The following is a 56274-nucleotide window of genomic DNA, read 5'->3' on the forward strand; positions in this document are numbered from 1 at the left end:
CCCCCCCCCCCCCCCCCCCCCCCCCCCCCCCCCCCCCCCCCCCCCCCCCCCCCCCCCCCCCCCCCCCCCGGGCCCGTATCCGTGGCCGCCGGCCTTGGGGGGCCGGCCGGCAGGACCGCCGCGTGCCACAGGCGGTCAGACAGCGGACCCCTGGCCGGGCGCCTGGCCGTCCACCTCGTTCGGCAGGGCGCCGCCGAAGCGGCGGTCGCGCTGCGCGTACTCCAGGCAGGCCCGCCACAGATCGCGGCGGTCGAAGTCCGGCCACAGCACGTCCTGGAAGACCATCTCCGCGTACGCGCTCTGCCAGATCAGGTAGTTGGACGTGCGCTGCTCGCCGCTCGGGCGGACGAAGAGATCCACGTCCGGCATGTCCGGGTAGTACAGGTACTTGGCGAAGGTCTTCTCGTTGACCTTCGACGGGTCGAGCCGGCCCGCCGCGATGTCGCGCCCTATCGCCGCCGCCGCGTCGGCGATCTCCGCGCGGCCGCCGTAGTTGACGCAGAAGTACAGCGTCATCGCGTCATTGTTCTTCGTCTGCTCCTGGGCGACCTGGAGCTCCTGGACGACCGACTTCCACAGCTTCGGCATCCGGCCGGTCCACCTGATGCGGATGCCCAGCTCGTCCATCTGGTCGCGGCGGCGCCGGATGACGTCGCGGTTGAAGTTCATCAGGAACTTGACCTCGTCGGGCGAGCGCTTCCAGTTCTCGGTGGAGAACGCGTACAGCGAGAGGTTCTTGACGCCCATCTCCAGGCAGCCGTTGAGCACGTCGAGCACGACGGACTCACCGACCTTGTGGCCCTCGGTGCGCGGCAGCCCGCGCTCCTTGGCCCAGCGCCCGTTGCCGTCCATGACGACCGCGACATGCTTCGGCACCAGCTCGCCGGGGATCTTCGGCGGGCGCGCACCGGAGGGGTGCGGGTCGGGTGTCTTGTACTCGCGGCGGGGACGTCCCAGAATCCCGCGTCGTGCCATGCGGCTCACCACTCCTATTTCTCTACGTACCTCAGCGAGCGCAGGCCGCGCTCCAAGTGCCAGTGCAGATAGGCGGACACCAGCCCGCTGCCCTCCCGGACGTGCCGCGGCTCGCACGCGTCCGCCGTCGCCCAGTCCCCCGTCAGCAGCGCGCTGAGCAGGCCGATGGCCTCCGTGGAGGGTACGACGCTTCCGGGCACCCGGCAGTCGGCGCAGATGACACCTCCCGCCGCGACCGAGAAGAACCGGTTCGGCCCGTGCATGCCGCACCGGGCGCAGTCGTCGAAGCTCGGCGCGTAGCCGTTGACCGCGAGCGAGCGCAGCAGGAAGGCGTCCAGGACGAGGTTCGGCGCGTGCTCGCCCCGGGCGAGGGTGCGCAGCGCGCCGACGAGCAGCAGGTACTGCTGAACGGCCGGCTCGCCCTCGTGGTCGGTGAACCGCTCGGCGGTCTCCAGCATCGCGGTACCGGCGGTGTAGCGGGCGTAGTCGGTGACGATGCCGCCACCGTAGGGAGCGATGGTCTCGCTCTGCGTGAACAGCGGCAGCCCGCGCCCGACGAGTTCGCTGCCGTGCGCGAAGAACTGCACGTCGACGTGCGAGAACGGCTCCAGCCGCGCCCCGAACTTCGACTTCGTCCGCCGCACCCCCCGAGCGACGGCCCGCACGCGCCCGTGCCCGCGGGTGAGGATCGTGATGATGCGGTCCGCTTCCCCCAGCTTCTGGGTGCGCAGCACGATGCCGTCGTCGCGGAAGAGACTCATACGGCCATTGTCGCGTACGGGATCGCGGGCCCGTGCCGGATACATAAGGAGCGAGGTATACTGATATACGACTGCGTGTACATCACGAAGGGGCGCATCCATGAGCCGCACGGTCATCGATCTTGACGACGAAGCACTCGAAGCCGCCGCCAAGGAGCTCGGCACCACCACCAAGCGCGACACCATCAACACGGCACTGCGTGAGGTAACCGCCCGCTACCGGCGACTGCGCTCTCTCGAAGACGCCCGAGCCCTGGTGGCGGAGGGCGGCGTGGACATCGACATCCTCCTCGACAAGCGGATATACCGCGGCGCTGGGGAGGAGTCCGCCGAGTCCCGCCGGAGCGCGTGAATGAATGTCGCCGACTACCTCATCGACACCTCGGCGGTCGCTCGGGTTCTGCTGGGCCGAACCACGCCCGAGTGGGAAGACAGGATCGGTGCCGGTCTTGTCGCGATCTGTGATTTCACGGAGCTGGAAGTCCTCTACTCCGCGCGGTCGACAGCCGACCGGGAACGGCTGAAGTCCGCCCTGAACACGCACTATGCCTGGTGCCCGGTCCCGGACGGGGTCTACCGGCGGGCCCGAGTGGTGCAGGAGCAGCTCACGGCGAAGGGCGAACATCGCAGCGCGGGACCCGTCGACCTCCTCGTAGCGGCCGTGGCCGAGGAGTCCGGGCTCACACTCCTGCACTACGACCGGGACTTCACGACGATCGCCCGTACCACCGGCCAGCCTGCCCGCATGATCGACCTACGGACCTGACAGGTCTCGGTATGAGCCTTGAGCGAGTCACCATCACCATCCCGAGTGAGACTCTCGACGCGGCAAGATCGGCGGCGGAGCGGGAGGGGCTGAGCGTGTCCGCTTGGCTGTCGCGGGCGGCCGAGCGTGCGGCAAGGATCGAAGCCGGCCTGGCGGCCGCCGAGGAGGCCATGGCCGAGGTCGCTGCGCCTTCTCCGGAAGAGCAGGCATGGGTCGACGCCTTCATGGAGAAGGTCGCCCAGCCGCCGGCGCCCGGCTGCCAGCCACGCGGGGCCGGGTGAGCGCGCTGCGCCCGGTGGTGTCGAGCGGGCGCCCTGATCGCCGCCGAGCGCAACCATCCGGCGTTCTGGCGGGCCCCGCGCCATGGTTGAAGCGGTTCGCCAGTAGGCCCCGTCGCTACGGCACCTCGCCGCGGCTGCGCGCGTTGACGTACGCCGTCACCGCGCTCAGCCGTTCCGCCGCCGTGGCCTCCCGTACCGCGTCCGGTGCGCAGTCCCACTCCCGGCCCCCGCCGATCGGCCTGAGCTGGACGTACGGGCCCACGTGCCCCATGACCGTGCCCAGCCTGCCGGTACGGGTGTCGACGGCGTACGACCCGACGGGGGCCCTCACGCCTCCCCCGGCAGCGCGGCGGCCAGCAGCCGTGCCGTCTCGGCGGTGCAGCGGCCCAGTTCGACGAGCGCGGGCCGGTCGGTCGGGTCGACGTACGAGAGCGGGTCGACCCCGAGCGAGGGCAGAACGACCCCGGCCCGCGCGAGCGCGTCGCGCAATTCGACCACCGCGGATTCGGCGAGTTCCAGCTTTCGCGCATTTCTGTTCTTCATGCGTCCAGCCTGGGGAACTCCGCCTACCATCGACAGGGGGACGCGCCCTACAACTGCGCGGCAGCACAAAGGAGTTAACCCATGGGGAATGGTTCGCGGCAAGCCGCCTGGGAATTCTTCGGGGCAGAACTGAAGCGCCGGCGGGAGGTGGCCGGGCTGACGCAGGCGGAGCTGGGCCTGCGGGTCTTCGTATCGGGCGGATACATCGGCCAGTTCGAGCAGGCGATCAGGAAACCGCAGCGTGATGTGGCCGAACGGATCGACGACGCGCTGCAAACCGACGGTATTTTCGAACGGATGTGGCGGAAGCTCATCAACGACCGTCGGTACGCGGAGTATTTCGCTGCGGTCGCGGAGCTGGAAGCGCTGGCGAGGAAGATCTGCATCTTCGCACCCACGGTCGTGCCCGGGCTCTTGCAAACGGCCGAGTACGCGCGAGCGATCACTATCGCGGCCAACCCGTTCGCCACCAACGCGTACGTGGAGGAAAAGGTGTCTGCTCGGCTGGAGCGAGCGCACATCCTGGAGGGCCCTACAAGGCCAGAGTATTGGGCAATCCTGCATGAGAACGTGCTACGCGTCCCGGTGGGCGGTCCTGCTGCCATGGCCAGACAGCTGGAGCACATCGCCGCCCTTGGGCGCGAGCGGACCGTTCTGGTGACCGTGCTCCCCGCCGCAGCTGGCGCCCACGCGTCTATGGCAGGGATGCTGCAGCTCATGGAGTTCGAGGACGCACCTCCAACCACCTATACAGAGACATCGTTTTCGGGGACTCTCGTGGACGATCCGGCGGTGGTGAAGCGGGCACAACGCGCCTACGATCTGCTCAGGGTCGCCGCGTTGTCGCCGGAGGCGTCCCTGGCCCTGCTGGAATCGGCGGCTGAGGATTTCAGACGATGCACGAGTACGACCTGAGTACCGCCCGCTGGCACAAGAGCTCCTACAGCAACGGCGAGGGCGGCGAATGCATCGAGGTCGCGTATGACTTCCCCGGCGCCGCCCGCTGGCGCAAGAGCACGTACAGCAACGGCAGCGGCGGCGACTGCGTCGAGGTCGCTGACGACTTCCCCGGCGTCGTCCCCGTTCGGGACAGCAAGAACCCCACCGGCCCCGCGCTGATCATCAGCGCAAGCGCCTGGGCCGCCTTCGTCGCGAGCGTCAGGGGCTGAGTTCGCCCGGGGTCACCAGCCCCGACTCGTACGCCGTGATCACGAGCTGGGCGCGGTCGCGGGCGCCCAGTTTGCCCATGATCCGGCTCACGTGCGTCTTCGCCGTCAGGGGGCTCAGGCCCAGCGTCTCCGCTATCTCCGTGTTGTTCAGGCCGCGCGCGACCAGGCCCAGCACCTGGCGTTCGCGGTCCGAGAGGCCGTCCGGGCCGCCCGTCGCCGGGGCGTCCGGAGTGCGCAGGACGCGGGCGATCAGGCGGGCCGTCGGGCCCGGGGACAGCAGGGACTCGCCCGCGGCCACCGTCCTGATGGCGGCCAGCAGTTCGGCTGGCTTGGTGTCCTTGACCAGGAAGCCCGACGCGCCCGCGCGCAGCGCCTCGACCACGTGCTCGTCGGTGTCGTACGTCGTCAGGACCAGGACCTTGACCCCCGCGAGGTCATCGTCCGCCGCGATCAGCCGGGTCGCCTCGATGCCGTCCAGCTCGGGCATGCGGATGTCCATGACGACGAGGTCGGCCCGCTCGGAGCGGGCCAGTTCGACCGCCTCCAGCCCGGTGCCCGCCTGCGCCACGACCTCCATGTCCCGGGCCGATTCGACGAGCATCGCGAACGCGGCCCGTACGAGCGTCTGGTCGTCCGCCAGCAGTACCCGGATCATCTCTCCGCCTCCCGGTCGTGGTCGTGGAACGGCAGCACCGCCGAGACCTCGAAGCCGCCGCCGGGGCGGGGCCCCGCGACCAGTGTGCCGCCGGTGCTGCGCGCGCGCTCGCGCATCCCGATGATGCCGAGCCCTGGTGGTCCGCCCGTCTGTTGCGGGCCGGGGCCGTTGTCGGTGACGGTGACCCGCAGTTCGGAGTCGTGGGGCTCCACGGCGACCCGGATGCGGACGGCCGGCCCCGCGTGCCGGACCGCGTTGGTCAGCGACTCCTGCACGATGCGGTACGCGGCGGCGCCGGTCGCCGGGGCGAGCCGGCCCGTCGGCGTACGGACGCGGAGGTCGACGTGCGCGCCGGCCGCCTCCGCCGCGCGTACCAGGCCGGGCAGCGCGTTCAGGTCCGGCAGCGGGCCCTCCCCGGCGGCGGCGCCGCCGCCGGCGGCCCGGAGCACCTGGAGGGTGCCTCGCAGCTCCGCCCGCGCCTCCCGGCAGGTGCCGGAGATGTCGTCGAGCGTCTTGGCCACGGCTTCCCGGTCGAGCCGGTCCGGGTCGGCGGTCAGGACGTGCGCGGCGACGGAGGTCTGGACCCCGATGAGGGTGATGGAGTGCGCGAGCAGGTCGTGCAGGTCGCGGGCGATCCGCAGCCGCTCCTCCGCGACCCGGCGGGCGGCCTCCTCCTCCCGGGTCCGTTCGGCACGTTCGGCGCGCTCCACCATGGAGGCGACGTACTGCCGGTACACCCGGACGTCCACCCCGAAGAAAAGGACGGCGACGATCCAGCCCGAGATGCGGAGCATCTCCAGCCCGTCGTGGGCGCTGATGCCGAACACCACGGTCACGACGATGCCGAGGAGCCCGACCCCGACCAGCATCGTGCGCAGCGGGCGGCCGGTCACGGCGACCGTGTAGAGCGCGATCCAGGTCTGGGGCATCGGGCCCGTGTGCGCGTTGTCGAGCGCGTGGTACGGCAGCAGGACGGCCATCATCGCCACCAGGGCGAGCAGCGGGTTGCGGCGCCGCCACACCAGCGGCGGGATGCTGGCGCCGAGCAGCGCCCAGCCGAGCGCGTCGGGCACCCGCCCGTCGTCGGTAAAGAGGGCGAGTACGACGGACAGCGCACCGGCGCCCCCGGCGATGAGGGCGTCGGTGCGCAGCTTGTGCGGCGCGTCCATCGGGTCGCGGTTGACGACGGCGAGGACGCGCTCGCTCAGGCGCGTGGGCGTGGCTCGGGACACGCGTCCATCCTCCGGTAGACGGCTCCCCTCCGGGGAGGGGGCCGGTGCCCGCCGCCGCTCACGCCCGGCCCGCCGGTTCCTGCGCAGGCGCCGGCGCGTCCCCGTGTACCGTGCCGCCCGCCGCAGGCGACCGGCTGAGGCGGCCCGGCCACCACACCTTGTGGCCCAGGGCCACGCTCGCCGACGTCACCAGGTACGTCCGTACCAGGAAGGTGTCCAGCAGTACGCCGACCGCGATGACGAAGCCCAGCTCGACCAGCGCCACCAGCGGCATGCTCGTCAGCACCGCGAACGTCGCCGCCAGCACCAGGCCCGCCGAGGCGATCACCCCGCCCGTCGTGCGCAGCGCGGTAAGCGCCGCGGCCGTCGGGCCGGCGCCGGACAGCGACTCCTCGCGCATCCGGTGCATCAGGAAGATGCCGTAGTCGACGCCCAGCGCCACCAGGAACACGAAGGACAGCAGCGGCAGCCCGGGGTCGGTCCCCTCCAGGCCGAGGACCGGTCCGAAGACCAGGCCGGCGATCCCGAGCGAGGCGCCCCACACCGCGACCACCGCGGCGACGAGCAGCAGCGGCGCGACCAGGCTGCGCAGCAGTGCGATCAGGATCAGCAGGACGGACAGCAGCACGAGCGGGACGACGATCGTCAGATCACGCGCATTGGTCTCCTCCAGGTCCAGCTGCTGGGCGCTGGGCCCGCCCACGTACGCTCCGTACGTGTCCGTCAGGCCGGCCCGCAGCGCCTTGATGGTCGCCTGTTCCGCCGCCGACTCGGGCTTCGCCTCGGCCATGACGGACAGTTCGGTCCAGCCGCCGCCGGTGCGCCCGCGCTCGACCGCCGCGACCCCCTCCGTCGCGCGGGCCTTCGCCTGCGCCTCGTCCGCCCGGCCGGCCGGCGCGATCACCGCGATCGGCTGGGTGCCCCGGCCGGGGTAGGCCCGGCCCAGGGTCTCCATCGCCGCGACCGACTCCGGCCTGGTGGTGAAGGAGTCCTCCTGCTTGAGGTCGCCGGGCAGGTTGAACGCACCGAGTGCGAGCGCCCCCAGCAGCACACCGCCGGAGACCAGCACGGCGACCGGCCTGCGTCCGGCCGAGCCGCCCATCGCGGCGAACACCGAGCGGCGCTGCTTGGGCTCACTGCCGTACGCCGGTACGAGCGGCCAGAACACGCGGCGGCCCAGCAGGACGAGCAGCGCGGGCAGCAGGGTCGTCATGGCGAGCAGCGCGCACAGCACACCGACGGCGGCGATGGGGCCCATGCCGCGGCTGCTGTTGAGGTCGGCGGCGAGCAGGCACAGGAGTCCGGCGGCCACCGTGCCGGAGGAGGCGAGGATCGCGGGGCCGCAGCCGCGCAGGGCGGCGGTCATCGCGTCGTACGGCCGCTCCCGGCGGTACAGCTCCTCGCGGTAGCGGGAGACGAGCAGCAGCGCGTAGTCGGTGCCGGCGCCGAAGACGAGGATGGTCATCACGCCGGAGCTCTGGCCGCTGACGGTGATGTCGAAGCCCTGGTGGAGGCCGTACACCACGGCCAGCGAGAGGGCGTTGGCGACACCGGCGACCACGAGCGGCACCAGCCACAGCAGCGGGCTGCGGTAGATGACGATCAGCAGGATCGCGACCACCGCGACGGTCGTGTAGAGCAGCGGCCCGTCGAGGGACCCGAAGACCTCCTGGGCGTCCGCGATCAGCGCCCCCGGGCCGCCCACCTCGACGCTCAGGCCGTCGCCCCCCTCGGCGGTTTCGCGTATGTCGGTGACGAAGGCGGCCCGGGCCTCCTCGTCCTGGCCGGGCTCGGTGGAGGAGACCGGGTACATCAGGGTCGTGCCGTCCTCGGACGGGACGCCCCGGGGCGGCGAGGTGAGCCGGTGGTCCCGCGCGATCTCGGCGGTCTGCCGGCCCGCCTCGGCCCGGTCGGCGGCCGTCAGCCCGCCGTCGCGGTGGTAGACGAGGACGAGGTCGGTGGACTCCCCGCCGGGCAGCGTGTCCTGGATCTTCGCGACCTGGGTGGAGTCGGCGTTGGCGGGCAGGTAGTCGACGGCTCGGTCGCGCTGTACGTCGCCGAGCTTCCCGGCGAAGGGCCCGGCGAGCGCGATCACGGCGACCCAGAGGGCGACGATCGCCCAGGGCAGCGCCCGGAGCCTGCCGCGGTACGGCAGCGGCCGCGGTCGTGCGCCGCTCTCTTCCCTTACGGCCCTCGTCACGGGGGCCTCCCCTCCTGTACGGGTGTCTGGTCCTGTCCAGACTCCCGGCCTCGGAGGGCCGATACGTCGCGCGCGCGGCGGACTCGGCGGCTACTGCCACGGGCGGTGCGCCGCCGCGGTTACTCCCCGGGGAGTACGGGCCGGGCGGCGGCCAGCAGCAGCCGGGCCGTGTCGTCGGCGCGCAGTTGCAGCGCGGCGCCGACGGTGGCGAGCACCTCGCGCTCGGCGGCGCTGTACGGGCCGTCGGCGAGGGCGATCCGGGCGCCCTGGAGCAGGATCGACTCGCGGCCGGCGGGGGCGAGGTGCGGGGCGAGCGGTTCGAGCGCCTCGTGCAGCTCGATGGCGAGGGCGGCCCCGCACGGCTCGGGCGTCGCGTCGTACATCTCGGGCAGCCGCCCGGTGTCCGCGGCGAGCGCCTCGATCAGCATGGTGAGCTGGTCCTCGGTGCAGTCCTCGAACCCGGCGGAGCGCACGGTGAGGACGGCGGCCTCCCGGACCGTGCGCGAGGACGTGCCGCCGGCGGCGAGGACGGCCAGCGCGACGGTGTGCACGGCGTCGCGGAGCATCGCGGAGAAGCGGTTGGTGGTGGGGTGGTCGAGGCTGTCGGTGCCGAAGTGGGCGTGGCAGGCGGCGCATTCGACGACGGGGCCGGCCTGGCCGCGCGGCAGCAGCGGGGCGCCGAGGACGGTGAAGCGTCTGCGGCCGGTGCGGCGGCGGTAGTTGCGGTCTCCGCCGCAGTCGGGGCAGAAGAACTCGCCGTCACCGACCGTGGTCCAGGTGGTACGAATGCCCCAGATGCACAGTTTTCGGCCGCTTGGACCCTGGGCTGGCAGCACGTTCCACCTCCGTCAACTCCCCCGTCGCCCTTCGGGCACGGGAGGTGCCCCCGCGGCAGCGTTGCCGCGTTGACGTGATGTTAGCCACATCCGTGAGGTGACGTCAGCACTGTGACGGCAGGTTCGTCCGCCGGAGCGCAGACATGGCCGAACCCCGCCCCCCGCAATCGGGGGACAGGGTCCCGGAGTTGACCTTGAACCCGGAGGTCAGCGGTGATCAGCGGCCCGCGCGGTTGACCGCCGAGACGACCGCCTTCAGCGAGGCACGTGTCGTGTTCGCGTCGATACCGATGCCCCACAGGACACGGCCGTCGATCGCGCACTCGATGTACGACGCGGCCTGGGCACTCGCGCCCTCGCTCATCGTGTGCTCGGTGTAGTCCAGCAGGCGGGCGTCCACGCCGACCGCGGCCAGCGCCTCGAAGAAGGCCGAGATCGGACCGTTGCCGCTACCGGTCAGCACGGTCTCGGTGCCGTCCACGACCGCCTCGACGGTCAGCGTGTCCGTGCCGTCCTTGTCGGTCGTGGTCTGGCCCGAGCGCAGCTGGATCCGGCCCCACGCGTTCTCCGGGTTGGGCAGGTACTCGTCCTGGAAGACGGACCAGATCTGCTTCGGCGTGACCTCGCCGCCCTCGGCGTCGGTCTTGGCCTGGATGATCCTCGAGAACTCGATCTGCATCCGGCGCGGCAGGTCCAGCTTGTGGTCGTTCTTCAGGACGTACGCGATACCGCCCTTGCCGGACTGCGAGTTGACGCGGATGACCGCCTCGTACGAGCGGCCGACGTCCTTGGGGTCGATCGGCAGATACGGAACGGCCCACTCGATGTCGTCCACGGTCTTGCCCTGGGCGGCCGCGTCGGCCTCCATGGCGTCGAAGCCCTTCTTGATGGCGTCCTGGTGGGAGCCGGAGAAGGCGGTATAGACCAGATCGCCCGCGTAGGGGTGGCGCGGGTGGATCTCCATCTGGTTGCAGTACTCGCTGGTGCGGCGGATCTCGTCGATCTGCGAGAAGTCGATCTGCGGGTCGACCCCCTGCGAGAACAGGTTCATGCCCAGCGTCACCAGGTCGACGTTGCCGGTGCGCTCGCCCTGGCCGAACAGACAGCCCTCGATCCGGTCCGCACCGGCCATGACGGCCAGTTCGGCGGCGGCGACGGCGGTGCCGCGGTCGTTGTGCGGGTGGACGGAGATGCAGACGTGCTCGCGGCGGGTCAGGTTCCGCGCCATCCACTCGAACCGGTCCGCGTGGGTGGACGGGGTCGAGCGCTCCACGGTGGCGGGCAGGTTCAGGATGATCTCGCGGCCGGCCTCGGGCTGCCAGACGTCCATGACGGCCTCGCAGACCTCCAGGGCGAAGTCCAGCTCGGTGTCGGTGAAGATCTCGGGGCTGTACTGGTAGCCGAAGATCGTCTCCGGGCCGAGGATCTTCTCGGCGTACTCCATGACCAGCCGGGTGCCGTCCACGGCGATCTGCTTGACGTCGTCCTTGGAGCCCCGGAAGACGACCCGGCGGAAGGTGGGGGCAGTGGCGTTGTACAGGTGCACGGTGGCGCGGTGCGCGCCGCGCAGCGACTCGACGGTCCGCTCGATCAGGTCCTCGCGGGCCTGGGTCAGGACGGAGATGGTCACGTCCTCGGGAATCGCGCCCTCTTCGATGATCGAGCGTACGAAGTTGAAGTCGGTGTCGCCGGAGGACGGGAAGCCGACCTCGATCTCCTTGTAGCCCATGCGCACCAGCAGGTCGAACATCTCGCGCTTGCGGGCGGGCGACATGGGGTCGATCAGGGCCTGGTTGCCGTCACGCAGGTCGGTGGAGAGCCAGCGGGGTGCCTTGGTGATGCGGTTGTCCGGCCAGGTGCGGTCGGGGATGTCGACGGCGTCGTACTGTCCGTACTTGTGGACCGGCATCCCGGAGGGCTTCTGGGTGTGGGTCGCGTTGGTGATGGGCGTGGGGCGACCGACAGACGTGTCAGACATGTGCGTGGGCTCCTCGTGTGTCCGCTGGGACGGGACGGCCGACGGGGCGTAAAGCGCAACACCAGACTCCGCGGGGAGGGGGTCGGCCTACGACTACAGGCCCTCGCCGCGGCAGCTAAGGAGAAGCAGCCCGAAACGCATGATTGCCGCAGCCTAGCCGAGCCGCGCTGTCGGCGCGGGGCTGTATCAGTATGCGGGATCACAGGCAGGTAACGGCCAAAAAGTGACCTATCACTCTATTTGGCTAACCTTCGTCGCAGGTAGTGACAGAGTCATAACCCAGTGCCACATTGCGAGCATGACTGTCCACCACCCCGTCTTCTGCACGATCGTGCCTCCCCACCTCCTCGACCGGCTCGCCCGGGCCGAGGACCCCGCCCTCTCCGGACCCGCCCGGCGCACCCTGGTCGCGGACGCCGCCCAGCGCACCAGGCGCCGGCTCACCACGGTCGTCGGCGCCCCGGCGGCGGCCGCGCCGGCCGGCCCGTCCGGCGAGCAGCCGCGGCGCTCCGTTCACGACGCCGAGCGCGGGCGCGAGCTGCCCGGCCGCAAGGTGCGCGGCGAGGGCGACCCGCCCGGCCAGGACGCCACCGTCAACCGCGCGTACAACGGCCTCGGCGCGACCTTCGACCTCTTCCTGAAGGCGTACGCGCGCGACTCCATCGACGGCAACGGCCTGCCGCTGGTCGCGACCGTCCACTACGACGAGGACTACGGCAACGCCTTCTGGGACGGCGAGCAGATGGTCTTCGGCGACGGAGACGGGGAGATCTTCCTCGACTTCACGCTGCCGGTGGACGTCATCGGGCACGAGCTGGCGCACGGCGTCACCCAGTACACGGCGAACCTCACCTACTTCGGACAGCCGGGCGCGCTCAACGAGTCCGTCTCCGACGTCTTCGGCTCGCTGATCAAGCAGTACACACTCGACCAGACCGCGGCCGAGGCGGACTGGCTGATCGGCGCGGGCCTGCTCGCCGAGCGCGTGAGCGGGGTCGCGCTGCGCTCGATGAAGGCTCCCGGCACGGCGTACGACGACGACGTACTCGGCAAGGACCCGCAGCCCGCGACCATGGACGACTACGTCCGCACCGGCCGCGACAACGGCGGCGTACACATCAACTCGGGCATCCCCAACCACGCCTTCTACCTGCTCGCCACCGAGCTGGGCGGCCGGGCCTGGGAGCGCGCGGGGCAGATCTGGTACGACGTGCTCACGGGCGGCGAGCTGGCCGTCGACGCGAGCTTCGCCGATTTCGCCCGGCTCACGGTCGCCGCGGCGCGCAGCCGCTACGGGGAGGGCGCGGAGCACCAGGCACTGGTGAAGGCCTGGTCCCGGGTGGGTGTCCCGCACGAGACGCGGGGATAGACATGGACCCATGCGTATCGAAGTAAGGCGTACCGGGGGCTTCGCGGGCATCGAGCGCCACGCCGAGGTGGACACCTCGGGGCGGCCCGACGCGGACGAGTGGCACGCCCTGGCCGAGGAGGCGCTCTCCGAGGGCCGGGGGGTGCCGCCGGCAGGGGTGCCGGACGGGTTCTCGTACCAGATCACGGTCGACGGCCGCACGGTCTACTGCGCGGACCCGCGGCTCACGGAGGCGCAGCGGAAGCTGATCACGCGGGTCCTCAAAGAGGGTGCGTGACCGGGACACGCGGTGCTTGGATGCCGGCGTGACTCTTGATCAGCTTGAGCAGCTGCAGCAACTGGAGCAGTTCTACGACGCCGTCCCGCGCTCCGACGCGCGCGCCGAGGACTTCGGACCGCTGACCCTCTTCGTACGGGAGGGGCCGGGCTGGCCGTTCTACGCGCGGCCCGCGCTCGGGCACCCTGGGGCGGCGACCGCGGCGGACGTGGACCGCGTCCGCGCGCGGCAGCGGGAACTCTCCATACCCGAGGCCTTCGAGTGGGTGCACGAGACGACCCCCGGCCTGCGCAAGGCGATCGAGGAGTCGGGCCTGACCGTCCACGCGCACCCGCTGATGGTGCTCGCCGACGACGCTTCGGTCCCGGAGCCGTCCACGTCCGCGTCCGTACGGGTGCTGGGCGCCCAGGACCCGTTCCTGGCGGCCGCGCTGACCGTCCCGCATCCAGGGGCTGTCCGGCGGATCTTGGCCGGGGCCACGACGCCTGGCACGGCACCTCGCCGCGTTGCCGAAATGCCCGAATAGCTCCGCTATTAGGGCACTCCGGCGCCTTGCGATGCAGCTCCGCATCGAAGGGCCGGGAAAAGAGCGGAGACGGAGCGAAGCGCAGTGCACCAGACGCCGCGTCCTATCCGGCCCTGATCCGCCGGACAGCCCCTCGCCTTCGCCGCGCCGGGCACCGCGATCGGTCCGGCGGGCCCGGCGGAGCTGGCCGCGGAGATACCGGACCGCGCGACGGACGGCTCGCTGGAACAGCTCGCCGGGCGGATCCGGGCCGGGCTGACGGTGGTGGCCGCGGCGGTGGAGGACGGCGTGGTGCTCTGCGCCGGCCAACACAACCCGGTCGGCGGCGTCACCGAGATCGTCGGCGTGGGCACGCTCCCCTCCGCCCGCCGCCGGGGCCTGGCCCTCGCCGTGACGGCGGCCCTGGTGGCGGACGCGCGGGCGCGCGGCGTCGGGACGGTGTTCCTGTCGGCGGGCGACGAGGACGTGGCCCGGATCTACGCCCGCCTCGGCTTCCGCCGGGTGGCGACGGCGCTGATCGCGGAGCCCGTCGAATAGCCGACCCAGCTGACGCCATACCGCAGTATGGTGGAGGGCATGGCCACCAAGAAGATCACCATCACGCTCCCCGAGGAGCTGGTGGAGTCCGCCCGTGAGCTCACCGACAATCTCTCCGGCTATGCCGCGGACGCCCTCGCGCGCAAGATCCGCAACGATCTGCTCGCCGAGGAGCTGCGCCGGTACCAGGCGGAGCACGGGGCCTTCACCGACGACGAGCGGGCCGCGGCCGACGCCCTGCTGCACGGTTCCGCCGCCTCGCACGGTGAGGCGGCGTGAGCGTTCTCGTTCTGGACTGCCAGGGGCTGTCCGGCTGGCTGGCCCAGGACCGCAAGGTGGCCGCGCTCATCGACGCGGCGCAGCGGAGCGAGACCGATCTCGTCATCAGCGCCAACACGATCATCGAGGTCACGCACGCACGGACGGACACGGCCCGGCTGAACTGGCTGCTCTCCCGCATCAAGGTGGAACCCGTCACCGAGCAGAGCGCAAAGGCCGCGGCGAAGCTGCTCAGGGACGCCGGCCTGCATGGGCACAAGTACGCCCTTGACGCCACGGTCGCCGAGGCCGCCCTGCGGCAGGCCGGGCCGGTCGCGATGCTGACGTCGGACGTCGACGACATGGCCAAGCTCTGCGGCGGCCGGGTCCGGCTCATCGCCCTGTGAGACGCCCGAACGGCGGCTCACAGCCGCACTCTTGACACATCGTCAGAAAGCTCGCGATCATCCCGGGATGAAGCCCTCACCCCCCGCCCGGCCGCCGCTGCCGCCCTTCCCCCGGGACTTCCTCTGGGGCGTGTCCACCTCCGCCCACCAGATCGAGGGCGCGGCCGGGGAGGACGGCAGGACGCCCTCGGTCTGGGACGTGTTCACCGCCGAGCCGGGACGGGTCAAGGACGGCAGTACGGCGGCCGTCGCCACCGGCCACTACCACCGCTACCGCGAGGACGTCGCGCTGATCCACGGACTCGGCGCCGGCGCGTACCGCTTCTCGGTCTCATGGTCCCGGGTGATCCCCGCCGGGAGCGGGCCGGTCAATCCGGCCGGGCTCGACTTCTACGACCGGCTCGTCGACGAACTGTGCGCGCACGGCATCAGCCCGACCCCCACCCTCTTCCACTGGGACACCCCGCTGGAACTGGAGGAGGCCGGCGGCTGGATGGTCCGCGACACCGCGTACCGCTTCGCGGAGTACGCCGACGCCGTCGCCGCCCGGCTCGCCGACCGCGTCGGCCTGTGGATCACGATCAACGAACCGGCCGAAGTGACCCTGCTGGGTTACGCGTTGGGCGAGCACGCGCCGGGCCGCCGACTGCTCTTCGACGCGCTGCCCGCCGCCCATCACCAGCTCCTCGGCCACGGCCTGGCCGTGCAGGCGCTGCGCGCCCGCGGCGCCGCGCGGATCGGCATCGCGAACTCCCACAGCCCGGTCCGGGCCGCCTCCCCCGCGGCGGCCGACAGGGCGGCCGCGGACCTCTACGACACGCTCACCAACCGGATGTTCGCCGATCCGGTGCTCCTCGGCCGCTACCCCGACGAAGGCCTGGCGGCCCTGCTGCCGGGCCCCGTCGACGCCGATCTGAAGGTGATCTCCGAGCCGCTGGACCGGTACGGGCTCAACTACTACCAGCCGATGCTGATCGGCGCCCCGGACGACGGGGCCGGGGCCGAGGCCGGGGAGTTCGCGGGCATCGAACTGCCCGCCGGGCTCCCCTTCGCCATCCGGCAGATCGAGGGCAGGCCACGCACCGCCTTCGGCTGGCCCGTCGTCCCCGAGGGACTTCCCGAGCAGCTCACCCTGCTCCGCCGGCGGTACGGCGACCGGCTGCCGCCGGTGGTCGTCACCGAGAACGGGTGCAGTTACGACGGCATCGACGACCAGGAGCGGATCAGCTACCTCGACGGGCACCTGCGGGCGCTGCACGAGGCGATGGAGGCGGGCGCCGACGTCCGCGGCTACTTCGTCTGGTCGCTGCTCGACAACTTCGAGTGGGCGGAGGGCTTTTCGCAGCGTTTCGGGCTCGTCCACGTCGACTACGACACGCTGGCCCGGACGCCGAAGGCCTCGTACCACTGGCTGCGCGAGGCGCTGCGTGGCCTCCGCGACTGAGGACGCGGCGGCGGGTGATGCCGCCGCCCTGGCGGAGCCCACCGAGAGGGTCGGCCGGGGCTGGACCGCGGCCCTTTCCCTCGCCAACGGCGGGATATGGGTGGGCTGGTTCGGACCGATCCAGATCCTCCTCGCCCTCCAGGCCGCGGAACTCCACCCGGCGGGGATGTCCAAGGAAACGCTGCTGGCCTGGGTGACGGGCGTCGGCGCGGCGGTCTCGCTCGTCGCGAACCCGTTCTTCGGCGCGCTGTCGGACCGTACGGCCGGCCGCTTCGGGCGCCGTACGCCGTGGATCGCGGCCGGCACCCTGGGCGGCGCCGCCGGGCTCGTGCTGCTGTCGGGCGCGGACAGCGTCGCCGCGCTGCTGCTGGGCTGGTGCCTGGTTCAGCTCGCGCTGAACGCCGCGTTCGCCGCCGTGACGGCCGCCGTCCCGGACCGGGTGCCGTACGGCCAGCGCGGCTCGGTGGGCGGCTGGCTGGGGCTCGCCCAGATGCTCGGGGTGGTGGCCGGCACGGGTCTGGCGACCGCCGCGGGCGGGATCACCGCGGGCTATCTGGCCTGCGCGGCCTTCACCGTGCTGGCCGTCGTCCCGTATCTCGTCCTGTACCGGGACCCGCGGCTCGCGCGGCGCCCGCCGTTCACGTGGCGCGGCTTCGCCCGGGGGTTCTGGATCAGCCCGCGCGCGTACCCCGACCTGGCCTGGGCGTGGCTGACCCGCTTTCTGATCAACCTGGGCAACGCGGTGGCGCTGCTGTATCTCCTGTACTACCTGCGCGATGTCCTGCACTACGGCGCGGGCGAGGACGGCGGGCCGCAGGACGGGGTGCTGATCCTGACCGCCGTCAACGCGGTGATGGTGCTGGCCACGGTCGTCGTGGGCGGGATCTGGTCGGACCGTACGGGCCGCCGCAAGCCGTTCGTGCTGTGGTCGGGTGTACTGATCGCCGCCGCCACCGGGCTGCTGGCGTCCTGGCAGACCTGGGCGGGCGCCGTGACGGCGGCCGTCCTGCTGGGCATCGGCTTCGGCGTCTTCACCGCGGTGGACTTCGCGCTGATGACCCAGGTGCTGCCGGCCGCGGCGGACCGGGGCAAGGACCTCGGCGTGATCAACATCGCCAACGCCCTCCCCCAGGTCCTGGCCCCCGCGATCGCCGCCCCGGTCGTCACGCACCTGGGCGGCTACTCCGTGCTGTACACGGTCGCGGCCCTGCTGGGCCTCGCGGGCGCGGTCCTGGTGCACCGCATCCGGGGTGTCGAGTAGGACAGGTGCCCGGCTCCTGAGGGCCGGCTCGCGCCTAGAAGCCCAGCTTGCGCAGCTGCTTGGGGTCCCGCTGCCAGTCCTTGGCCACCTTCACGTGCAGGTCGAGGAAGACGGGCGTACCGAGGAGCGCCTCGATGTGCTTGCGCGACTTCGTCCCGACCTCCTTCAGCCGGGAGCCCTTCGGGCCGATGATGATGCCCTTCTGGCTGGGGCGCTCGATGTAGACGTTGGCGTGGATGTCGAGCAGCGGCCGGTCCGCCGGGCGGTTCTCGCGCGGCAGCATCTCCTCCACGACGACCGCGATGGAGTGCGGCAGCTCGTCCCGTACGCCTTCGAGCGCGGCCTCGCGGATCAGCTCGGCGACCATGACCAGCTCGGGTTCGTCGGTGAGGTCGCCCTCCGGGTAGAGCGGGGGGCTCTCCGGGAGCAGGGGGGCGATCAGGTCGGCCAGCAAGGAGACCTGCTTGTCGCCGACGGCCGAGACCGGGACGATCTCCGCCCACTCGAAGCCCAGTTCACCGGCGAGCCGGTCGATCGCGATGAGCTGCTCGGCGAGCTGCTTGGAGTCGACGAGGTCGGTCTTGGTGACGATCGCGATCTTGGGGGTCTTCTTGATCCCCGCGAGCTCCTTCGCGATGTACTTGTCACCCGGGCCGAGCTTCTCGTTGGCGGGCAGGCAGAAACCGATGACGTCGACCTCGGCCCACGTGGTCCGGACGATGTCGTTGAGCCGCTCGCCCAGCAGCGTGCGCGGCTTGTGCAGACCGGGGGTGTCGACGAGCACGAGCTGTGCGTCGGGCCGGTGCACGATGCCGCGCACGGTGTGCCGGGTGGTCTGGGGACGGTTGGAGGTGATCGCGACCTTCGTCCCCACCAGTGCGTTGGTCAGGGTCGACTTACCCGCGTTGGGCCGGCCGACGAAGCACGCGAAGCCCGCGCGGTGCGTGGTCGCGGCGGGCTCGGGTGTGGACGAGGAAGGAGCGCTCATGCGCCCCATTCTCCCCGATCCCCGGAGGGGCACCGACCAGCGGGCTCACCGACGCCTCCGTACGCCCCCTGCGCAGGGGCGGATCGCCTGCCGCCCGCCCGGTCAGCCCGCGGTCACCGTGACCTTGAGGACGCCGTCCGGGCCGGCCAGCAGCACCGGGGTGTCCGGGCCGCCCAGGTCGCGGACCGCCGCGCGGTCCGGGTCCGACGGGGTGTCCGCCTCGGTCACCACGGCCGCGGCCTCCAGCGACGTGGCGCCGCTCGCCACCGCCATCGCGACCGCCGTCTGCAGCGCGCTGAGCTTCAGCGAGTCCAGGTCGACGCTGCCGGCGACGTACGTACGCCCGGTCTCGTCGCGCACCGCCGCGCCCTCGGGCACGTCGTTGCGCGCGCGGGCGCTGCGCGCCAGCGTGATGATCTTGCGGTCCTCGGGGCCGATCTCGGTGCTCTGGGTCATGTGCCGAGCATAAGGAGCGCCCCGGCCCCGGCCGCGACACCCCCCGCTACGCGCGGTCCAGGCGCAGGCGTTCCGCCTTCGTCAGGCCCGCGACCACCAGGTCGTACGAGTCCTCGATCATCTCCCGGACCATCCGGTCCGGCAGTGATCCGTCCAGCGTCACCGTGTTCCAGTGGCGCTTGTTGAGGTGCCAGCCCGGCACGATCGCCGGGTGCTCCGCGCGGAGCTGCACGGCGAGGTCGGGCTCGCACTTGAGGGAGACCGTCAGCGGTTCCTCGTCCAGCGCGCTGAGGGCGAACATCTTCCCGCCCACCTTGAACACCGAGTGTTCCGGGGTGAACGGGAACTCCTCCGCCACGCCGTTCAGTTCGAGGCAGAACGCCCTCAGCTGCGCGGGAGTCATCCGGCCGGCTCCACCAGCACCGTCACGATCTTGTTGCGGCGGCCGGCCGGGGACTCCGCCGTCAGGCGGAGCGCACGGCCGTCGGGGAGGTCGACCGCCGCCGTCGCGCCCGCGATCGGGACCCTGCCGAGGGCCTTCGCCAGCAGCCCGCCGACCGTCTCCACGTCCTCGTCGTCGAGCTCGTCCAGGCCGTACAGCTCGCCGAGGTCGCCGATGTCGAGGCGCGCGGTGACCCGGTAGCGCTCGTCGCCGAGCTCCTCCACGGGCGGCAGTTCACGGTCGTACTCGTCCGTGATCTCGCCGACGATCTCCTCCAGGATGTCCTCGATCGTGACGATGCCGGCGGTGCCGCCGTACTCGTCGATGACGACGGCGACGTGGTTGCGGTCTCGCTGCATCTCGCGCAGCAGATCGCCCGCGTTCTTGGTGTCCGGAACGAACGCCGCGGGCCGCATCGCCGTGGAGACGGCCTCCGCCTCGGCGTCGCGGTTGATGTGCGTGCGGCGCACCAGGTCCTTGAGGTACACGATGCCGACGACGTCGTCCTCGTTCTCCCCGGTGACCGGGATGCGCGAGAAGCCCGAGCGCAGCGCGAGGGTGAGCGCCTGCCGGATCGTCTTGAAGCGCTCGATGGAGACCAGGTCCGTCCGTGGCACCATGACCTCGCGGACGAGCGTGTCGCCCAGCTCGAAGATGGAGTGCACCATCCGGCGCTCGTCGTCCTCGATCAGCGACTCCTGCTCGGCAAGGTCGACCATCGCCCGCAGCTCGGCCTCGCTGGCGAAGGGGCCCTTGCGGAAGCCCTTGCCGGGTGTCAGGGCGTTGCCGAGGAGAATCAGCAGCTGCGGGACCGGGCCCATGATCCTGGCCAGCGGCAGCAGGACGTGCGCGGCCGCCGTGGCGGTGTTCATCGGGTGCTGGCGGCCGATCGTGCGCGGGGAGACCCCCACGGCCACGTACGAGACAAGCACCATCACGCCCATGGCGATGAGCAGCGCCGCCCAGGTCTCCTCGAACTCCGCCAGGCACCCGTACGTCACCAGCACGCCGGCGGCTGTCTCGCAGGCGACCCGCACCAGCAGGGCCACGTTGAGGTACCGGGTCGGGTCGGACGCGACCTGGGCCAGCTTCGCGCCGCCGCGCCGCCCGGACCGTACGGCCTCCGCGGCCCGGAAGCTGGAGACGCGCGCGATGCCCGCCTCCGCGCACGCCGCGAACCACGCGACGACGACCAGCAGGACCGCGCCGATGACCAGTTGGACGCTCACGAGACGGTGGGCGCCGGGGAGGGCCCGGTCAGGCCGTGCTCGGCCCGCCAGCCGTCGACGATCGCGGCCTGGAGGCCGAACATCTCCGCCTTCTCGTCCGGCTCCTCGTGGTCGTAGCCGAGCAGGTGCAGCACCCCGTGGACGGTCAGGAGCTGGAGCTCCTCGTCCATGGAGTGCTGCGTCGCCGCTTCCTCGCCCTGCTTCCTGGCGACCTCCGGGCAGAGCACGATGTCACCGAGGAGCCCCTGCGGGGGCTCCTCGTCGTCCTTGGCCGGCGGGCGCAGCTCGTCCATCGGGAAGGACATGACGTCCGTCGGGCCCGGCAGGTCCATCCACTGGATGTGCAGCTGCTCCATCGCCCCCTCGTCCACGACGATCACCGACAGCTCGGAGAGGGGGTGGATACGCATCCGCGTGAGCGCGTAACGGGCGATGTCGAGGATCGCCTGCTCGTCGACCTCGGTTCCGGACTCGTTGTTGACGTCGATCGACATGTGCTGGCTTGTCTGCTCTCGTGGGATGTCACAGCCCGTTCTGGCTGTCGTACAACTCGTACGCGTCGACGATACGGCCGACCAGCTTGTGCCGTACGACATCGTGGGACGTGAGCCGGGCGAAGTGGACGTCGTCGACGCCTTCCAGGATCCCCTGGACCTGGCGCAGCCCGCTCTTCGTGCCGCCCGGCAGGTCGACCTGCGTGACGTCACCCGTGACGACGATCTTCGAGTCGAAGCCGAGCCGGGTCAGGAACATCTTCATCTGCTCGGCGCTGGTGTTCTGCGCCTCGTCGAGGATGATGAACGCGTCGTTGAGCGTCCGGCCTCGCATGTAGGCCAGCGGCGCGACCTCGATCGTGCCCGCCGCCATCAGCCGCGGGATCGAGTCGGGGTCGAGCATGTCGTGCAGCGCGTCGTAGAGCGGCCGCAGATACGGGTCGATCTTCTCGTACAGCGTGCCGGGCAGGAAGCCGAGCCGCTCGCCCGCCTCGACGGCGGGCCGGGTCAGGATGATCCGGGTGACCTGCTTGGACTGCAGGGCCTGGACCGCCTTGGCCACGGCGAGGTAGGTCTTTCCGGTACCCGCGGGCCCGATGCCGAAGACGAGCGTGTGCTTGTCGATGGCGTCGACGTACCGCTTCTGGTTCAGGGTCTTGGGGCGGATGGTGCGGCCACGGCTGGAGAGGATGTTCTGCGTGAGCACCTCGGCCGGCGTCTCGGCCGGGCCGTTGCCGTTCTCGCTCGCCTTCAGCATGGCGATCGAGCGTTCCACTGCGTCCTCCGTCATCGGCTGTCCGGTGCGGAGCACCAGCATCATCTCGTCGAACAGGCGCTGGATCAGGGCGACTTCCGCCGCTTCGCCGATCGCACTCACCTGGTTTCCCCGGACGTGGATGTCGGTGGCCGGGAACGCCTTCTCGATCACGCGCAACAGGGCGTCACCCGATCCCAGGACCGTCACCATGGGGTGCTTGGCGGGGACGGTGAAGTGGGCTCGTGCCTGCCCCTGCGCGGGGCTGTGGTCTGTGGGTGTCTGAGTCATGGGCCGGCTCTGTGGCCTGCACATACCTCCCGTTGCAGGGTTCTCGCTGCTCGGGAACCTCTGGAATACCAAGAGTACGACGTGCCACGGACAACTCCGAGGGGTTTTGCCGGGCGGGGCTGCGCGACGACACGGCTACGCGGGGTGACGGAATCCGATCGTCGGTACCGCCCGGCGCAGCGGCCACGCCCTGCCGTCGGCCGGCAGCAGGTCCTCCAGGAAGGCGTAACGCCGCAGGGCCTCCGGATCCGCCCCCGGCATCGTGCGCACCTGCTGCCACCAGCCGCCCACCTCGGCCCAGCCGGGCGCCGACAGCGAGCCGCCGAACTCCTGCACCGACAGGGCGGCGGTGAGCCCGGCGAAGGCCAGCCGGTCGGCGAGCGGCCAGCCGGCCAGCGTCCCGGTGAGGAATCCGGCGACGAAGACGTCGCCCGCGCCCGTCGGGTCCAGTGCCTCCACGAGGATCGCGGGTACCTCGGCGGTCTCGCCGGTCGCCGCGTCCACGGCGTACGCGCCCTCCGAGCCCAGCGTCACCACGGCCAGCGGCACCCGGTCGGCCAGCGCCCGGGCGGCGGCCCGCGGGCAGTCGGTACGGGTGTAGCGCATCGCCTCCTCGGCGTTGGGCAGGAACGCCTCGCAGTGCCCGAGGTCGGCGAGGCCGGTCAGGTCCCAGCGGCCGGTCTCGTCCCAGCCGACGTCGGCGAAGACGCGGGCGCCGCGGCGGGCGGCGGAGGCGATCCACTCCTCCCGACGGCCGGGCGCGAGCGAGGCGACCGCGGCCCGCGCCCGGGGCGGGCAGTCCGGGAACGGGCGGGAGCCGGACGGCGGCGGGGCCTCGTGGCCGTGCGAGACCATGGTCCGCTCGCCCTCGTACGCCATGGAGACGGTGACCGGCGAGTGCCAGCCGGGGACGGTCCGCGACCGCGACAGGTCGATGCCCTCGCCCTGTTCCAGGGCGTCCCAGCAGTACTCGCCGTAGTGGTCGTCGCCGAAGGCCGCGGCGAGCGAGGTGTGCAGCCCCAGCCGGGACAGGGCGGTGGCCATGTTCGCGACTCCGCCGGGGCTCGACCCCATGCCGCTCGCCCAGGACTCGGTGCCGCGGACGGGGGCGCTGTCCAGGCCGGTGAAGATGATGTCGAGGAAGACCGTGCCGGTCAGGAAGACGTCGCAGTCGGGATCCTCCGGCGCGCGCAGTCCGCCGAGAGGGTCGAGGGCGGTGGGGCCCGGCTCCTGTCCGTTGCGAATGATCACGGCGTGCTCCCCGTTCCTGGTGGAGAAATTGGCCGGTACTACCCTCGCGCAAACGGCCCAAACAAAGTGTGACTCACCTCACGGTGGGACGACCCAGAGCTGCCTTTCCTTCAACTCCGCGCGCTTGATACAACTTGGGCCGCGTTCCTGCCATCGGCAGCCGCTCCTCCCCCTTTCTTCGGGTTTCCCCGTACTTCCCCCGTTCATCACGCATGCCCTCAGGAACGTCCGTGTTCTCGCGCCCGCACTCGCGCTCCGACGCGCGCCCGCACGCGGCCTGGCCGCTGGTCGCCGTCTTCACCGCCGGCTACCTCGCCGCGTACCTCCTCCCCACCGTCGTCGGCCGCCTCGACGACAGCCTCGGGCTCACGCCCTCCCAGGCCGGCCTGGTCGGCTCCACCCTGCTGCTCTGTTCCGCCACCGCGGGCTTCACCCTCGCCTCGCGCGTCGAGCGGTACGGGGCCCGGCGCCTGGCCCGCCTCGGGCTGCTGCTGGCGATGGCCGGGTACGGGAGCGCCGCGCTGACCTCCTGGGTTCCGCTGGTGGTGGCGGGCGCGGCACTGGGCGGCTTCGGCTCGGGGACCGCGACGGCGGTGGCCGCGTCCGGCATCGCCGCGCAGCGCGACCCCCACCGGGCCTCCGCGCTCGGGCTGCTGACGGTGTCCGCGACCGCCGGCGCGCTCTATCTGACGATGCCCCGGCTCGGCACCGGGCACGGGCTGCCGTTCGCCGCGATCGCGGTCGTCGCGGCCGTGGTGTGGCCCGCGGCCGGGCGGCTGTCCGGGCCGTCCCGGGGCGGTCCCGTCGCCGCGGCCGGCGGGCGGCTGCCGTACCGCCGCTCCGGACTGGTGCTGGCGGGCGCGATGCTCTGCTGGTCGCTGGCGCAGAACGCGCTGTGGGGCGTGAGCGGACGGATCGGCCTCCAGCAGGCCGGACTCTCCGAGGTGGCCCTCGGCGCGGTCTTCGCGGTGGCGCTGGGCGCGGGCCTGCTGGGGGTCACGGCGGCGGGCATCCTGGGCGCGCGGCTGGGGCGGGCGGTGCCGATCGGGGCGGGCACGGCGGTCATCGCCTGCTGTGTCGCGGTCAGTTCGGCGGCCGACGGGCTGGTGTCCTTCGCGGCCGGCGAGATCCTGTGGAACACCTTCTATCCCGTGGTGCTCTCGTATCTGATCGGCCTCGCCGCCTCGCTCGATCCGCGCGGCCGGTGGGCGGTGCTGGTGGGGTCGGCGTCCTCGCTGGGCGTGGCCTGCGGTCCGGTGACCGGCAGCGTGCTCTCAGAGCTGGCCGGGTTCCCGGTGATGGGGCTGGTACTGGGCGCCGTCCTGCTGCTGGTGGCCGCCCCCATGACGGCGGTCGCGCTGCACACGGCCGGCCGCCCGCTCGTCCCCGGTTCGGTCCGCCGCCGCGGCGGAGCGCCGGCCGCCGTGGTGGCCGCGACGACGGGTGCGCCGTCCGGTGCGGTGCCGCGCGTGGGCGCGCCCGAACTGGCGGTGGCGGAGATCGCGGTGGCGCGGCGGCCGCTGCGACTGGTGCTCTCGCGGCCGCTGGCCCGGCCGCTGCCGCGACCCCTGTACCGGCCGCTGTCCCGGCCACTCTCCCGGCCGTCGGCCCGCGACCGTACGGCTCCGGCGGGCGCGGCGGCGGCCGGTCAGCCGAAGTCGTACGCCTCCACCTCGGCGAGGTAGCGCGCCCGGCGTTCCTCGTCGTCGTCGAGGAACGCCGCCACGAAGGAGTTGCGGGCCAGCGCGCGCAGCTGCTCGTTGCCGAGCCCGAGCGCCTCGTGGATGGCGTAGAAGGTCTCGCCGACGTACCCGCCGAAGTACGCGGGGTCGTCGGAGTTGACGGTGACCAGCAGACCGGCCTCCATCATCGACGGCAGCGGGTGGTCCTCCAGCGTGTCGACGGCGCGCAGCCGGACGTTCGACAGCGGGCAGAGCGTCAGTGGCACCTGTTCCCGGACCAGCCGCTCCACCAGCTCCGGGTCCTCCATCGAGCGCAGCCCGTGGTCGATCCGCTCGACGCCGAGGATGTCCAGGGCCTCCCAGATGTACGCGGGCGGCCCCTCCTCCCCCGCGTGCGCGACCCGCCGCAGCCCGAGGGCGGCGGCCGCCTCGTACACCTCGTGGAACTTCGACGGCGGGTGGCCGACCTCCGCCGAGTCCAGGCCGACGCCCGCGATCCGGTGCAGATACGGCTTCGCGGCGTCCAGGGTCTGCATCGCGGACTCGGCGGACCTGTCCCGCAGGAAGCACATGATCAGCCGGGTGGAGACGCCGTGCTTCTCCTCGCTGCTGTCCAGGGCGCGGGCCAGGCCGTCGATCACGGTGCCGATCGGGATGCCGCGGGCGGTGTGCGCCTGCGGGTCGAAGAAGATCTCGGCGTGCCGTACGCCCTGTTCGGCGGCGCGCGCGAGATAGGCGTCGGCGAGCTCGGTGAAGTCCCGTTCGGTGCGCAGGACGGCCATCAGGCCGTAGTACAGGTCGAGGAAGGACTTCAGGTCCTCGAAGAGATACGCCTTGCGCAGCTCCGCGCTGTCGGCGTACGGCAGCACGACGCCGTTGCGCCGGGCCAGCGCGAAGGCGAGCTCGGGTTCGAGCGTGCCCTCGATGTGGAGGTGGAGTTCTGCCTTGGGAAGGGGCACGGCGGCCTCACTCATGACTCATGGGTGCTGACGTTTGGGGAGGGGTACGCGCAGCAGGTCACGGGCGACGGTCAGTTCCCCTTCGAAGCCCGCGACGCGCGCCTGCCGCTCGAAGAGGTCGGGGTCGGCGTACCGCTGCGAGAAGTGTGTCAGTACGAGGTGCTTCACGCCCGCGTCCCGGGCCGCCCGCGCGGCTTGTCCCGCGGTCAGGTGACCGTGGTCGACGGCGAGTTGTTCGTCCTCGTCGAGGAACGTCGACTCGATGACCAGCATGTCGCAGCCCTCGGCGAGCGCGTGCACGCCCGGACACAGCCGGGTGTCCATCACGAAGGCGAAGCGCTGGCCCGGCCGGACCTCGCTGACCTGCTCCAGGGTGACGCCGTCCAGCACGCCCTCGCGCTGGAGCCGCCCGACCGCCGGGCCCTTGATCCCGAACGCGGCCAGCCGCTCGGGCAGCATACGGCGCCCGTCGGGCTCGGTGAGCCGGTAGCCGAAGGACTCGACCGGGTGCGAGAGCCGGCACGCTTCGAGGGTGTACGCGGGGGTGGCGGCCAGCACCCCGTCGACGGCGACCGGCACCTCGTCCAGCAGCACCGTCTCGCGGTAGGCCGTCGCGTACCGCAGCCGCTCGAAGAAACGCTGCCCGCTCGCCGGGTAGTGCGCGGCGATGGGATGCGGGACCCGGTCGAGGTTGATGCGCTGGATGACGCCGGCGAGCCCGAGCGAGTGGTCGCCGTGGAAGTGCGTGACGCAGATCCGGTTGATGTCGTGCGCGGCGACCCCGGCCCGCAGCATCTGGCGCTGGGTGCCCTCGCCCGGGTCGAAGAGGATGCCCTCGCCGTCCCAGCGCAGGAGGTAGCCGTTGTGGTTGCGGTGCCGGGTGGGGACCTGGCTGGCGGTGCCGAGGACCACCAGTTCTCGTACGGACAAGACGTGTCCCGTTATCCGGGGGGCCAGTTGAGGCCGCGGCCGCCGAGCAGATGGAGGTGCGTGTGGAAGACGGTCTGGCCCGCGCCCGTGCCGGTGTTGAAGACAATCCGGAAGCCGGTGCCGTCGACCTTCTCCTGCGCGGCGACCTCACCGGCGGCGGTCAGCAGGTCGGCGGCGATCTGCGGCTCGGCGGCGGCGAGCGAGGCGGCGTCCGGATAGTGCACCCGGGGAACGACCAGGACGTGCGTCGGGGCCTGCGGATTGATGTCGCGGAACGCGACGGTCGTCTCGGTCTCCCGCACCACGGTCGCCGGGACCTCCCCCGTGACGACCTTGCAGAACAGGCAGTCCTCCTGCGGTTCACCCGCCATGCCCGGGCCTCCTCGGAACGTCGATCAGGCTGTGTCGATCTTTCCCACCCATGCTATCGGGCCGGGCCCGGACAGGATCGACCTGGATCCTGTCCGGGCCCTTAGCTCCAGCGGCCCGTGCGGGTCAGGAGCAGGGCCGTTGCCGCCGTGCCTGCTGTGGAGGTGCGGAGCACCGTACGGCCCAGGCGGTACGGCTTCGCGCCCGCCTCCGCGAACGCCGCCAGCTCGTCCGGGGACACCCCGCCCTCCGGGCCCACGACCAGCACGATCGAGCCCTGGCCGGGCAGGGTGGCGGTGGCCAGTGGGTCGCTGCCCTCCTCGTGCAGGACCGCCGCGAAGTCCGCGGTGGCCAGGAGCGCCGCCACCTGCTTGGTCGTCATCGCGTCCGCGACCTCGGGAAAGCGCACGCGGCGCGACTGCTTGCCCGCCTCGCGGACCGTACTGCGCCACTTGGCCAGGGACTTGGCGCCCCGGTCGCCCTTCCACTGCGTGATGCAGCGCGACGCCTGCCACGGCACGATCGCGTCGACGCCGGTCTCCGTCATGGTCTCGACGGCCAGCTCGCCGCGGTCGCCCTTCGGCAGGGCCTGGACGACGGTGATGTGCGGCTCCGGGGCGGGCTCCTCGCCGATCTCGTGCAGATCCATCACGACCAGCCGGTCCTTGCCCTCGGCGGCGCGCACGACGCCCTCCGCCCAGCGGCCCCGGCCGTCCGTCAGGACGACGTCCTCCCCGGCGCGCAGCCGCTTCACCGAGACCGCGTGCCGCCCCTCGGGCCCGTCCAGGACGAATTCCGGCCCGCCCGGGACGCGGTCGACCACGAACACCGGGGCGGTCATGACGCGTTCCGGTACGTCAACGCGGACTGCGCCTCGGCCAGTTCGGCGGCGAGCACCTCGACCAGCTGCCCAGCGGGCAGCTCGCGTGCCATCCGGTGACCCTGCCCCGCCCACAGTGCCATGCCCTGCGCGTCGCCCGCCTTCGCCGCGGCCTTGCGCAGCCCGGAGGTGAGGTGGTGCACCTGGGGGTAGGCGGCCGGGGCGTACGGGCCGTGCTCGCGCATGAACCGGTTCACGAGACCGCGGGCCGGCCGGCCCGAGAACGCCCGGGTCAGTTCCGTCCGTACGAACAACGGGTTGGTCAGGGCCTGTTTGTGCAGCACGTTCGCTCCGGACTCGGGACAGACGAGAAACGCCGTGCCGAGCTGCGCGGCCTCCGCGCCCGCCGTCAGCACGGCCGCGATCTGCGAGCCGCGCATCAGCGCACCCGCCGCGATGATCGGCAGGTGCACGCACTCGCGCACCTGCGACACCAGCGCCAGCAGTCCGAAGCCGGAGCCGTCCGCCTGCGGGTCGTCCCGGTGCGTGGACTGGTGGCCGCCGGCCTCGATGCCCTGCACGCAGAGCGCGGCGGCGCCCTGCCACTGGGCGGTCCTCGCCTCCTCGGCGGAGGTCACGGTGACCACCGTGACCGTGCCGGCCGCGGCGAACGCGTCGAGTACGGCACGGGCCGGGCAGCCGAAGGTGAAGGAGACGACCGGTACGGGGTCCTCCAGGAGGGTGGCCAGCTTGGCGTCGTAGCCGTCGTCGCTGTCCCCGCACGCGTCGGTGTCCCCGAGCGGGGTCTCGTACCAGGTGGCCTCGCAGGCCAGCTGGCTGCGGTAGACCTCGACGGCGGCGGGGTCCGCGTGGCTGGGCTGCGGCATGAAGAGGTTGACCCCGTACGGCTGGCCGGTGAGCCCGCGCAGCTGTTTGATCTCCTGGTACATGCCGTCCGCAGTCTTGTACCCGGCCGCCAGGAAACCGAGCCCGCCCGCCTCGCACACGGCGGCGGCGAGCTGAGGACAGGAAACGCCGCCCGCCATGGGGGCCTGCACGATCGGATACCGGCAGAGATCGGTCAGTGCGGAGGACATGACGGCATCGTGCCACGTCCCCCGCACAGCTCCGAATCGAGCATTTCGCCTGGCATAGTCCAGCGCTCAGCGCCCGTTGAACGCGTCCTTCAGGCGGGAGAACAGCCCCTGCTGGCCGGGCTGGAACTGGCCGAGGGGCCGCTCCTCGCCGCGCAGTATGGCCAGCTGGCGCAGCAGGTCCTCCTGCTGTGAGTCCAGCTTGCTGGGGGTCGTCACCTCGACGTGGACGATCAGGTCACCGCGCCCGCCGCCGCGCAGATGCGTGACGCCGCGCTGGTGCAGCGGGATCGACTGGCCGGACTGCGTACCCGGCCGGATGTCGATCTCCTCCAGCCCGTCCAGCGTCTCCAGCGGGCATTTCGTGCCCAGCGCCGCCGCCGTCATCGGGATCGTCACCGTGCAGTGCAGGTCGTCGCCGCGCCGCTGGAAGACCGAGTGCGGCAGCTCGTGGATCTCCACGTACAGGTCACCGGCGGGGCCACCGCCGGGGCCGACCTCGCCCTCGCCCGCGAGCTGGATCCGGGTGCCGTTGTCGACACCGGCCGGGATCTTGACCGTGAGCGTACGGCGGGAGCGGACGCGCCCGTCGCCGGCGCACTCGGGGCACGGGGTCGGCACGACCGTACCGAAGCCCTGGCACTGCGGGCACGGCCGCGAGGTCATGACCTGACCCAGGAAGGACCGGGTGACCTGGGAGACCTCGCCGCGGCCACGGCACATGTCGCAGGTCTGCGCGGAGGTGCCGGGGGCCGCGCCCTCGCCCGAGCAGGTCGTACAGACGACCGCCGTGTCGACCTGGATGTCCTTGGTCGTACCGAAGGCCGCCTCGTCCAGCTCAACCTCCAGCCGGATCATCGCGTCCTGGCCGCGCCGGGTACGGGACCGCGGGCCGCGCTGGGACGCCGTACCGAAGAAGGCGTCCATGATGTCGGAGAAGTTGCCGAAGCCACCGGCCCCGAAGCCGCCCGCGCCTCCGCCGCCGGCCGCGGACAGCGGGTCGCCGCCGAGGTCGTAGACCTGCTTCTTCTGCGGGTCCGACAGCACCTCGTAGGCGGCGTTGATCTCCTTGAAACGCTCCTGCGTCTTGGGATCAGGGTTCACGTCCGGATGCAGCTCGCGCGCGAGCCGCCGGAACGCCTTCTTGATCTCGTCCTGCGAAGCGTCTCGGCGGACGCCGAGTACGGCGTAGTAGTCCGTGGCCACTTACGACTCCGCGAGGATCTGTCCGACGTAACGTGCCACTGCGCGTACCGCTCCCATCGTTCCGGGGTAGTCCATGCGGGTCGGTCCGACCACGCCGAGTTTGGCGACTGCCTCGTCGCCCGAACCGTAGCCGACGGCGACGACCGATGTGGACGTCAGCCCTTCATGGGCATTCTCATGCCCGATGCGTACGGTCATTCCCGAGTCCTTGGCCTCGCCGAGCAGCTTGAGCAGCACGACCTGCTCCTCGAGCGCTTCCAGCACCGGCCGGATCGTCAGGGGAAAATCGTGCCCGAAGCGGGTGAGATTGGCGGTGCCGCCGATCATCAGCCGCTCCTCCGTCTCCTCGACGAGGGTTTCCAGGAGCGTGGCGAGCACGGTCGACACCGTGCCGCGGTCCTCCTGCTCGAAGGAGTCCGGGAGGTCCTGCACCAGCTGCGGCACGTCCGCGAAGCGGCGGCCCACCACCCGGCTGTTGAGCCGGGCCCGCAGATCGGCCAGCGACGTCTCACCGAACGGCGCGTGGCAGTCGACCATGCGCTGCTCGACCCGTCCGGTGTCGGTGATCAGGACCAGCATCAGCCGCGCCGGGGCCAGCGCCAGCAGTTCCACGTGCCGCACCGTCGAGCGGGTCAGCGAGGGGTACTGGACGACGGCGACCTGCCGGGTCAGCTGGGCCAGCAGCCGCACGGTCCGGCCGACCACGTCGTCGAGGTCGACGGCCCCGTCCAGGAAGTTCTGGATCGCCCGCCGCTCGGGCGAGGAGAGGGGCTTGACCCCCGCCAGCTTGTCGACGAAGAGCCGGTAGCCCTTGTCGGTCGGAATGCGTCCGGCACTGGTGTGGGGCTGCGCGATGTAGCCCTCGTCCTCCAGTACCGCCATGTCGTTGCGCACGGTGGCCGGCGAGACGCCGAGGGCGTGCCGCTCGGTGAGCGCCTTGGAGCCGACGGGCTCCTCGGTGCCCACGTAGTCCTGGACGATGGCGCGCAGCACCTCGAGTCTGCGTTCGCTGAGCATCGCGCACACCTCCAGCTGTGGTCGTCGGTCCCGGGCTTGGCACTGGCCTGGGCATTGGCCCTGGCACTCGCCCTGGCACTCGCTGCGTTCGAGTGCCAGCAATCCCCCGGCCAGTGTACGGCGGATGGACGCACGGCTAGCAAGGGCGGCCCGTCACGCTACCGTGCGACGCCCCTGCTCAGCAGGCGCGGGTGGGGGCCGTTGGACTAGCGTCGCGGTATGGACGTCAGTTGGGAAGAGCTGGGCTGGGACCGGCTCGCGGCGGGGGTCGGACGGCGCCGGATGCCGGTGTGGGACTGCACGATCGGCCTGGTGGCGGGGGACGACGCGGTCCTCATGGTGGACGCGGGTTCGTCCCTGCGCGAGGGTGCGGAACTGCGTACGCAGGCGCAGCGGCTGTTCGGCCGCAGGGTGACGCACCTCGCACTCACGCACCCCCATTTCGATCATGTGCTGGGGGCCGCCGCGTTCGCCGGGGTGGAGGTGTACGGCGCGGTCGGCCTGGACCACGTACTGTCCGCCGCCGGGCGCGAGGAGATCTGCGCCACGGCGGTACGGGAGGGTCTGCCGCGCGCCGAGGCCGTCGAGGCGGCCGATCTGCTGGTGCGGCCGCAGCACTCGGTGTGCGGCGAGTGGACGCTCGACCTGGGCGGCGTGCAGGTGCTGCTCGCGAACGTCGGCCCCGGCCACAGCGGCCACGACCTGGCGGTGCTGGTGCCGGGCACTCCCGGCACCGCGGACACCCCCGGCTCGCCGGAGATCGTGTTCTGCGGCGACCTGGTGGAGGAGTCGGGTGAGCCGCAGGCGGGCCCGGACGCCGTGCCGTCACAGTGGCCGGCCGCGCTGGACCGGCTGCTGGACCTGGGCGGCGAGGACGCGCTCTACGTACCGGGGCACGGTTCGGTGGTGGATGCCCGTTTCGTGCGGGGCCAGCGGGACGTGCTGGCGGCGCGTTTCGGCGTGTCGCCGCGCTGACCATCCTCTTCTTCTACTGTCTGTCGGATGCGCAGCCGACAGTACGGGCCCGACCTGACCCCGCCGTGGAAGAAGACCGCCCCCGCCCCCGAGGTTCCGGCCGAGACCGGCCTGGTGGTCGAGGAGGTGACGACGGGCTTCTGCGGGGCGGTGATCCGGTGCGAGAAGACCGCGCAGGGACCGACGGTCACGCTGGAGGACCGCTTCGGCAAGGAGCGGGTGTTCCCGATGGAGCCCGGCGGCTTCCTGCTGGAGGGCCGGACGGTCACACTGGTACGCCCGTCGGCCGCCGCCCCCGGAACGCGTCGGCCCGCCCGCACCGCCTCCGGCTCGATCGCGGTCCCGGGGGCGCGGGCGCGGGTGGCCCGGGCCGGCCGTATCTACGTCGAGGGCCGGCACGACGCCGAGCTGGTGGAACGGGTCTGGGGCGACGACCTGCGCATCGAGGGCGTGGTGGTCGAGTACCTGGAGGGCATCGACGACCTGCCGTCGATCGTCGCCGATTTCGCCCCGGCGGCGGACGCGCGGCTGGGGGTGCTGGTGGACCACCTGGTCCCGGGCTCGAAGGAGTCCCGCATCGCGGCACAGGTCACGGACGCGAACGTGCTGGTGGTCGGGCACCCGTACATCGACGTGTGGGAGGCGGTGAAGCCGTCCTCGGTGAGCATCCCCGGCTGGCCGAGGGTGCCGCGCGGCGAGGACTGGAAGACGGGCGTGTGCCGCGCGCTGGGCTGGCCGCAGAACACGGGCGCGGCGTGGCAGCGGATCCTGTCATCGGTCCACAGCTACCGGGACGTGGAACCAGCCCTGCTGGGCCGGGTGGAAGAACTGATCGACTTCGTCACGACCGGCGGCGACGCGTAGCGGGGGGTACGTGAGCGTCCCCGACCCGCCCCTCCCGGCCCCGGGGCCAAGCCCCGGCCCCCGCCGCGCCCGCTCCACGGGGCGGGCGGGCCGGGGGGCCGGCTTGTTGGCGGCGGCCACGGCCTATGCCCCAGAACCGGGTCCTCACCACCCACCCGGCCGACGGCCGCCGACGGCGGGGAGCGCCCACAGGCGGGCCCGCACCTGTACGACCAGTTGCACGGGTGGGCGGGTGGGAGACCCAGCCCGCCGCAGGCGGGCGCACCACGCACCGGCCGACGGCCGCCGACGGCGAGGCCCGCCCAGGGGCAGGCGCCCCCTAATCCACCAGGTCGCGGACCACGCCGTCCGCCAGCAGGCGACCCTGGAGGGTCAGGACCGCGCGGCCCTCCTCGTACGGGCCCGGCTCCAGCAGGCCGGAAGCCAGGGCACGCCCCGCAGCCGCCAACCCCGCCGGGGCCAGCAGGGACAGCGGGCAGCCGTCCCGGAGCCGCAGCTCCAGCAGGATGCGCTCCACACGGCGGTCCTCCGCCGGAAGGATCTCGCGGCCCGCGCCCGGGGAGCGGCCCGAAGCCAGCGCCCCCGCGTACGCGCCCGGGTGCTTGACGTTCCACCACCGCACCCCGCCCACATGGCTGTGCGCGCCCGGACCCGCGCCCCACCAATCCGCCCCGCGCCAGTACAGCTCGTTGTGCAGGCACCGGCCGGCGTCGGACGTGGCCCAGTTGGACACCTCGTACCACGAGTACCCCGCCGCGGACAGCGCCTCGTCCGCGATCAGGTAGCGGTCGGCGTGCACGTCGTCGTCGGTCATCGGCACCTCACCGCGGCGGATCCGCCGCGCCAGCTGCGTGCCCTCCTCCACGATCAGCGCGTACGCGCTGACATGGTCGGGGCCCGCCCCGATCGCCGCGTCCAGCGAGGCCCGCCAGTCGTCGTCGCTCTCGCCCGGCGTGCCGTAGATCAGGTCGAGGTTCACATGCTCGAAGCCCGCGGCCCGCGCCTCGGCGACGCACGCCTCCGGCCGTCCGGGGGTGTGCGTACGGTCCAGGACCTTCAGCACGTGCTGCTTCGCGCTCTGCATGCCGAAGGAGATCCGGTTGAACCCGCCCGCCCGCAGCCGCGCCAGATACGCCGGATCGACCGATTCCGGGTTCGCCTCGGTGGTGATCTCCGCGTCGGCCGCGAGCCCGAACTCCTCGCGGATCGCGGCCAGCATCGTGACGAGGTCGTCCGCGGCCAGCAGCGTCGGCGTACCGCCCCCGACGAAGACCGTCCGTACCTCGCGCGGGTCGTCGCCGAGCACCTTCCGGGCGAGGCGGACCTCGTCGACGAGCGTGGCGGCGTAGTTGTCACGGGAGGCCAGGACGCCGCCCGAGCCGCGCAGCTCGGTCGCGGTGTATGTGTTGAAGTCGCAGTAGCCGCAGCGCGTCGCGCAGTACGGCACATGCAGGTAGAAGCCGAGCGGCCGGTCCCCCGCTCCCTCCAGGGCATGCCGCGGCAGCGCCCCGTCGTGGGGCATGGGTTCACCGTCGGGCAGTGCGGAAGGCATGCCCCTATTGTCCAGCACCGGCAGGCACCCCCGGCACCACGGGGGCGGGGCCGGTACGGCCCCGCCCGCGCCGCGGTGCGGACTACGCCTCGCGCGTACCCGCGTACATCTCGTCGATCAGGTGCTTGTACTCCCGCTCGACGACCGGCCGCTTCAGCTTCAGGCTGGGCGTCAGCTCGCCGTGCTCGATGTCCAGATCACGCGGCAGCAGCTTGAACCTCTTGATCGTCTGCCAGCGCTGCAGGCCCTCGTTGAGCCGCTTCACATAGCCCTCGATCAGCGCCTCGGCCTCCTTGGTGGCCACCACGTCGGCGTACGGCTTGCCGTCCAGGCCGTTGTCCGCGGCCCAGCCCAGGATGGCCGCCTCGTCGAGCGCGATGAGCGCCGTGCAGAAGTTCCGGTCCGCGCCGTGCACCAGGATGTTGGAGACGAACGGGCACACCGCCTTGAACTGGCCCTCGACCTCGGCCGGCGAGATGTACTTGCCGCCCGACGTCTTGATCAGGTCCTTCTTGCGGTCGGTGATCCGCAGGTAGCCGTCGGTCGACAGCTCGCCGATGTCGCCGGTGTGGAACCAGCCGTCGGACTCCAGGACTTCCGCGGTCTTCTCGGGCAGCCCGTGGTAGCCCTCCATGATGCCGGGGCCGCGCAGCAGGATCTCGCCGTCGTCCGCGATCCGCACCTCGGTGCCGGGCACCGGCTTGCCGACCGTACCGGTGCGGTACGCCTCGCCCGGGTTCACGAACGACGCGGCGCTGGACTCCGTCAGGCCGTAGCCCTCCAGGATGTGGATCCCGGCGCCGGAGAAGAAGTAGCCGATGTCGGGCGCGAGCGCGGCCGAGCCGGAGACGGCGGCGCGCAGCCGGCCGCCGAAGGCGTCGCGCAGCTTGGAGTAGACGAGCGCGTCGGCGACCTTGTGCTTCGTGGTGAGCCCGAAGGGCGCGGAGGCCGTTCCGGTGCGGACGAAGTTGTCCTGGGTGACCTTCGCGTACTCGCGGGCAACCCCGGCGGCCCACAGGAAGATCTTGTACTTGGCGCCACCGGCGGCCCGCGCCTTGGCCGCGACCCCGTTGTAGACCTTCTCGAAGATGCGCGGCACGGCCGCCATGTACGTCGGCTGGACCACCGGGAGGTTCTCGATGATCTTGTCGACCCGGCCGTCGACGGCGGTGACGTGCCCGACCTCGATCTGCCCGGAGGTCAGCACCTTGCCGAAGACGTGCGCGAGCGGCAGCCAGAGGTACTGGACGTCGTCCTTGGTGACCAGGCCGGTCGCCGCGATGGCCTTAGCCATGTACGACCAGTTGTCGTGCGGCAGCCGGACGCCCTTGGGGCGGCCGGTGGTGCCCGAGGTGTAGATCAGGGTCGCGAGCTGGTCGGCGGTGATGGCCTTGACCCGCTCCCGGACGGCTTCCGGGTGCTTCGCCAGGTACGTGGCGCCGCGCGCCTCCAGATCGGCGAGCGAGAGCACCCAGCCCTCGGGGTCGCCCTCGGCCGGCTCCGCGCCGGCCGGGTCGATCACGACGACGTGGGCGAGTTTGGGCAGGTCGGCCCGCTTCTCACGGGCCTTGGCGAGCTGGCCGGCGTCCTCCGCGATCAGTACCCGGCTGTCGGAGTCCGCGAGGATGTACGCGGACTCCTCGGCGTTGGTGCTGGGGTAGACCGTGGTGGTCGCGCCGCCGGCGCACATGACACCCAGGTCGGCGAGGATCCACTCGGCACGCGTGTTGGAGGCGAGCGCGACGCGCTCCTCAGGCTGGACGCCCAGGTCGATCAGGCCGGCCGCGATGGCGAAGACGCGCTCGGCCGCCTGCCCCCAGCTCAGCGACTTCCAGTCGTCGGGCCCCTGCCCGGAGGCGGCCGGCACCGGATAGCGGTAGGCCTCGGCGTCGGGCGTCGCCGCCACGCGCTCGAGGAAGAGGGTCGCCACGGAGGGCGGCCGGTTCTCGATCAAGGTCTGGGTGTCGCTCACGAAATCCTCCGGGCCCGCGACAGTGCATACGACGCATACGACTGGCTGGTTCAGGTTGTTTAACTGGCGAGTAACCTTCGAGCGAGATCAGAGTAGAGCGCACATGGCCGTCGCGTAAGAGTCTGCGGGACGCCGCTTCATAACGAACGGGCCCCTGCGCGGCAGCGCGGAGCCCGTTCGTGAAACGGCCGGAAATCTACTTCTTCGCCTTGGCCTCGCCGGATTCGTCGGTGGACAGCACCGCGATGAAGGCCTCCTGCGGGACCTCCACGTTGCCGACCATCTTCATCCGCTTCTTGCCTTCCTTCTGCTTCTCCAGCAGCTTCCGCTTACGGGAGATGTCACCGCCGTAGCACTTGGCGAGGACGTCCTTGCGGATGGCGCGCACCGTCTCACGGGCGATGACCCGCGAGCCGATGGCCGCCTGGATCGGCACCTCGAAGTTCTGCCGGGGGATGAGCTCGCGCAGCTTGGCGACGAGCCGCACGCCGTACGCGTACGCCTTGTCCTTGTGCGTGACCGCGGAGAACGCGTCCACCTTGTCGCCGTGCAGCAGGATGTCGACCTTGACGAGGGCGGCGGTCTGCTCGCCGGTGGGCTCGTAGTCGAGGGAGGCGTAGCCGCGGGTCTTGGACTTCAGCTGGTCGAAGAAGTCGAAGACGATCTCGGCGAGCGGGAGGGTGTAGCGCAGTTCGACACGGTCCTCGGAGAGGTAGTCCATGCCGAGCAGCGAGCCGCGCCGGTTCTGGCAGAGCTCCATGATGGCGCCGATGAACTCGCTCGGAGCGAGGACGGTCGCCTTGACGACCGGCTCGTGCACCTCGGAGATCTTGCCCTCGGGGAACTCGCTCGGGTTGGTGACGATGTGCTCCGAGCCGTCTTCCATGATCACGCGGTAGACCACGTTGGGGGCGGTCGCGATCAGGTCGAGACCGAACTCGCGCTCCAGGCGCTCACGGATCACGTCCAGGTGGAGCAGCCCGAGGAAGCCCACCCGGAAGCCGAAGCCGAGGGCCGCGGAGGTCTCCGGCTCGTACACCAGGGCGGCGTCGTTGAGCTGGAGCTTGTCCAGCGCCTCTCGCAGCTCGGGGTAGTCCGAGCCGTCCAGCGGATACAGGCCCGAGAAGACCATGGGCTTGGGGTCCTTGTAGCCGCCCAGGGCCTCGGTGGCGCCCTTGTGGAGCGAGGTGATGGTGTCGCCGACCTTGGACTGCCGGACGTCCTTCACACCCGTGATGATGTAGCCCACCTCGCCCACGCCGACGCCGTCGGAGGGCGTCATCTCCGGGGAGGAGACACCGATCTCCAGCAGCTCGTGGGTGGCGCCGGTGGACATCATCCGGATGCGCTCGCGCTTGTTGAGCTGGCCGTCGACGACTCGTACGTACGTCACGACACCCCGGTAGGAGTCGTACACCGAGTCGAAGATCATCGCGCGGGCGGGGGCGTCCTTGACGCCGACCGGGGCGGGAACGTCGCGGACCACACGGTCGAGCAGCGCATCCACGCCGAGACCGGTCTTGGCGGAGACCTTGAGCACGTCGTCCGGGTCGCAGCCGATGAGGTTCGCCAGCTCCTCGGAGAACTTCTCGGGCTGCGCGGCCGGCAGGTCGATCTTGTTCAGCACCGGGACGATGGTGAGGTCGTTCTCCATCGCCAGGTAGAGATTGGCGAGGGTCTGCGCCTCGATGCCCTGGGCGGCGTCGACCAGCAGGACCGTGCCCTCGCAGGCCGCGAGCGAACGGGACACCTCGTACGTGAAGTCCACGTGGCCCGGGGTGTCGATCATGTTGAGGATGTGGGTCCGGCCCGCACCCTCGCCCTCGGTCGGCGCCCAGGGCAGGCGTACCGCCTGGGACTTGATCGTGATGCCGCGCTCGCGCTCGATGTCCATACGGTCGAGGTACTGAGCACGCATCTGCCGCTGGTCGACCACACCGGTCAGCTGAAGCATCCGGTCGGCAAGCGTCGACTTGCCGTGGTCGATGTGCGCGATGATGCAGAAGTTGCGGATCAGCGCCGGGTCGGTACGGCTCGGCTCGGGCACGTGGGTAGGAGTCGCGGGCACGCAGGGTCCTGATTCTTGAGACGCCGGGCGTCTCGTCTCGGGCGATGTCGGATCGATACGTAGGTTCCATGGTCCCATGGCTGGGGCCCTGAACCCGGTTTGGGCCGGTAGTGGGGCTGCTGGTACCGTGGGCAGCTGTGCCTCGTGCCCTCTCAGTGCGAGGTACTCATCGAAATCCAACGAACCTGAGAAGGCTCTTTCGTGGCGAACATCAAGTCCCAGATCAAGCGGAACAAGACGAACGAGAAGGCGCGCCTGCGCAACAAGGCCGTCAAGTCCTCGCTCAAGACCGCGATCCGCAAGGCCCGTGAGGCCGCTGCCGCGGGCGACGTCGAGAAGGCCACTGTGGCCGCTCGCGAAGCCTCGCAGAAGCTCGACAAGGCTGTCAGCAAGGGCGTCATCCACAAGAACGCCGCTGCCAACAAGAAGTCGGCCATCGCCAAGCGCGTCGCCGGCCTCGCTGCCTGACCGACTGTGATCGACGGGGCTCCTTGAGCCCCACCCCCGTCCGCCCGGACCCAGCGGCCCCTCTACCGCTCCGGAACGACACCCCGTGCCGCACACGGCCTGCGTTCGCCACGCGGGTGCGGCACACCGAGCGTGAAGCCGAAGGCCCCGCTCTCCGTCCTTCCCCAGGACCGGAGACGGGGCCTTCGCCATGGCCGGGGCGTGCTGGCGGCGGAAGGCCGGGCGCGCTGACGGCGGGGGCGCTAGCGGTGGGGGCGCTAGCGGTGGGGGCGGGCTGCCCTGGCTACTGCCACTACCGCCTTCTCCAGGGCGTACTCCGGGTCGTCTCCCCCGCCCTTCACTCCCGCGTCCGCCTCGGCCACAGCCGCCAGCGCCGCCGCCACCCCGTCAGCCGACCAGCCGCGCATCTGCTGCCGGACCCGGTCGATCTTCCACGGCGGCATGCCCAGGTCCCGGGCGAGGTCCCCAGGACGCGCGCCGCGCGGCGCCGACGCGAGCTTGCCGATGGCCCGTACGCCCTGCGCCAGCGCGCTGGTGATCAGAACCGGGGCCACTCCGGTGGCCAGCGACCAGCGCAGCGCCTCCAGCGCCTCCGCCGCCCGGCCCTCGACCGCCCGGTCGGCCACGGTGAAGCTGGATGCCTCGGCCCGGCCCGTGTAGTAGCGGCCGACGACGGCCTCGTCGATCGTGCCCTCGACGTCCGCCACCAACTGGCTGACCGCACTCGCCAGCTCGCGCAGATCGCTACCGATCGCGTCCACCAGCGCCTGGCCCGCCTCGGGCGTCGCGGACCTTCCGAGCGCGCGGAACTCCGACCGTACGAACGCCAGCCGGTCCGCAGGCTTGGTCATCTTGGGGCAGGCGACCTCGCGCGCCCCCGCCTTGCGGGCAGCGTCCAGCACGCCCTTCCCCTTGGCACCGCCGGCGTGCAGCAGGACGAGCGTGATCTCCTCGGCGGGCGCGTCGAGGTAGGACTTCACGTCCTTGACCGTGTCGGCGGTGAGGTCCTGCGCGTTCCGCACGACCACGACCTTGCGCTCCGCGAAGAGCGACGGGCTGGTCAGCTCGGCCAGGGTGCCGGGTCGCAGCTGGTCGGGGGTGAGGTCGCGCACATCGGTGTCCGCGTCCGTCGCCCGGGCTGCCGCGACCACCTGCTGGACGGCGCGGTCCAGCAGCAGGTCCTCCTGCCCCACGGCGAGAGTGAGGGGGGCGAGCGGATCGTCGGTGGAGTTCTTCCTGGTGGCCATCGCGGACCAGCATCCCACGCCGCACTGACAGTCCCCGGGCGGCCCGGGCGCCCCGGGCCGCCTCGGGGCTCTCCTTCTCGTACCGGAGAATGGTCCGGTGAATGACGCGAGACATGTCCTGGTGCTGCCCGACCGCGACGCCGCCGAGGAGGTCGCCGAGGAGCTGGCCGGCCGCTTCGGGGTCACCGAACAGCCTCAGCTCGTGCGCGACGCACTGGCCGGTGAGGACGACGCCGAGGACGCGCAGTGGCTGGTCGTGGTGGAGGACCCGGCGCGCCGGCTCGACTCCGGCGCGCTGGACGCGTTCGCCGCGGAGTACGAGGGCTGGCTCGAGGCACCGTGACGTCCGTGATCGTTCGGTCCTGGTACCAGCGCCCGAAGCGGGTGGAGTCCGGGCGTCGCCGCGTGCCCGGCCCGACGACCCACTCGCCGCCGCGCAGCCGGGACCGACCAGGAGCTGCCCGCCGAGGCCGCCGACGCCTTCTCGGCGAACCTAGGCCGGGATCCCCGCGACCAGGCGCCCTGGGAGAACGAGCCGGCCGGGCGGGAGTTGATGGGCGACGGCGCGTGGCTGGACTGGTCCGGCGGCCCGAGGTCAGCGCCCGCAGACCCGGGCCCGCCCCCGTCACCGCGATCGCCCCGTCGGTGTCCGTGCGCAGTACCGCGGCCCCCTGGGCGCGCAGTGCGGCGACCGTACGGGGTGAGGGATGGCCGTACGTGTTGTCGCCGCCGACCGGGATCAGCGCCAGCCGGGGCCGGGCCCGCCGCAGCAACCCCGGCTCCTGATGGGCCGAGCCATGGTGGGCAACCTTGAGTACGTCCACCGCCGGCAGCGCCGGGTGCGCCCGTAGCAGGGCCTGCTGCGCGGGTGGTTCGAGGTCGCCCAGGAGCAGCAGGGTCAGCCCCTCGGTCCGGACCAGGAGCGTGACACTGCTGTCGTTCGCCCCCTCGGGCACCGGCTCGGGCGCGGCCGGCGGCCACAGCACCTGCCAGTCGAGCGGCCCGGCCCGCCGCCGCTCCCCCGGGCCCGCGCGGATGACGGGGACACCGGCGGCGGCCGCGATCCTGCGGACGAACGCGGCCTGCTCGGGTGGATCGTCCCGCACGGTCGTCTGGATGGCGCCGACGCCGCGGCCGCGCAGCACGCCGGGCAGTCCTGCCACATGGTCGGCGTGGAAGTGCGTGAGCAGCAGCAGCGGGACGCGGGTGATGCCCAGATCTCGCAGACAGCGGTCTACGAGGGCCGGGTCCGGCCCAGCGTCGACCACCACGCCGGTCCCGTCCCCCGCCGCGAGCACCGACGCGTCCCCCTGCCCGACGTCGCACATCGCGAACCGCCAGCCGGGCGGCGGCCAGCCGGTGATCACCCGGGTGAGCGGCGGGGGCCGCAGCACCGCGAGGACGAGCAGCAGTGCGCCCGCGGCGCAGAGCCAACGGCTGCGCGGCAGCCATCTCGCCACCAGGACAGCGACGACGGTCACGGCGGCGAGCAGCAGCCCGCCCTGCCAGCCGCCGGGCCACTGCGCCTCCGCGCCGGGCAGCGCCGCCCCGGTACGGGCGACCTTCGCGATCCATCCGGCCGGCCAGCCGGCGCACCAGGCCAGGGCCTCGGCGACGGGCATCGCCACCGGGGCGGCCGCCAGCGCGGCGAATCCCAGTACCGTCGCGGGGCCCGCGGCCAGTTCGGCGAGCAGGTTGCAGGGGATGGCGACCAGGCTCACCCGGGCCGCGAGCACGACGACGACCGGCGCGCACACCGCCTGGGCGGCCGCCGCCGCGGCCACCACCTCGGCTGCCCTCGGCGGCATCCCGCGTCGCTGGAGTGCGGCGCTCCAGCGGGGGGCGAGGGTGAGCAGGGCGCCGGTGGCCAGTACGGAGAGCAGAAAGCCGTAACTGCGCGCCAGCCAGGGGTCGTAGAGAACCAGCAGCAGGACGGCGCCGGCCAGGGCGGGGATCAGTGATCTGCGGCGGCCGGTGCCGATGGCGAGCAGCGTGATCGCCCCGCAGGCGGCGGCCCGCACCACACTCGGCTCCGGCCTGCAGACCACGACGAACGCCAGGGTCAGGGCGCCGCCGCAGAGCGCGGTGGTACGCAGGGAGATACCCAGGAGCGGTGCGAGCCCTCGTCGCTCGGCCCGCAGCGCGGTACCGGGCGGCCCGATGAGCAGGACGAGCACGATGGTGAGGTTGGAACCTGAGACAGCGAGGAGGTGCACCAGGTCGGTGGCTTTGAAAGCCTCCTGAAGGTCGGGCGGGACGCGGGAGGTGTCTCCGACGACGAGCCCCGGCAGCAACGCCCGGGCATCGGGGGCGAGTCCGTCGGTGGCCTCCCGCAGCCCTGCCCGCAGATCACCGGCCGTGCGGTGGAGGGTGGTCGGCGGCGAGACGATGTCGGGCGCCACGCCCGACGGAGCCCGCAGCACGGCCGCGATCCGGTCGCGGGCGGAGAGGGGAGGCACGAGCCGCGCCGCCAGCCGCAGCCCGGTGGACGGCAGCAACCGCCGCCAGGCCGGCGCGTCCGCGATCACCAGGACGGGCGTGCGGGTGGCGGTGACCGTGCCGTCCGGCGCGGTGATACGCGTGACTTCGGCGTCGAGGACGACGGCCGCGCGGGCGCCGCCGTCTCCCGGGGTACGGGGCCGGATGGGGCGCGCGTCGGAGGTGACGGTCAGCTCGGCCACCACCCGCGCGTGCTGGTCCGCGAGGCGGGGGACGGGGCCCCGGCGCAGGTCCGCGGTGTGCAGGGCCGCGGCGGTGGCGGCGGCCGCGGCGCACAGCAGGACCGCGGCGACGGCGGTGGCATTCAACCGCCGCCCGCCGCCGGGCGGTTGCCCGCCGCCGCGCACCGAGAACCGCTCGCCGGCCCCAGGGCCGCGCACCCTCCGATCCCGGTGGCCCGCCCGAGCCGCACCGCCACCGGAGGCCGCCACCGGCCGCGGTGCGGGGCGGGCTTCCGGCGGGCGGCCCGGCCGGCTGGTTGCTGAGGACCGAACGGTGGCCGCGGGCACAGGTCCGCTGCCCTCGCGAGCCGTGCGGACCCTGCCTGGCGACCATCGGCCACGCAGGAGGAGCAAGGCCGCTGTCGTGAGGCAGATGAGTACTGCCGTTGCCGTCCAGTGGACGGGGGCGCCCGCTGCCAGGGCCGCCGCGGACCACGCGCCCAGGGCCGGGGGGACCAGGCGGAGGTCGACGGGGCCGTCCTGGCGGGGATGGGAAGCGCCCAGCCGGTGTCCGGACGCATCGTGCACGGCCGGACGCCGCCGAACGCGGCTCCCACCCCGCCCCGCCGCCCCGCCCGGGGCCGGGACCGGGGCCCAGACCGGACTCGCGTACCGGCTCGCCGTCCCGCTCTGCGCCCGACCTGCGGCCCTGCCCGCGGCCCGGCTCCCGGCGGCGGCCGGGTTCGCGGTCCCGCCCGGAACCCGGTCCGGGACCGCACTCGCGTCCCACTCCGGAGTCCCGCTCTGCGCCCGACCTGCGGCCCTGCCCGCGGCCCGGCTCCCGGCGGCGGCCGGGTTCGCGGTCCCGCCCGGAACCCGGTCCGGGACCGCACTCGCGTCCCGCCCCGGAGTCCCGCCCGACCCCCTGCCCGCAGCCCGGCTCCCAGCGGCGGCCCGGTTCGCGGGCCTGCCCGGGACCCGGTCCGGGACCGCGCTCACGCCCCGCACCGGAGTCCCGCCCGGGACCGGGCCCGGGGAGCGGTTTACGGCGCCGTCAGTGCTTCGGCCTGCTACGTCGCCCGCGTCCCCGCCCGCGGGTCGGTTCGGGTGGTCCGTCATGGCTGTACCAGCTTGTGGAGGTCCGCGAACCGGCCGTCGCCGATTCCGTCCACCTGCCGGAGTTCCTCGACCGAGCGGAAGCCGCCGTGCTCGGTGCGGTAGTCGATGATGTGCTGGGCCAGCACGGGACCGACGCCGGGCAGCGTGTCGAGCTGCTCGATCGTGGCCGAGTTGAGGCTGACCGGCCCTGCAGCAGGCGCCCCGCCTCCCGGTGGCACGGCCGATGGGGGCTGCGGTCCGCCGACCACCACCTGCTCGCCGTCGTTGAGTACCCGCGCCCGGTTGAGCCCCGTCATGTCCGTGCCGGCCCGGACGCCCCCGGCGGCCCGCAGCGCGTCGGCGACCCGGGACCCGGCCGGCAGCCGCTGGATGCCCGGCGACCGGACCTTGCCGCTCACATCGACGACGATGCGCCCGGCCGGCGGGGACGGCGCCGCCCCCGGCGACGGCGAGGGCCGCGACCCGAGCGCCGCCGGCCCCGCCGCCACGCGCTCGGGAGCCCGTACCGGTTCGGGCCGCCCCACCCAGAAGTGCTGGGCGGCGAAGACCGCGGCCGCCACCAGGACGACGGCCAGCGCGGCGAGGGTCCTCGGTTCGAGGCCGCACCGGGTCTGCATCCACAGCGGTACCCGCTCCCGCACAGCCAGCCGCACCCGCGCCCGCCGCCCGGCCACGCGCCGCACGTCGGGCGCCGCCGCCACCCCCGCCACCGGAGCGGCGCGCGTGCCCCGCGACACCCCGGCCGCGTGCAGCGCGCCCACCGGTACCTGGGCGGGCGCCGTGGGCCCGGCGGGCGGTGGCCGGCTGCTCCCCGGGGCCAGCAACACCTCCGCGCGCCGGCGGGCGGCCGCCGCGGCCTCGATGGTGTGCCGGCGCCGCAGTCGGCGACGGTGGCGGGCGCGGCCGTCCGAAGCGGGGGCACGGCCCGGGCCACTGGTTGCTGTGTGTGATCGGAGAGCCATGTCACGAGACGGTAGACATCTCCATCCGATCCCGCTGAGCAGCCCCAATTCCGGTGGATAACCACGCCGTTGGGGACAACTGGGTCACCCTCACGAGTGGCATCACCGCACCACCCGCCGTCAGCGCGGCGAGATCACGGCCCCCAGCAGTCCGGGGCCGGTGTGCGCCCCGATCACCGCGCCTACCTCGCTCACATGCAGGTCGACCAGGCCCGGCACACGCTCACGCAGCCGTGCCGACAGCCGCTCCGCACGCTCGGGCGCCGCCAGATGGTGGACCGCGATGTCCACGCCGCTCGCCCCCGCCCGCTCGACCGCGATCTCCTCCAGCCGGGCGATCGCCTTCGACGCCGTGCGCACCTTCTCCAGCATCTCGATCCGGCCGCCGTCCAGTTGCAGCAGCGGTTTGACCGCCAGCGCGGACCCCAGCAGCGCCTGCGCGGCGCCGATGCGGCCGCCGCGCCGCAGGTAGTCCAGGGTGTCCACGTAGAAGTACGCGGACGTACCCGCGGCCCGCTTCTCCGCGGCGGCCACCGCCTCGTCGACCGTGCCGCCGGATTCCGCCGTCTCCGCCGCCGCCAGCGCGCAGAAGCCCAGCGCCATCGCGATCATGCCCGTGTCGACGACGCGCACCGGCACGGGCGCGGTGCGGGCGGCCAGCACCGCGGCGTCGTAGGTGCCGGACAGCTCGGCCGACAGATGCAGCGAGACGATGCCGGTCGCGCCGGCCTCGGCCGCCGCCCGGTAGGCCTGTACGAAGACTTCGGGGCTCGGCCGCGACGTGGTCACGGACCGGCGCTTCTGCAGGGCCAGGGCCAGTGAGCGGGCGGAGATCTCGGTGCCCTCTTCGAGGGCCTCACCGCCGAGTACGACCGTCAGCGGTACGGAGGTGATGCCGTGCCGCTCCATCGCCTGCGGCGGCAGGTAGGCCGTGGAATCGGTGACGATCGCGACATGGCGGGACATGAGCGGGAGGTTACCCGCCACAACGGCCGGACGGCAGTGCGGCCCCACCCCAACCGATCAGTAACGCTCCGGAAGGGTCAGGAAGAGCGACGCACCGGCTCGGGCGGGCTCGGACGGTGGTGGGCCGGGAAGAAGCTCGGACACGGGCGGGCGGGGGCGCTCACGTCGTGCTCTCCGGACGGGCAGTCTTCTGCCACGGGTACTCGGTCTGCCGCAGCGGGTCCGGTCCCGTGAGCGCCTGGGGCTCGGCCAGGGTCGGCGTAACGGGAGCCGCCCCGCCCGCCGTTGCCGCCCCGGAGCCGGTCCCAGCCCCGGTCCCCGCCCCGGTCCCCGGCGCCGCCGCCGTGGGTGACGGCTCCGGCCAGGAGTCCTTCGACCAGTCCCGCAGCGCCCCCGACTCCACCTCGATCTGCGCGCTGAGCGTCGTCAGGTCGTCGTCCGCGAACTGCCGCGCCCGGTCCCGCGCGGCCCACCGCAGCGAGTCCGCCGCATGCGTGATCCGCTCCGTGCGCTCACGCAGGTCCGGCATCCGCTCGGCCACCCGCGCCCGGTCCTGCTCCCGCTCCAGGTGCCTGAGCTCGTCGTCCAGTTCGTGCCCGTGCGCGCTGAGCCGCTCGAAGAGCCCGATCGACTCCTTCAGCGAGGCGTCCTGCCGCACGCCCTCGTTCAGGGCGGTCTGGGTGGACCTCATCGACGTACGCAGCGAAAGCCGCAGCTGGGCGAACTCGCCCGCCAGTCCGCCCTGCCCGAAGCTCTTCGCCCGCAGGGTCGTGTCCTCGACCGTACGGCGCGCCTGGCCGATCGTCCGGTCCACGCCGCGCTTGGCGGCCCCGACCGCCTTGACGCTCACGTACACCCCCAGGCCGACGAAGGCTACGAAGAGCAGCGTCAGGATGAGGATTACGGCGGCTTCCATGAGCGCCCCTTCGATTGCGGTTTCCGTCCCCTCCACCGTAAACGGAACGGGCAGGCCGGGGGTTCCCTCGGAACCCCCAACCTGCCCGTAGGGGAAAGCACCTATGCAGCGGGAAACCTACGCCGGAGCGAGCGGAAACCTACGCCGGAACGATGTTGACCAGCTTCGGCGCCCGCACGATCACCTTGCGGATCCCGGCCCCGCCCAGCGCCGCGACCACCGCCTCGTCGGACACCGCCAGCCGCTCCAGCTCGTCGTCGCCGATGCCCGGAGACACCTCCAGCCGCGCCCTGACCTTGCCCTTGACCTGTACGACACAGGTCACGGTCTCGTCCACCACATACGCCGGGTCGGCCACCGGGAAGTCCTGGTGCACCACCGAGTCCGGGTGGCCCAGCTTGTGCCACAGCTCCTCGGCGATGTGCGGCGCCAGCGGGGCGATCAGCCGCACCAGCTGCTCCGCGACGCCGCGCGAGAGCGGGCCGCCCGCCTTCGTCAGGTGGTTGTTCAGCTCGGTGATCTTGGCGATGGCTGTGTTGAAGCGCAGCCCGGCCATGTCCTGCCCGGCCCCGTCGATCGCCTTGTGCAGCGCCCGCAGGGTGTCCTCGTCCGGCTCCGCGTCCACGACAGTGACCTCGCCGGTCGTCTCGTCGACGACATTGCGCCACAGCCGCTGCAGCAGCCGGTACTGGCCGACGACGGCCCGGGTGTCCCACGGCCGTGAGACGTCCAGCGGGCCCATCGCCATCTCGTACAGCCGCAGCGTGTCCGCGCCGTACTCCGAGCAGATCTCGTCCGGAGTGACCGCGTTCTTCAGGGACTTGCCCATCTTGCCCAGCTCGCGCTTGACCGGCTCGCCCTCGAAGAAGTACTTCCCGTCCCGCTCCTCGACCTCGGTGGCCGCCACCGGGAAACCGCGGGCGTCCCGGTACACGTACGCCTGGATCATGCCCTGGTTGTACAGCTTGTGGAACGGCTCGGGGGACGAGATGTGTCCCAGGTCGAACAGCACCTTGGACCAGAACCGCGCGTACAGCAGGTGCAGTACGGCATGCTCGGCGCCGCCGACGTACAGGTCGACACCGCCGTGCGGCATGCCCTCACGCGGCCCCATCCAGTACTGCTCGATGGCCGGGTCGACCAGCTTCTCGCTGTTGTGCGGGTCCAGGTAGCGCAGCTCGTACCAGCACGAACCGGCCCAGTTCGGCATGGTGTTGGTCTCGCGGCGGTAGCGGCGCGGGCCGGCGCCGTCGCCCAGGTCCAGCTCCACACGGACCCAGTCGTCCTTGCGGGACAACGGGGTCTCCGGAGAGGTGTCGGCGTCGTCCGCGTCGAAGGTGCGCGGCGAGTAGTCGTCGACCTCCGGCAGTTCCAGCGGCAGCATCGACTCGGGCAGCGCGTGCGCGACGCCGTCCTCGTCGTAGACGATCGGGAAGGGCTCGCCCCAGTAGCGCTGGCGGCTGAACAGCCAGTCGCGCAGCCGGAAGTTGATGGTGCCTTCGCCGATGCCGCGCCTGACCAGCCATTCGGTGATCTTCGCCTTGGCCTCGGCGACACCCAGACCGTTCAGCGAGATCTCGTCGTTGGCGGAGTTGATCGCGGGGCCCTGGCCGGTGAAGGCCTCACCCTCCCAGCCCTCCGGCGGCTGGACCGTACGGATGATGGGCAGCCCGAAGGCCTCCGCGAACTCCCAGTCGCGCTCGTCCTGTCCGGGGACGGCCATGATGGCGCCGGTGCCGTAGCCCATCAGTACGTAGTCGGCGACGAAGACCGGGATCCGCTCGCCGGTGACCGGGTTCAGGGCGTGGGCGCCGGTGAAGACACCGGTCTTGTCCTTGTGCTCGGTCTGCCGCTCGACGTCGCTCTTGGTCTGGGCCTGCTTGCGGTACGCGGCGACGGCCTCGGCAGGGGTGGCGGCGCCGCCCGTCCAGGCCTCGTTGGTGCCCTGCGGCCACTCGGCCGGGACGATGGAGTCGATCAGGCCGTGCTCGGGCGCCAGCACCATGTAGGTGGCGCCGAACAGGGTGTCGGGCCGCGTGGTGAAGACCGTGACCCGCTCGCCACCCCCAGCGTCGCCGCCGTCACGGCCATCACGGCCGTCGACGGAGAAGTGGACGCGCGCTCCCTCGCTCCGCCCGATCCAGTTGCGCTGCTGCAGCTTGATCGCCTCGGGCCAGTCCAGTGCGTCCAGGTCGTCCAGCAGCCGGTCCGCGTAGGCGGTGATGCGCATGTTCCACTGGCGCAGCTTGGCCTTGAAGACCGGGAAGTTGCCGCGCTCGGAGCGGCCGTCCGCGGTGACCTCCTCGTTGGCCAGTACGGTGCCCAGCCCCGGGCACCAGTTGACCGGCGCGTCGGAGGCGTACGCCAGCCGGTACTCGCCCAGGATGTCGGCGCGCTCCAGGGCGCTCAGCCCGCTCCACGCGCGCCCCCCGGGGAGGGCGCGCTCGCCGCTCTCGAACTGCGCCACCAGTGCGTCGATCGGCCGCGCGCGCTTCGCCTCCTCGTCGTACCAGGAGTTGAAGATCTGCACGAAGATCCACTGGGTCCACTTGTAGTAGTCCGGGTCGATCGTCGCGAAGGACCGGCGCTTGTCGTGGCCCAGGCCCAGCCGGCGCAGCTGGACCTTCATGTTCTCGATGTTGGCCTCGGTGGACACCCGCGGGTGCGTACCGGTCTGGACGGCGTACTGCTCGGCGGGCAGGCCGAACGCGTCGAAGCCCAGGGTGTGCAGGACGTTGTGGCCGGTCATGCGCTGGTGGCGGGCGAAGACGTCGGTGGCGATGTAGCCCAGCGGGTGGCCGACGTGCAGTCCCGCACCCGAGGGGTACGGGAACATGTCCATGATGAACTTCTTGGGCCGCGCGGCGATCTGCGGGTCACCCGCCAGGTCACCGCTCGGGTTGGGCGCCTCGTACGTACCCTCGGCGTCCCAGAAGTCCTGCCAGCGTGCCTCGATGTCGGCGGCCATGGCAGCCGTATAGCGGTGCGCTGCGGCCACGTCGGCGGCAGCGGTATTCGTCTCGCTCATGATCCTTAAAGCTCCATCGATCGTCTCTGCCAGCAAACGAAAAAACCCCTCGCACAGGAGGGGACGCCGCGCCGATTCCGACCGGATGTGTTCACCGGTCGGGACTGATCAGCGCGGCTCGCTAAGCAGAAGGCGTACGGCACGCATGGCGTCAGGGTACCGCAGCGCCCGGAGCGGCCGCACCGAGTAGTCGCGCGACCACATCCGCCCTGGTTACCCCGCGTAACGGACGCTATCGGGGCAACACCCGAGCACATGTGCGCCTTGAGTGCTCTGCAAAAGCTCAAACCGCGTACTGGCTGGTATTGCTCGACCTAGCATGCCGAATCGGGACCGCTTTCCCGGAGCATTCGGAGTCGCACCCATGAACCCTCGTCGCAAGACCCGCTCGACCCCCGCCCTACCCGCCGTGAGCTTCAGTCCGCGCGTCGCCATATCGATCGCGGTGCCGTTGCTCATCCCCCTGATAGCCGTCGTCGGGAGCGACGATTTCCGCGCCGCGCTCGACTTCACCACCGGCGTGCTCTGCCTGGTGTCACTCACCGCCTCGGTCGCCTGGGGCCTGCTCGCCACCGACCGGCTGCTGCTGTCCCCCCGCCACCGGCTGGTGGCCCAGGGCATCCACCGGACCACCGCGATCGCCTCGCTCGGCTTCCTGCTGCTGCACGCCTCCGTCAAGGTGACGCTCGACCATGTGGGGCCGCTCGGCGCACTGATCCCCTTCGGAATGGGCTTCACCGGCACATCCGGCCTGATCGGCCTCGGCTCACTGGCCGGCTACCTCATGGTCATCGCCGCCACCACCGGCGCGCTGCGCCGCGCCTTCGCCACCCCGGGCAGGATCGCCGGCCGCTGGCGGGCCTTCCACATGCTCGCCTACCCCGCGTGGTGCGCCGGCCTGACGCACGGGTTGTACGCGGGCCGTCCCGCGGCGACCTGGGTGACGGTCATGTACTCGCTCTGCGTGGTGGCCGCCGCGGGCGCGGTCGCCGTACGCCTGCTGCCGGCACCGGTCCAGCGCGGCCTGGCGGACCGGGTGACCGCGCTGGTCAAGCCCGGCAACGTACCGAACGCGCCGGCCGAGGCCCAGGCGCAGGCCGTCCCCTCGCAGCCCATGGCACCGCGCGCCGAGCGTGCGGCGATGCCGCCGTTGCAGCGGATGCCCGCGCCGATGCCCCCGCTGTACGAGGCTCCGCCGCGCCCCGCGGCCGGCCTCACCATGGGCGCCGACACCGGCATCTCGGCGGCCTACCGCGCCGTCTCCGCGGCGGCGAGCACCGGGCAGATCCCCCGGATCGAGAGCACCGGACAGATCCCGCTCGCGGAGCGGATCCCGATGACCGAGGAGCTGCCGGTCGTTCCGCCCGCACCCGACTACGCGCCACGGTCGCAGCCGGGCGGGCGCTGGCCCGCACCGTCCCCGCCCCCGCCCGCACCCGTCCGCGCTCCGGACGACACCGAACCACTGCCGGGACCCTTCCAGCCGCCCATGGCCGGTGAACCCTGGCACGCACCCGCAGGAGAACGACCTTGAACGCCCCCCTCCCCGACGTGCCCGAAGTCCGCGTCGTCGGCCTCCCCCAGCTGACGACCGGATTCGACCTCGTCGAGCGCCTCGATCTCTCCATGCACCTCAAGGTGCATGGCCCGCTGGAGCCGGTGACCGGGGAGCGCCTGGCCCAGCTCGCCGAGACGATATCCCTGCGCGGCCGCGGGGGCGCCGGCTTCCCGTTCGGCCAGAAGCTGCGCGCGGTGGCCAAGGCCGCGATCCGCCGTGGAGTCCGCCCGGTGGTGGTCGTCAACGGCAGCGAGGGCGAGCCGCCGTGCCGCAAGGACACGGTGATGCTCAACCGGGCGCCGCACCTGATCCTGGACGGCGCCCTGCTCGCCGCCGAGGCGCTCGGCGCCCGGCAGCTGATCGTCGGCGTCACCCGCAACTCCACCGAGGCGTCCATCCGCGCCGCGCTGGCCGAGCGCGGACTGTCCGACCGCCCGACCCGGCGCGGCAACCAGCTGCGCGCCCGGGTGGTACGGACCCCCGAGCGCATGGTCTCCGGCGAGGCCTCGTCCCTGATCCGCGCGGTCAACGGCGGCCCGGCGCTGCCGCCCGGCCGCCGTGAGCGCGCCTCCGAGTCCGGTGTGGGCGGGCTGCCGACGCTGCTGTCCAACGCCGAGACGTTCGCGCAGCTCGCCGTCGCCGCCCGGATCGGCACCGACCGGTACGGCAACACCGGCCTGCCGGGCGAGCCCGGCACCGTACTGCTCACGATCTCCGGCGCGGTCGCCCGCCCGATGGTCGTCGAGGTGCCCACGGGCGTTCCGCTGCGTTACGTGCTCCAGCTGGCCGGCGCCCCGCCGCTGCCGCAGGGCGTGCTGACCGGCGGCTACCACGGCAACTGGATCGACGCGGTCTCCGCGCACGGCGCGGTCATCTCCCGCGAGTCCTTCTCCTCCGTCGGCGGCGCGCTGGGCGCGGGCGCGATCCTGCCGATCGGCCCGGAGACCTGCCCGCTCGGCGAGGCCCAGCGGGTGGCGAACTGGCTGGCCGCCGAGACGGCCGGCCAGTGCGGCCCCTGCCGGCTCGGCCTGCCCGCCGCCGCCGGTGGGCTGTCGGACGTACTGAACGGCGGCGGCCAGGCCGCGCTGGAGGCGCTGCGCGAGGTCATGCAGGCCGTCCGCGGCCGCGGCGCGTGCAAGCACCCCGACGGCTCGGTGCGCTTCTTCATGTCGACCCTGTCCGCCTTCACCGACGACCTGGCCGCGCATGTGCTGGCCGGCGGCTGCGGACGCGAGACGACGGGTGTACTGCCGCTGCCCGCCCCGGGTTACGAGGAGGAGGGCATCCCCACCGGCGAGAAGATCGCCGTGGACTGGACGCTGTGCAAGGGCCACGGCCTGTGCGCGGACATCGTCCCCGAACTGATCCGGCTCGGCCCCGACGGCTACCCGGCGCTCGCGGACGCCGCGGTGCCGATGCATCTGCAGGGACGGGCCCAGCGGGCGGTGAGCCGGTGCCCCGCGCTGGCCCTGCGCATCGAGGCGGCCCCGCCCGAGCGGCCCGCGCGCCCGGCGCTGCCGCGCAGCGACCGCAAGGCCCTTGGCAGCGGCCAGGGTTGACGGATTGACGGAGCAACGAGAAGCGGGGAACCCAACCCAGGTGGGCCCCTTCTCGTGTTCGCGACTCTCTGACGAGGCGGGGGGGGTTTTTTGGAGATAAGGAGAAACGAACCCCACAGAAGGAAGGTGTGGGGAAGGGAGAGGGGGTGGGGGGGGTAAGGAGTAGAGATGAGGCGCCCCCCCTTTTCATTTCCCCCCGCTTCTCGTGTCCGCGACTCTCGGACGAGTCGGGGGACTTTCTGTGGAGCTAAGGAGAATTGAACTCCTGACCTCCTGCATGCCATGCAGGCGCTCTACCAACTGAGCTATAGCCCCTTGCTGTGGTCCGCGGGGTTTCCCCCGGCGGCGACGCCAACATTACACGGTCTCCCCTGTGCTCCACCAAATCGTTTCCGGTCTGTACAGATTCGGGCGCTACTGTCTGCGATCGTGACCGTGACCGTGATCGCGCGCACCGCCGCGCGCCGGGCCCTTGCCGAGCGCCCTGTCCTCGTCGCCGCGTCGGCCTGCCTGCTGTCCTTCGCGGTCTTCTGCGCCGCGCAGCGCGTGGCCGAGGTGTCGATGATCGACCTGCTGGTCTACCGGGCCGAGGGTGAGGCGGTACGAGCCGGCGCCGACCTCTACGCGATGCGCACGACCACCGCGAACCTGCCGACCACCTACCCGCCGTTCGCGGCTCTGCTCTTCACCCCCCTGACGCTGCTCGGGGTCCCGGAGATGCGGGCCCTCGGCACCGCCGCCAACCTCCTGTTGGTCGTCGCACTCGCACATCTCTCCCTGCGTCTCGTCGGCCTGGACCGGCCCGGGGCACTGTGGTGGACGGCCGCCGCCGCGGTGTGGTGCGAGCCGGTGTGGTCGACCCTGCGGTACGGACAGGTCAACCTGCTGCTGACGGTGGCGGTGCTGTGGGACTTCACCCGCAGGGACGGCCACCGTTGGGCGGGCGCCGGGATCGGTCTCGCCGCCGCGGTCAAGCTCACCCCGGCCCTGTTCGCCGTCCTCCTGCTGGCGGCGGGGCTCGTACAGGCAGCCCGGCACCGGACCTGGAACCCATGGCTTCGGCAGGCCGCGGTGGCGACCGCGACCTTCGCGACCGCAACCGTCGGGGCGGCTGTCGTGCTCCCCCGCGACTCCCGCCGCTACTGGACCGAGATGGTGTTCGTCGCAAGCCGGGTCGGCCAGGCCGAGGACACCGCCAACCAGTCCCTGCGCGGGGTGCTGGCCCGGCTGCTGCACACCGGCGATCCGGGGTGGTGGTGGACGGCCGCGGCCGGCCTGGTCGCGGTGGCGGGGCTCGCCGTCGCCGTGACGGCGGCACTGCGCGGCGACACGGCCGGCGCGGTGGTCGGCTGCGCGGCGACCGCACTGCTGATCAGCCCGGTCTCCTGGTCGCACCACTGGGTCTGGTGCGTGCCGATGCTGGCCCTGCTGGCCGCGCGGGCTCGTACGCCCTGGGTGGCCTGTGTGGCCCTGGTCTTCTGCTCGTACACGTTGTGGTGGATTCCGCACGGCACAGGACGTCCGGAACTCGCCCTCAGCGGCGGCCAGATGGCGCTGTCGGCCCTCTACGCGCTCGCGGCGGCCGGCGTGCTGCTCACGCTGTGGCGAACGAATAGAACCGTTTGAGCGTGCAGTGCTCGTCGAGCAGCCTGCCGTAGATCGGCTCCCCTTCGAGTTCCCGGTAGGTCTCGATGGGGTCGCCCTTTATGATCAGCGCCCGCGCGCACTCCTCGCACCAGTACTGGTAGTCCGGGTTGATCGGTTCCATGTCCCGGACGATCGGGGTACCGCCGCCGCACCAATCGCATTTCCGCCTGTGTGCACCCATGCGTCAGCTCCAGCTGTGGCCGCAGGCCGTACACACGTAGGAGATCCCCCCGTTGTCGCCGAGCACTTGGGCCACATGACCGGAACCGCAGGACGGGCACTTGAGGCGAGTGCGGGCCGCCGCTCTGCCGAGCAGGTCACGGACCTCCCCGAGGATGCTCGCGGGCATCACACTTCCCTCCCGTTCGGGCCGTCGTCCCCCTCCGGCGGTCCGATTCTGCCATGGCTCCGCAAGGGGGTCAGCGGGGTCGCGGTAGGAGACCGGCCACAGCGCCGAAGTGTCCCGAATATCGCCGCCCGGTCGGCCGGCCTAGGTTCTGTCCGGCCGATCAGGCTGGATCAGCGAGCGGCGTCTGGTGCGTGCAGCTGCAAGGCGGCCGGATTCGCCCATAGCGGAGCTATGGGTGGATGTGGCCAACGCGGCAGATGTGCGTGCCAGACGACGGGAGCCCAGCATGATCGGCCGGACAGGGCCTAGCTGAGTGACCGTCACCGGCAGCCCGCCGGCAGGACAGCACGGCGTCGGGAACGGCAGAATCCCGCCCCCCATGGATGGGGGACGGGATCCGGTTGTGGAGCTAAGGAGAATTGAACTCCTGACCTCCTGCATGCCATGCAGGCGCTCTACCAACTGAGCTATAGCCCCGCTGTTCGCTGTCTTCGGTGTTTCCGCGCCGCGAACAAGAAGAACTTTAGCCTGCGACCAGCCAGAAAGTGAAATCCGGTCCGGGCGGCTCCGGGGCGGCCTCTGGGGCGGCTCCCGGGCCGCCTCAGTCGTCGTCGCCGAGCACCGGCTCCGGCAGCGTTCCGGCGTTGTGCTCCAGCAGGCGCCAGCCGCGCGCGCCCTGGCCCAGCACCGACCAGCAGCAGTTGGACAGACCGCCGAGGCTCTCCCAGTGCGTCGAGTCCAGACCGAGCAGACGCCCGATCGTCGTACGGATCGTGCCGCCGTGGCTGACGACCACCAGCGTGCCGTTCTCCGGCAGCTTCTCGGCATGGCTCAGTACGACGGGGGCGGCCCGGTCGGCCACCTCGGTCTCCAGTTCGCCGCCACCGCGCCGCACGGGCTCGCCGCG

54 protein-coding genes, 2 tRNA genes and 1 pseudogene (1 of these 57 only partly in view) are annotated in these 56274 nt (G+C 72.1%); 21 read left to right on the top strand and 36 right to left on the bottom strand.

The genetic code is table 11. The features are described from left to right. Nucleotides 1-135: 135 nt before the first annotated feature. Entirely contained in the window at nt 136-975 is an 840-nt protein-coding gene (locus ACWV17_RS22510; RefSeq protein WP_455361182.1) for an isoprenyl transferase, read from the bottom strand. A gap of 14 nt (nt 976-989) precedes the next feature. Next, nucleotides 990-1736, bottom strand: coding sequence for a DNA repair protein RecO (gene recO, locus ACWV17_RS22515; protein WP_455361183.1), 747 nt, complete (start codon nt 1734-1736; stop codon nt 990-992). A 100-nt stretch (nt 1737-1836) separates the two neighbouring features. Between recO and ACWV17_RS22520 the strand changes: the two genes are divergently transcribed. The 3 genes from ACWV17_RS22520 to ACWV17_RS22530 are packed head-to-tail and all read left to right on the top strand — an operon-like array spanning nt 1837 to nt 2783. Continuing rightward, complete coding sequence (locus ACWV17_RS22520) at nt 1837-2088, top strand: type II toxin-antitoxin system VapB family antitoxin (RefSeq protein ID WP_455361184.1); 252 nt, start codon at nt 1837-1839, stop codon at nt 2086-2088. Beyond that, nucleotides 2089-2502, top strand: a complete 414-nt coding sequence (locus ACWV17_RS22525) for a PIN domain-containing protein (RefSeq protein ID WP_455361185.1) — start codon at nt 2089-2091, stop codon at nt 2500-2502. 11 nt (nt 2503-2513) lie between these two features. After that, a complete protein-coding gene (locus tag ACWV17_RS22530) occupies nt 2514-2783 on the top strand; it encodes a hypothetical protein (protein ID WP_455361186.1) in 270 nt (89 codons plus the stop codon). Between the two features lie 115 nt (nt 2784-2898). Here the strand turns inward: ACWV17_RS22530 and ACWV17_RS22535 are convergent, their stop codons facing one another. Together ACWV17_RS22535 and ACWV17_RS22540 are read right to left on the bottom strand one after the other, a co-directional pair. Continuing rightward, a complete protein-coding gene (locus ACWV17_RS22535) occupies nt 2899-3114 on the bottom strand; it encodes a hypothetical protein (RefSeq protein WP_455361187.1) in 216 nt (71 codons plus the stop codon). Continuing rightward, on the bottom strand, nt 3111-3326 hold the full coding sequence (locus ACWV17_RS22540) for a hypothetical protein (RefSeq protein WP_455361188.1): 216 nt from the start codon (nt 3324-3326) through the stop codon (nt 3111-3113). Before ACWV17_RS22540 ends, ACWV17_RS22535 begins: the two co-directional genes overlap by 4 nt. A gap of 81 nt (nt 3327-3407) precedes the next feature. Here ACWV17_RS22540 and ACWV17_RS22545 point away from each other — a divergent pair, with 81 nt between their 5' ends. Then, nucleotides 3408-4241 (top strand): helix-turn-helix domain-containing protein, encoded by an 834-nt coding sequence (locus ACWV17_RS22545; protein ID WP_455361189.1) that lies wholly within the window; start codon nt 3408-3410, stop codon nt 4239-4241. Continuing rightward, nucleotides 4223-4495, top strand: coding sequence for a DUF397 domain-containing protein (locus ACWV17_RS22550; RefSeq protein WP_455361190.1), 273 nt, complete (start codon nt 4223-4225; stop codon nt 4493-4495). Before ACWV17_RS22545 ends, ACWV17_RS22550 begins: the two co-directional genes overlap by 19 nt. On the opposite strand, the gene ACWV17_RS22555 is transcribed toward ACWV17_RS22550, so the two are convergent. From ACWV17_RS22555 to leuA, 5 genes are all read right to left on the bottom strand, one after another. Then, nucleotides 4485-5150 carry a response regulator gene (locus tag ACWV17_RS22555; protein WP_455361191.1) on the bottom strand — a complete coding sequence of 222 codons (666 nt, stop codon included), beginning with the start codon at nt 5148-5150 and terminating at the stop codon, nt 4485-4487. The genes ACWV17_RS22550 and ACWV17_RS22555 overlap by 11 nt on opposite strands. After that, nucleotides 5147-6319: a sensor histidine kinase gene (locus ACWV17_RS22560; RefSeq protein ID WP_455361235.1), complete on the bottom strand. Its 1173-nt coding sequence runs from the start codon at nt 6317-6319 to the stop codon at nt 5147-5149. The genes ACWV17_RS22555 and ACWV17_RS22560 overlap by 4 nt, the downstream gene beginning before the upstream one ends. 121 nt (nt 6320-6440) lie before the next feature. Beyond that, nucleotides 6441-8582, bottom strand: coding sequence for an MMPL family transporter (locus ACWV17_RS22565; RefSeq protein ID WP_455361192.1), 2142 nt, complete (start codon nt 8580-8582; stop codon nt 6441-6443). Between the two features lie 119 nt (nt 8583-8701). Continuing rightward, complete coding sequence (locus ACWV17_RS22570; RefSeq protein WP_455361193.1) at nt 8702-9418, bottom strand: TerB family tellurite resistance protein; 717 nt, start codon at nt 9416-9418, stop codon at nt 8702-8704. A gap of 217 nt (nt 9419-9635) precedes the next feature. Beyond that, on the bottom strand, nt 9636-11396 hold the full coding sequence (leuA, locus tag ACWV17_RS22575) for a 2-isopropylmalate synthase (protein ID WP_455356376.1): 1761 nt from the start codon (nt 11394-11396) through the stop codon (nt 9636-9638). 298 nt (nt 11397-11694) lie between these two features. On the opposite strand from leuA, the gene ACWV17_RS22580 reads away from it, so the two are divergent. From ACWV17_RS22580 to ACWV17_RS22615, 8 genes are all read left to right on the top strand, one after another. Further along, complete coding sequence (locus tag ACWV17_RS22580) at nt 11695-12765, top strand: M4 family metallopeptidase (RefSeq protein WP_455361194.1); 1071 nt, start codon at nt 11695-11697, stop codon at nt 12763-12765. 10 nt (nt 12766-12775) lie between these two features. Further along, nucleotides 12776-13042 (top strand): protealysin inhibitor emfourin, encoded by a 267-nt coding sequence (locus ACWV17_RS22585; RefSeq protein ID WP_455356378.1) that lies wholly within the window; start codon nt 12776-12778, stop codon nt 13040-13042. Between the two features lie 28 nt (nt 13043-13070). Next, the gene (locus ACWV17_RS22590; RefSeq protein ID WP_455361195.1) at nt 13071-13568 is read left to right on the top strand and encodes a hypothetical protein; all 498 of its coding nucleotides are present in this window, start codon (nt 13071-13073) and stop codon (nt 13566-13568) included. Between the two features lie 264 nt (nt 13569-13832). After that, the gene (locus ACWV17_RS22595; RefSeq protein ID WP_455361196.1) at nt 13833-14105 is read left to right on the top strand and encodes a GNAT family N-acetyltransferase; all 273 of its coding nucleotides are present in this window, start codon (nt 13833-13835) and stop codon (nt 14103-14105) included. A gap of 39 nt (nt 14106-14144) precedes the next feature. Beyond that, a complete protein-coding gene (locus ACWV17_RS22600) occupies nt 14145-14384 on the top strand; it encodes a type II toxin-antitoxin system CcdA family antitoxin (RefSeq protein WP_455361197.1) in 240 nt (79 codons plus the stop codon). After that, on the top strand, nt 14381-14770 hold the full coding sequence (locus ACWV17_RS22605) for a PIN domain-containing protein (RefSeq protein WP_455361198.1): 390 nt from the start codon (nt 14381-14383) through the stop codon (nt 14768-14770). The genes ACWV17_RS22600 and ACWV17_RS22605 overlap by 4 nt, the downstream gene beginning before the upstream one ends. Nucleotides 14771-14837: 67 nt before the next feature. Beyond that, nucleotides 14838-16214 (top strand): GH1 family beta-glucosidase, encoded by a 1377-nt coding sequence (locus ACWV17_RS22610; RefSeq protein WP_455361199.1) that lies wholly within the window; start codon nt 14838-14840, stop codon nt 16212-16214. Next, nucleotides 16198-17475: an MFS transporter gene (locus ACWV17_RS22615; RefSeq protein WP_455361200.1), complete on the top strand. Its 1278-nt coding sequence runs from the start codon at nt 16198-16200 to the stop codon at nt 17473-17475. Before ACWV17_RS22610 ends, ACWV17_RS22615 begins: the two co-directional genes overlap by 17 nt. Before the next feature lie 34 nt (nt 17476-17509). Here ACWV17_RS22615 and era read toward each other — a convergent pair whose 3' ends face one another. The 7 genes from era to ACWV17_RS22650 form a co-directional block, all read right to left on the bottom strand. Further along, entirely contained in the window at nt 17510-18472 is a 963-nt protein-coding gene (era, locus tag ACWV17_RS22620) for a GTPase Era (protein WP_455361201.1), read from the bottom strand. Between the two features lie 93 nt (nt 18473-18565). Continuing rightward, nucleotides 18566-18919: a cytidine deaminase gene (locus ACWV17_RS22625; RefSeq protein ID WP_455356385.1), complete on the bottom strand. Its 354-nt coding sequence runs from the start codon at nt 18917-18919 to the stop codon at nt 18566-18568. 46 nt (nt 18920-18965) lie between these two features. Beyond that, nucleotides 18966-19322, bottom strand: coding sequence for an MmcQ/YjbR family DNA-binding protein (locus ACWV17_RS22630; RefSeq protein WP_455361202.1), 357 nt, complete (start codon nt 19320-19322; stop codon nt 18966-18968). Further along, on the bottom strand, nt 19319-20590 hold the full coding sequence (locus tag ACWV17_RS22635; protein WP_455356387.1) for a hemolysin family protein: 1272 nt from the start codon (nt 20588-20590) through the stop codon (nt 19319-19321). The genes ACWV17_RS22630 and ACWV17_RS22635 overlap by 4 nt, the downstream gene beginning before the upstream one ends. Next, nucleotides 20587-21084 carry an rRNA maturation RNase YbeY gene (gene ybeY / locus ACWV17_RS22640; RefSeq protein ID WP_455356388.1) on the bottom strand — a complete coding sequence of 166 codons (498 nt, stop codon included), beginning with the start codon at nt 21082-21084 and terminating at the stop codon, nt 20587-20589. The genes ACWV17_RS22635 and ybeY overlap by 4 nt, the downstream gene beginning before the upstream one ends. A 28-nt stretch (nt 21085-21112) precedes the next feature. Next, nucleotides 21113-22129, bottom strand: a complete 1017-nt coding sequence (locus ACWV17_RS22645; protein ID WP_455356389.1) for a PhoH family protein — start codon at nt 22127-22129, stop codon at nt 21113-21115. A 135-nt stretch (nt 22130-22264) separates the two neighbouring features. After that, nucleotides 22265-23380 carry a PfkB family carbohydrate kinase gene (locus ACWV17_RS22650; RefSeq protein ID WP_455361203.1) on the bottom strand — a complete coding sequence of 372 codons (1116 nt, stop codon included), beginning with the start codon at nt 23378-23380 and terminating at the stop codon, nt 22265-22267. A gap of 230 nt (nt 23381-23610) precedes the next feature. Here ACWV17_RS22650 and ACWV17_RS22655 point away from each other — a divergent pair, with 230 nt between their 5' ends. Further along, nucleotides 23611-25065, top strand: a complete 1455-nt coding sequence (locus ACWV17_RS22655) for an MFS transporter (RefSeq protein ID WP_455361204.1) — start codon at nt 23611-23613, stop codon at nt 25063-25065. Here ACWV17_RS22655 and ACWV17_RS22660 read toward each other — a convergent pair. The 7 genes from ACWV17_RS22660 to hrcA form a co-directional block, all read right to left on the bottom strand. Further along, the gene (locus tag ACWV17_RS22660; protein WP_455361236.1) at nt 25029-26021 is read right to left on the bottom strand and encodes an adenosine deaminase; all 993 of its coding nucleotides are present in this window, start codon (nt 26019-26021) and stop codon (nt 25029-25031) included. The genes ACWV17_RS22655 and ACWV17_RS22660 overlap by 37 nt on opposite strands. 18 nt (nt 26022-26039) lie before the next feature. After that, complete coding sequence (locus tag ACWV17_RS22665; protein WP_455356393.1) at nt 26040-26951, bottom strand: ribonuclease Z; 912 nt, start codon at nt 26949-26951, stop codon at nt 26040-26042. 11 nt (nt 26952-26962) lie between these two features. After that, nucleotides 26963-27322 (bottom strand): histidine triad nucleotide-binding protein, encoded by a 360-nt coding sequence (locus ACWV17_RS22670; protein WP_455361205.1) that lies wholly within the window; start codon nt 27320-27322, stop codon nt 26963-26965. Nucleotides 27323-27423: 101 nt separating this feature from the next. Beyond that, nucleotides 27424-28161 carry a 16S rRNA (uracil(1498)-N(3))-methyltransferase gene (locus ACWV17_RS22675; RefSeq protein WP_455361206.1) on the bottom strand — a complete coding sequence of 246 codons (738 nt, stop codon included), beginning with the start codon at nt 28159-28161 and terminating at the stop codon, nt 27424-27426. Next, entirely contained in the window at nt 28158-29237 is a 1080-nt protein-coding gene (locus ACWV17_RS22680) for a nitronate monooxygenase (RefSeq protein ID WP_455361207.1), read from the bottom strand. Before ACWV17_RS22680 ends, ACWV17_RS22675 begins: the two co-directional genes overlap by 4 nt. A gap of 66 nt (nt 29238-29303) precedes the next feature. Continuing rightward, nucleotides 29304-30440: a molecular chaperone DnaJ gene (gene dnaJ, locus ACWV17_RS22685; RefSeq protein WP_455356397.1), complete on the bottom strand. Its 1137-nt coding sequence runs from the start codon at nt 30438-30440 to the stop codon at nt 29304-29306. Then, nucleotides 30441-31457, bottom strand: a complete 1017-nt coding sequence (gene hrcA, locus ACWV17_RS22690; protein ID WP_455356398.1) for a heat-inducible transcriptional repressor HrcA — start codon at nt 31455-31457, stop codon at nt 30441-30443. It abuts the gene before it with no gap. Between the two features lie 219 nt (nt 31458-31676). Here hrcA and ACWV17_RS22695 point away from each other — a divergent pair, with 219 nt between their 5' ends. Together ACWV17_RS22695 and ACWV17_RS22700 are read left to right on the top strand one after the other, a co-directional pair. Continuing rightward, nucleotides 31677-32432 (top strand): MBL fold metallo-hydrolase, encoded by a 756-nt coding sequence (locus ACWV17_RS22695; protein WP_455356399.1) that lies wholly within the window; start codon nt 31677-31679, stop codon nt 32430-32432. Between the two features lie 27 nt (nt 32433-32459). After that, nucleotides 32460-33296, top strand: coding sequence for a DUF3097 domain-containing protein (locus ACWV17_RS22700; protein WP_455356400.1), 837 nt, complete (start codon nt 32460-32462; stop codon nt 33294-33296). Nucleotides 33297-33615: 319 nt separating this feature from the next. Here the strand turns inward: ACWV17_RS22700 and hemW are convergent, their stop codons facing one another. The 3 genes from hemW to lepA all read right to left on the bottom strand — a co-directional run bounded on the left by hemW (nt 33616) and on the right by lepA (nt 38888). Next, on the bottom strand, nt 33616-34848 hold the full coding sequence (gene hemW, locus ACWV17_RS22705; RefSeq protein ID WP_455361208.1) for a radical SAM family heme chaperone HemW: 1233 nt from the start codon (nt 34846-34848) through the stop codon (nt 33616-33618). Between the two features lie 82 nt (nt 34849-34930). After that, nucleotides 34931-36820, bottom strand: coding sequence for an AMP-dependent synthetase/ligase (locus ACWV17_RS22710; RefSeq protein WP_455361209.1), 1890 nt, complete (start codon nt 36818-36820; stop codon nt 34931-34933). Nucleotides 36821-37016: 196 nt separating this feature from the next. After that, on the bottom strand, nt 37017-38888 hold the full coding sequence (gene lepA, locus ACWV17_RS22715) for a translation elongation factor 4 (protein WP_455356403.1): 1872 nt from the start codon (nt 38886-38888) through the stop codon (nt 37017-37019). A gap of 201 nt (nt 38889-39089) precedes the next feature. On the opposite strand from lepA, the gene rpsT reads away from it, so the two are divergent. Further along, on the top strand, nt 39090-39356 hold the full coding sequence (gene rpsT, locus ACWV17_RS22720; protein ID WP_455356404.1) for a 30S ribosomal protein S20: 267 nt from the start codon (nt 39090-39092) through the stop codon (nt 39354-39356). 257 nt (nt 39357-39613) lie between these two features. On the opposite strand, the gene holA is transcribed toward rpsT, so the two are convergent. After that, nucleotides 39614-40603, bottom strand: coding sequence for a DNA polymerase III subunit delta (gene holA / locus ACWV17_RS22725; RefSeq protein ID WP_455356405.1), 990 nt, complete (start codon nt 40601-40603; stop codon nt 39614-39616). Nucleotides 40604-40700: 97 nt separating this feature from the next. On the opposite strand from holA, the gene ACWV17_RS22730 reads away from it, so the two are divergent. Continuing rightward, nucleotides 40701-40946 (top strand): hypothetical protein, encoded by a 246-nt coding sequence (locus ACWV17_RS22730; protein ID WP_455356406.1) that lies wholly within the window; start codon nt 40701-40703, stop codon nt 40944-40946. Nucleotides 40947-41454: 508 nt separating this feature from the next. On the opposite strand, the pseudogene ACWV17_RS22735 reads toward ACWV17_RS22730, so the two are convergent. From ACWV17_RS22735 to leuS, 5 genes and pseudogenes are all read right to left on the bottom strand, one after another. After that, a pseudogene (locus tag ACWV17_RS22735) lies at nt 41455-44382 on the bottom strand (ComEC/Rec2 family competence protein); the annotation flags it as partial. Further along, complete coding sequence (locus tag ACWV17_RS22740; RefSeq protein ID WP_455361210.1) at nt 44379-45344, bottom strand: helix-hairpin-helix domain-containing protein; 966 nt, start codon at nt 45342-45344, stop codon at nt 44379-44381. The gene ACWV17_RS22740 and the pseudogene ACWV17_RS22735, both read right to left, overlap by 4 nt. 120 nt (nt 45345-45464) lie before the next feature. Continuing rightward, entirely contained in the window at nt 45465-46310 is an 846-nt protein-coding gene (locus ACWV17_RS22745; protein WP_455361211.1) for a DegV family protein, read from the bottom strand. 160 nt (nt 46311-46470) lie between these two features. Further along, nucleotides 46471-47226 carry a hypothetical protein gene (locus ACWV17_RS22750; protein ID WP_455361212.1) on the bottom strand — a complete coding sequence of 252 codons (756 nt, stop codon included), beginning with the start codon at nt 47224-47226 and terminating at the stop codon, nt 46471-46473. Between the two features lie 139 nt (nt 47227-47365). Further along, nucleotides 47366-50254, bottom strand: coding sequence for a leucine--tRNA ligase (gene leuS, locus ACWV17_RS22755; RefSeq protein ID WP_455361213.1), 2889 nt, complete (start codon nt 50252-50254; stop codon nt 47366-47368). 409 nt (nt 50255-50663) lie between these two features. On the opposite strand from leuS, the gene ACWV17_RS22760 reads away from it, so the two are divergent. Next, the gene (locus ACWV17_RS22760; RefSeq protein ID WP_455361214.1) at nt 50664-51788 is read left to right on the top strand and encodes a hypothetical protein; all 1125 of its coding nucleotides are present in this window, start codon (nt 50664-50666) and stop codon (nt 51786-51788) included. After that, nucleotides 51785-53371 (top strand): NADH-ubiquinone oxidoreductase-F iron-sulfur binding region domain-containing protein, encoded by a 1587-nt coding sequence (locus tag ACWV17_RS22765; protein WP_455356412.1) that lies wholly within the window; start codon nt 51785-51787, stop codon nt 53369-53371. The genes ACWV17_RS22760 and ACWV17_RS22765 overlap by 4 nt, the downstream gene beginning before the upstream one ends. A gap of 242 nt (nt 53372-53613) precedes the next feature. Here ACWV17_RS22765 and ACWV17_RS22770 read toward each other — a convergent pair. Further along, nucleotides 53614-53686 (bottom strand) — tRNA-Ala (locus ACWV17_RS22770). A gap of 114 nt (nt 53687-53800) precedes the next feature. On the opposite strand from ACWV17_RS22770, the gene ACWV17_RS22775 reads away from it, so the two are divergent. Continuing rightward, nucleotides 53801-54997 carry a glycosyltransferase 87 family protein gene (locus ACWV17_RS22775; RefSeq protein WP_455361215.1) on the top strand — a complete coding sequence of 399 codons (1197 nt, stop codon included), beginning with the start codon at nt 53801-53803 and terminating at the stop codon, nt 54995-54997. Here ACWV17_RS22775 and ACWV17_RS22780 read toward each other — a convergent pair. The 3 genes from ACWV17_RS22780 to ACWV17_RS22790 form a co-directional block, all read right to left on the bottom strand. After that, nucleotides 54966-55199, bottom strand: a complete 234-nt coding sequence (locus tag ACWV17_RS22780; RefSeq protein ID WP_455356414.1) for a hypothetical protein — start codon at nt 55197-55199, stop codon at nt 54966-54968. The two genes, ACWV17_RS22775 and ACWV17_RS22780, sit on opposite strands and share 32 nt — an antisense overlap. 572 nt (nt 55200-55771) lie before the next feature. Next, nucleotides 55772-55844, bottom strand: a tRNA-Ala gene (locus ACWV17_RS22785). Between the two features lie 124 nt (nt 55845-55968). Beyond that, on the bottom strand, nt 55969-56274 hold the 3' portion of the coding sequence (locus tag ACWV17_RS22790; protein ID WP_455356428.1) for a histidine phosphatase family protein. 348 nt of this gene lie beyond the right edge of the window; the window shows 306 of its 654 coding nt (coding positions 349-654); its start codon lies beyond the right edge, outside the window; the stop codon is at nt 55969-55971.

It is taken from the genome of Streptomyces mabaensis, from assembly GCF_053763515.1.

Coding starts and splice junctions, on each gene's coding strand:
- ACWV17_RS22700 (WP_455356400.1), top strand. CDS start 32,460: ATGCGCAGCCGACAGTACGGGCCCGACCTGACCCCGCCGTGGAAGAAG.
- ACWV17_RS22580 (WP_455361194.1), top strand. CDS start 11,695: ATGACTGTCCACCACCCCGTCTTCTGCACGATCGTGCCTCCCCACCTC.
- ACWV17_RS22750 (WP_455361212.1), bottom strand. CDS start 47,226: ATGGAAGCCGCCGTAATCCTCATCCTGACGCTGCTCTTCGTAGCCTTC.
- ACWV17_RS22560 (WP_455361235.1), bottom strand. CDS start 6,319: ATGGACGCGCCGCACAAGCTGCGCACCGACGCCCTCATCGCCGGGGGC.
- ACWV17_RS22625 (WP_455356385.1), bottom strand. CDS start 18,919: ATGACCCAGAGCACCGAGATCGGCCCCGAGGACCGCAAGATCATCACG.
- ACWV17_RS22670 (WP_455361205.1), bottom strand. CDS start 27,322: ATGGCGGGTGAACCGCAGGAGGACTGCCTGTTCTGCAAGGTCGTCACG.
- leuS (WP_455361213.1), bottom strand. CDS start 50,254: ATGAGCGAGACGAATACCGCTGCCGCCGACGTGGCCGCAGCGCACCGC.
- ACWV17_RS22645 (WP_455356389.1), bottom strand. CDS start 22,129: ATGACTCAGACACCCACAGACCACAGCCCCGCGCAGGGGCAGGCACGA.
- ACWV17_RS22740 (WP_455361210.1), bottom strand. CDS start 45,344: ATGGCTCTCCGATCACACACAGCAACCAGTGGCCCGGGCCGTGCCCCC.
- ACWV17_RS22510 (WP_455361182.1), bottom strand. CDS start 975: ATGGCACGACGCGGGATTCTGGGACGTCCCCGCCGCGAGTACAAGACA.
- ACWV17_RS22530 (WP_455361186.1), top strand. CDS start 2,514: ATGAGCCTTGAGCGAGTCACCATCACCATCCCGAGTGAGACTCTCGAC.
- ACWV17_RS22745 (WP_455361211.1), bottom strand. CDS start 46,310: ATGTCCCGCCATGTCGCGATCGTCACCGATTCCACGGCCTACCTGCCG.
- ybeY (WP_455356388.1), bottom strand. CDS start 21,084: ATGTCGATCGACGTCAACAACGAGTCCGGAACCGAGGTCGACGAGCAG.
- leuA (WP_455356376.1), bottom strand. CDS start 11,396: ATGTCTGACACGTCTGTCGGTCGCCCCACGCCCATCACCAACGCGACC.
- ACWV17_RS22525 (WP_455361185.1), top strand. CDS start 2,089: ATGAATGTCGCCGACTACCTCATCGACACCTCGGCGGTCGCTCGGGTT.
- era (WP_455361201.1), bottom strand. CDS start 18,472: ATGGGGCGCATGAGCGCTCCTTCCTCGTCCACACCCGAGCCCGCCGCG.
- ACWV17_RS22555 (WP_455361191.1), bottom strand. CDS start 5,150: ATGATCCGGGTACTGCTGGCGGACGACCAGACGCTCGTACGGGCCGCG.
- hrcA (WP_455356398.1), bottom strand. CDS start 31,457: ATGCTCAGCGAACGCAGACTCGAGGTGCTGCGCGCCATCGTCCAGGAC.
- ACWV17_RS22680 (WP_455361207.1), bottom strand. CDS start 29,237: ATGTCCTCCGCACTGACCGATCTCTGCCGGTATCCGATCGTGCAGGCC.
- ACWV17_RS22675 (WP_455361206.1), bottom strand. CDS start 28,161: ATGACCGCCCCGGTGTTCGTGGTCGACCGCGTCCCGGGCGGGCCGGAA.
- hemW (WP_455361208.1), bottom strand. CDS start 34,848: ATGCCTTCCGCACTGCCCGACGGTGAACCCATGCCCCACGACGGGGCG.
- holA (WP_455356405.1), bottom strand. CDS start 40,603: ATGGCCACCAGGAAGAACTCCACCGACGATCCGCTCGCCCCCCTCACT.
- ACWV17_RS22780 (WP_455356414.1), bottom strand. CDS start 55,199: ATGGGTGCACACAGGCGGAAATGCGATTGGTGCGGCGGCGGTACCCCG.
- recO (WP_455361183.1), bottom strand. CDS start 1,736: ATGAGTCTCTTCCGCGACGACGGCATCGTGCTGCGCACCCAGAAGCTG.
- ACWV17_RS22520 (WP_455361184.1), top strand. CDS start 1,837: ATGAGCCGCACGGTCATCGATCTTGACGACGAAGCACTCGAAGCCGCC.
- ACWV17_RS22550 (WP_455361190.1), top strand. CDS start 4,223: ATGCACGAGTACGACCTGAGTACCGCCCGCTGGCACAAGAGCTCCTAC.
- ACWV17_RS22630 (WP_455361202.1), bottom strand. CDS start 19,322: ATGACTCCCGCGCAGCTGAGGGCGTTCTGCCTCGAACTGAACGGCGTG.
- ACWV17_RS22585 (WP_455356378.1), top strand. CDS start 12,776: ATGCGTATCGAAGTAAGGCGTACCGGGGGCTTCGCGGGCATCGAGCGC.
- ACWV17_RS22610 (WP_455361199.1), top strand. CDS start 14,838: ATGAAGCCCTCACCCCCCGCCCGGCCGCCGCTGCCGCCCTTCCCCCGG.
- ACWV17_RS22695 (WP_455356399.1), top strand. CDS start 31,677: ATGGACGTCAGTTGGGAAGAGCTGGGCTGGGACCGGCTCGCGGCGGGG.
- ACWV17_RS22545 (WP_455361189.1), top strand. CDS start 3,408: ATGGGGAATGGTTCGCGGCAAGCCGCCTGGGAATTCTTCGGGGCAGAA.
- ACWV17_RS22540 (WP_455361188.1), bottom strand. CDS start 3,326: ATGAAGAACAGAAATGCGCGAAAGCTGGAACTCGCCGAATCCGCGGTG.
- ACWV17_RS22600 (WP_455361197.1), top strand. CDS start 14,145: ATGGCCACCAAGAAGATCACCATCACGCTCCCCGAGGAGCTGGTGGAG.